Source organism: Streptomyces sp. NPDC031132 (assembly GCF_055570595.1).
In genome coordinates, this window is sequence record NZ_JBVIGX010000046.1 from 1 (window position 1) to 47,310 (window position 47,310).

The window sequence follows — 47,310 nt, forward strand, 5'->3', positions numbered from 1 at the left end:
CAACAAAGCCTGGGGGGGGCAAGCCGCCCAGGACACTGTGCCCCCCCCCTTCCCCCCCCCCCCCCCCCCCCCCCGCCGCGGGCATCTCGGGCGGGCCTACCGGTTCGGGTTCGGGTCGTCGTCGATGCCCAGCTGCTTCTCGACCTGCTGCTGGCCCTGGTCGACCTGCTTGGTGTACTTGTCGCCGGTGCGCTGGTTGATCTGCTGCTCGGCGGCGTCGGACGCCTGCTTCGCCTGCTTGCCGTGCCCCTGCAGCATTTCCTTGGCCTTGTCGAAGATCCCCATGCGAGGGCTCCCTTCCGTATCCCTTTTGCGACGCTACGCGCGTTTCGGGGGATCCGCCTGACGAGGTCGGGGTCAGACCGACTCGCCGGGGGCGCCGCCGCCCAGCTTCGACAGGTCCAGGACGTCCGCGCCTTCGGGCAGGGCCGTGTCGACCGGCGTGCCGAACGCGGAGAAGAGGATCTCCCCGGTCTCGTCCCCCGTGACGGTGGACTTGAGCAGGTAGGGGGTGCCCTGGGTGGCTATGTAGTCGACCTCCGTGCCCTCCTTGGCCGCCGAGGTGATCGCCAGCGCCTGCTTGCCGTCGATGGAGACCGTCTCGCCCTTGCGGGCCAGCGGGCTGGGCTTGCTGCTGCCGCCCATGAGCTTGCCCAGGTCGCAGACGTGGGCCATCGAGGCCGCCTCGGGATCGGAGAGCGGCATCTTCAGCCAGCGGTCGGCGAGCATGGTGACCATCGCGTCCGTCTGCTTCCTGGGGGTGTGCTTCTTCGCGGCCACGGCCCGCCAGTAGTCGGCGTCCCCCTTGAAGTGCATGAGGTCGGTGGACTTGACGAGGTCCACCTTGCCCATCCCCTCGTAGCGGATCGCGCCGTTGCAGCCGGCCTTCCTGTCGAGGGAGAGCTCGAACTCCACCTGCTGCCCGTCGTCGCGCATCTTCGCGACGACATGGGCCGATTCGACCTTGCGCATGGCCTCGTACGACTGGTTCAGGACCTCGGCGCCCGACAGGTCCGCCAGCACGCCGGTGCTCTTGTCCTTCCCCTTGCCGTTGGCCGCGGGCGGCGTGGCCGCGGCCGAGGCCTGCTCGGCGGCGCGGGCCGCCCTGCCGACGTCCGCGGCCTTGCCCCCGCCCCCCGGCAGGCAGGCCGTCGTCAGCCCGAACAGGGCCGTCGTGGCCAGCACCGACACACCGATGGTCCGGCTCCGCATGTGGATTCCCCCTTGGAACAGCAACTCGACTGCCGAGGGTAGTCGCCGCCGGTCAGCGAGCCTCGACGATTTCCGCCCGGGCGGCGCGGCCCGCGGCGGCCGGAGGTGTGCGGCGACCCTGCAACGGTTGCGCGCATCCCCTCACTGGCGGCCGGAAACGCTGTATACGCTCAGACCCGAACCTTCGTCGACACGGCCCGTCAGGAGCAGCGATGCACGGCCCCGGCCTCCCGCCGCAGCAAGGCCCCCAGCCCAGTTCCGGGGAAATCGTGGCACTGCGCGTGCTGTTCGCCGTGCTGCCCGTCCTGAGCTGCGGCTTCCTGGGCTGGGGCACGATGCTGCGGCTCGCGCTCGTCACCCGCAAGCCCCGGGACTGGTGGCTGCTGGCCGTCAACTGTGCGCTCAGCGTCGTCTGGATCGCGCTGATCGGCGCCGACCCCACACCCAACACCGATGGCTGGCAGGGCAACACCGGTGCCTTCGGCATCATCATCACCGGCTTCCTGACCTGCGTGTACTTCCTCGTCACAGACATCCGCCACTACGCATCCCGGCCGGCGGCCGTGACCGCCCCCTGGTACCCGGCGCAGCCCGCGCCGTACGTCCCGCCGCAGCAGCAGGCCCGGCCGGCGTACGGATACCCGCCGGCCCAGCAGCACACGCCGACCCCGACGCCCACCCCGACCCCCGCTCCGGCTCCCGGGCCGGCCAACCCGCCGCGGATCGGACAGGTGCGAGCCGAGCTCGACGAGCTGAGCGAACTGCTGCGCAAGCAGACGCCGCACCCGCACCCGGATCCGCAGGCGAACCCGCACCCGAACCCGCCCGGCAACCACGGTGAGGGCCCGGCCCGGTGACGGACGACGACCGGATCATCGGCGAGCGCTACCGGCTCGCTTCCGTCCTGGGACAAGGCGGCATGGGCCAGGTCTGGACGGCGTACGACCAGCGGCTGGACCGCCGTGTCGCCGTCAAGCTGCTGCGCCCCGACAAGGTGGCGGGCCCCGGCTCCGTCGCCGACGAGCTGCGTCGCCGCTTCGTGCGCGAATGCCGGGTCACGGCGCAGGTGGACCACCCGGGCCTGGTCACGGTCCACGACGCGGGCAGCGACGGCGACGAGCTGTTCCTCGTCATGGGCTACGTCGAGGGCACCGACCTCGCCGACCACCTCGCCCAGCACGACCCGTACCCCTGGCCGTGGGCGGTCGCCGTGGTCGCGCAGCTGTGCGGGGTGCTGTCGGCCGTGCACGCGGTGCCGATCGTGCACCGCGACCTGAAGCCGCGCAACGTGATGGTCCGACCGGACGGCACCGTGCTGGTCCTCGACCTCGGTGTCGCCTCGGTGATGGACACCGACACCACCCGCCTCACCAGCACCGGAACCCCGATCGGCAGCCCGGCGTACATGGCGCCCGAGCAGGCGATGGGCGGCGCGGTGGGCCCCTACACCGACCTCTACGCGCTGGGCGTGCTGCTGTACGAACTCCTCAGCGGCAACGTCCCGTTCGCCGGGTCCACCGCGCTCGGCGTACTGCACCGCCACCTGTACGAGCCGCCGGTCCCGGTCCGCAGGATGCGCCCCGAGATCCCGCACCAGCTCGAGGCGGTCCTGCTCCACCTCCTCGCGAAGGACCCGCAGGACCGGCCCGCCTCCGCACAGCACGTGTACGAGGCCCTCGCGTCGCTGCTGCCCAAGGAGGGCACGCCGGCGGGCACGCTCGACCCGACCCGCCCCTTCCTGCGCCCCCACGCCCCCTGGCCGGACCGTGCCTCCACCGTCCCGCCGCAGCCGACCGCACCGCCGACGCCGCCCCGGAAGCCGGACATCCCGGCCGCGGTGGACGAGGCCCGCAGCCTCCTGGACCAGGGCCGCCTCACCCAGGCCGTGGACATCCTCGGCGGGATCCTCCCGGCCGCGGCGGCCGAGCACGGCGAGCACTCACCGGTGGTCCGCTCGCTGCGCAAGCAGTACGCCGCCACGCTGATGGACGACGGCCAGTACCGCCGCGCCCTGCCCGAACTGCGCCGCCTCGCCGACGAGTTCCCGGCCGGGGACCCCCAGTCCCTGCGCTTCCGCTACGACGCGGCCCAGTGCCTGGAGCAGCTCGGCGCCCCCGGGGCGGCCCTGGCGGAGTACCGCTCCCTGCTCCCGCTGTTCGAGAACCACTACGCCAACCCGGACCCCGGCCTCCCGCTGGAGGTCCGGCGCCGGATAGCCCAGCTGCTGCTCTCCATGGGCGACCGCTCCGCGGCCCACGACACCCTGGCCCGCCTCCTGTTCGACGCGGAGCGCGTCCACGGCCCGGCGCACCCCTTCTCGACGGAGGTCCGCCGCACCCTGCACTGGCTGAGCCAGGTCCGCTGACGCCTGTCCGCGGCCCGGGCCCGGGAATGGCAGGTTCCGCTGTGCGGACGCACCTACTACCGGGCCAAGCGCTCCACCCGGAAGGTCGTCAAACAGGAAGGCGACCAACATGAAGGGACCGGTCCTTTTCGCATCGCGGCCGGACCGGTCCTTTTCGCATCAGCCCGCGCCGGGACCGCCGCGGAGCCTGCGGCGACCCGCCCCCAGCAGAGCCACTAGCGCCAGCAGGGCCGCCCCCGCGACCGCCGCGCCCGGGAGGAGGCCCGGCGGGCGGAAGGAGCAGGTGATCGTCGTGGTGTCGGGGGTCACGGGGACGGAGACCAACCCCAGGTAGGGCGTCGCCGGGCGGTCGTTGCAGGTCCAGCCCGCGATCGCCGGGGACGAGAGGACGGCCGTGCCCGTGGTGCCCGCCGGGACGGTGGCGCGCACCGTCGACGAGCCGACCCGCAGGGACGTCGGCGCCGATGCGCGCAACGCGGCGACCGCCGGGTCCAGGAGGGCGCGGTCCAGGCACGACAGGGCCCAGCGCGGGGGCGCGGGAGCATCGAAGACCAGCGCCGAGGCGGCCCCCCGGGAGGCGCCCAGCGGCTGGAGGGCGGCCCGATTGCGGGGGGCGTTGCCGTTCAGCCGGAAAGCGGGGCCGTCCGCGAGGCGGGCCGTCGCGTTGTACTCCGGGGCCCACAGGTAGGCCTCCGTGCCCGCGCGGCACACCCCGGGGGAGACGGGGTCCTCGTACACCCGGGCGCCCAGCAGGAGTTCCTGGCGGGCGAACGGGGGCCCGTCGGCCTCGCCGTACGAGGGCACGGGCCCCGGCGGGCGGATCGTGACCAGCGGCGGGACGACCTGCGCGCGGCCGATCGTGCCGTCCGGCCGCAGGCGGGCGCCGACCGCGAACACCGCGTCCGTCACCGGGTTGTCGATGCTCTGCACGTTGCGCCCGCGCGAGGTCCAGCCCGCCCCGAGGGCCACCATCGTCCGCGTGAACACGTCGGGGGTGTGGCTGCTGTAGTACGCGCCGCCCTCCCCGCCCAGCAGCAGCGGATCGTTGCCCGACAGCGCCGGCCGGCTCGGGTCCGTGCGGTACGCCGGCCAGCCCTCGGCGCCTGCCAGGGCCTCGGCGCGCGCCGTGTGCCCCGTACCCCACGAGGGGTAGTCGTCCAGGCCGCCCAGCTTGCCCTTGTGCCCGAACGCCGTCGTCGCGGCCGCCTGCCCGATCAGTACCAGCGCCAGCACCCCGGCCGCCGGAAGGACCAGCCTGCGGTGGCGCAGGGACCACCAGGCTCCCGCCGCGAGCGCGAGCCCGCCGCAGAACAGCGCGAACCCCCACGTCGTCGCCAGCGTGCTGCCGCTCGCCGCCACGGCCGCCGCGGCCAGCACCGCCGCCCCCGCCGCCAGCGCCCGCGGCCCCGGCGGCCCGGCCGTCGCCAGCCCGGTCCAGGCGGCGATCACGGCCACCCCGGCCAGCACGAACGTCTGCCGGTACGGGCTGCCGTTCGGGGTCGCGAACACGTGCCAGGCCAGGTGCGTCGGCGTCCACTGGAAGGACAGCAGGACGGCCGCCGTCAGCCCCGCCCACCCCAGGCGCGTGGGCAGCGGCACCGCACGGTGGAACGGCAGGGCAGCCACCAGCAGCAGCGTGCCCGTCCCCACGAAGAGCGCCGGCGAGGAGAAGGAGTACGTCGCGGGCAGGACCCGCGCGAACAGGTCCGGCCACGAGACCGGCGCGAACTGCCGCGTCCACCCCGGGTACGCCTGCTTCGAGCTCAGGAAGAGGGGGACCAGGATGGGGGCGGACACCGCGATGCCCAGCAGGGTCGTCGCCGCGCCACGGACGAGCACCCGCAGCCGCTCCCGTACCCCCTGGCGCGTCAGCACCACCCGCAGCAGGAGCACCAGCGCCGCGCCCAGCGTCGCCATGTAGGCCGTGTAGAAGTTCGCCGTCCAGCAGACCGCCACCAGGAGGACGGCGACCGCCGGCCGGCGCCCCCGCAGCGCCCATTCACCCGTCAGACACAGGAGCGGGAACGCGATCAGCCCGTCCAGCCACATCGGGTTGTACGAGGCCTCGATCACCGACCAGCCGCACAGCGCGTACGAGGCCGCCAGCAGCCCCGCCGCCCACCACGGCCCGCGGCGCTGCGTGCGCAGCAGCCAGGCCATCGCCGCCGCGGCGGCAGCCGTCTTGAGCACCGTGACCACGTACACCGCGAGGTCGATGTCCTCGCGCGGGAACAGGGCGACGAGCACCGCGAACGGGCTCGAGAGGTAGGTGCCGAAGTCCGGCAGGAAGCTCGTGCCGTAGCCGGACTGCCAGTTGAGCAGCAGCCCGCCCTCCGCGCGCCCGTGCACGAGGTCCCACAGGTGGGCGTGGAAGGGGACGAACTGGTTCCCGAGGTCGTTGATGCTGCGGTGGCGGCGCCCGTACGGGAACACGCGGGCGGCCGCGTCCCCGGCGCACACGGCCACCACCGTGATCAGGGCGGCGAGGGCCGAGCCGTGCAGGCTCCGGCGGCGCGGCGAGCGGTGCGGTGTCGACATGGTGGGCCGACTCTGGCAGCGGCGGTGGACCAAAGGGTGGCCGGGGAGTGGCGGTGACATCAACAGACGCGTACCCCAACACCCCGGGAATCGTTGGTCGAACCAGTGGCTCGGATCACCTTGACTGCATACCATCGATCACCGCACGGCCCTTGTGCACCGACGCACAATCTCCCGGCCCTGGAGGCTCCTTTGCACCGTCGCACTGCGCTCTCCGTCTCCGCCGCCCTGCTCGTGGCGGCCCCCCTGCTGTCCGCCTGCTCGGGGCAGGCCCGCCCCGGCACCGCGGCCGTCGTCGGCGGCGAACGGATCACCACCTCGGCGCTCCAGGCCCAGGTGGGCGACGTCCGCGCGGCGCAGAACGAGTCGGGGCCGACCGCCGCCCAGCTCATCCAGGCCTCGCCCGGCCTGGAGCGCGTCAAGCTCAACAAGATGATCCAGACCGTCGTCCTGGAGCGCGCCGCGAAGGAGGCGGGCGTGAGCATCGGCGAGAAGGAGGTCCAGGACTTCCGCAAGGCCCAACTGGAGAAGGCGGGCGGCAGCGAGAAGCTGGCCGCGGCCGCCCTCGAGCAGGCCCAGCTGGCGCCCGGCCAGCTCGACGCCGACGCCCGTTTCAAGCTGCTGCGCGACAAGCTCTTCGACCACTACGGCAGCCAGGACAAGGCCGTCGAGAGGCTCGCGTCCGCCGCGAAGGCGCTGCACATCGAGGTGAACCCGCGCTACGGCGTCTGGGACGCGCAGCAGATCGTGCTCGGCGACCAGGACACCCCGTGGATCGTCCAGCGGACCAGGCCCGAGCAGGCCCCCGCCGGAGCCTGAGCCACCCGTCCGGAGGTAGGTTCGGAGGGTGAACGACCACGCCTCCGAACCCGCCCCCGCCGTGCCCGCCGCCGATCCTGCCGCTGCCGGCGACACCGCCGCCGGCCGGATCGTCCTGCTGACCGCCAGCCACCGGGTCGCCCCCGGCCTGCTGTCCTGGCCGGCCTGGCAGACCCTGCACGCCGCGGACCGGGTGTTGTGCGCCGACCCGGGCCACCCGCAGCTGCCGTACCTGCGCGAGGCGGGCGTCGAGGTCGCGCACGAGATCCCGGACGCGCACGCGCTGGTCGAGGCCTGCGCCGGCGGCCGCACGGTCGTGGTGATCCCGGGCGGCGAGGGCGACCAGCGGCTCACCGACGGGCTGGCCCGGCTCGCCGGCTCCGGTCGCGTCGACATGCCCGACCTCGAGCTGCTGCCCGGCTCCTACGACCTGCCCGGCGCGCGCCTGCTCGACCTCGTCCAGGTGATGGACCGGGTGCGCCGGGAATGCCCCTGGACCTCCCGCCAGACCCACGAGGGACTGGTCAAGTACGCCACGGAGGAGGCGTACGAGCTGGTCGAGGCCATCGAGGACGGGGACCGGGAGGCGCTGCGCGAGGAGCTCGGCGACGTACTCCTCCAGGTCGTCTTCCACGCGCGGATCGCCGAGGAGCATCCCGACGAGCCGTTCTCCATCGACGACGTGGCCGGCAGCCTCGTCGACAAGCTGATCCACCGGCACCCGCACGTCTTCGGGGACGCGGACGCGCAGACCCCGGAGGACGTCAGCGCGCACTGGCAGCGCACCAAGGCGGTCGAGAAGCAGCGGGAGTCGGTCACCGACGGGATCCCGCTGGGCCAGCCCGGTCTCGCGCTCGCGGCCAAGCTCGCCGGCCGGGTCCGTACGGGCGGCGTGACCGTGGAGCTGCCCCGCGGCGAGGGCATCGGGTACGAACTGCTGGAACTGGCGGCGCGCGCCGAGGCGGCGGGCGTCGACCCCGAGACCGCGCTGCGGGCCGCGGCCCGCGTCTACCGGGACGCGATCCGCGCCGCCGAGGGCGTCGGCGAGTAGCCCTAGGCCGGCCCGCGCCCCGACGGGTTGTGCCAGTGCGGTGCGGGGCGGCTCAGGAACCACTCCCCGAAGCCCAGGGGCCGGCCGTTCGGGCCGTGTCCCGTGCCGGCGGCGGGTACGGAGTCGTGGAAGATCCGGCCGGGGAGGGCGCCCAGCTGCCGGAGCAGGTGGGCGGTCTCGTCGACGAACGGCGGCGGGCCGCTGAGGTAGACGTCCTGGTCGGGCCACAGCGCCCGGTGGCCGAGCGCGGTCGCGAGCCGCCCGGTGGCCTGGTTGCGGTGCTGCCCGGGGGCGGGCGTGATGTAGGTGACGCCGAGCCAGCCGAAGGCGGCGGCGTACTCGTCGATCAGCGGGCGGTCGTAGAGGTGGGCGGCGTCCCGGGCGACGACGAAGAGCCGTACGTCCTGATCGGGGGGCTGCCCGGCGAGCTCCTCGAGCATGGCCCGGACCGGTGCCCAGCCGGTACCCGCCGCGATGAAGCTGACCGGCCGGTCGGCGCGGCGGAAGGTCAGTTGTCCTCCGGCCGCGCCGAGCCGCAGCACCTCGCCGGGCCGCGCGTCGCGGACCAGGGCGGTGCTCAGCCGGCCGTGCTCGATGCGGCTGACGTGCAGGTCGAGGGTGCCGTCCGGGCGTGGGGCGTTCCCGATGGAGTAGGTGCGCCAGGTCGTCGGGACCCGCTCGCTGCTCACGCTCACGTACTGGCCGGGGAGGTAGGGGAGGAAGGCGTGCGGGCGCAGGGTCAGCACCGCCACGTCCTCCCCGTACTGGAGGTGGCGCACGATCTCGGCGTCCCACCACGGCGGGTCCTCGCTCGCGGCGGCTCCTTCCATCATGGCGTCGGCGATCACCTGGTACGCCTCGGACCAGGCCTTCTCCACGACCGGGGTCCATGCCTCGCCGGAGGTCCGGGCGAGCGCGGCGAGCAGGCTGGCGCCGACGGCCGCGTAGTGCTCGGGCCGGGTGAGGAACTTGCGGTGGTCGCGGCCGAGGTCGTGGAGATAGGGGAGGAGCCCCTCGTCGTCGAGGTGGGCGACCACGTGCGTCAGCGCGGCGAAGAGCCGGTCGCGCTGGCGTTCCATGGCGTCGGCGGAGGGCGGGAAGAGTTCACGGATCCCGGGGTTGTGCCAGAAGAGGTGGGAGTAGAAGTACTTGACCGCGTGCTCGGCCCTTCTCTCCACCACCGCGAAACTGCTCTTCAAGATCCTCGCATCCACAGAACCGAAAGTAGGAGGGCCGGGGAACACGACGTCAAGCGATGGCGGATCTACGGACAGCCGCGGCGAACGACCCATATGGGATGGCGGCCGGCCCGCGGGATACGGTCGTCGGGTGCACGAGCCGACCTCCGCAGCCCCCGCAGACCACACTCCTCCCCAGGGCCCCACCCTGTTCGACTGGGAGTTCGCGACCGATCCGTACCCGGCGTACGCCTGGCTGCGCGAGCACTCCCCGGTGCACCGCACCAAGCTCCCCAGCGGGGTCGAGGCGTGGCTGGTCACCCGGTACGCCGACGCCCGCCAGGCCCTCGCGGACCAGCGGCTCAGCAAGAACCCGGCGCACCACGCGGAGCCGGCGCACGCCAAGGGCAAGACGGGGATCCCGGGGGAGCGCAAGGCGGAGCTGATGACGCATCTGCTCAACATCGACCCGCCGGACCACACCCGGCTGCGGCGGCTGGTGTCGAAGGCGTTCACCCCGCGCAGGGTGGCCGAGTTCACCCCGCGGGTGCAGGAGCTGACCGACCACCTCATCGATCAGTTCGCGAGCAACGGGGAAGCGGACCTCATCCACGAGTTCGCCTTCCCCCTCCCCATCTACGCCATCTGCGAGATGCTCGGCGTACCGCGCGAGGACCAGGACGACTTCCGTGACTGGGCCGGGATGATGATCCGGCACGGCGGCGGCCCGCGCGGCGGGGTCGCCCGCTCCGTGAAGCAGATGCGGACCTACCTCGGTGAACTCATCCACCGCAAAAGGGATGATCTGGGCAATGACCTCATCTCCGACCTGATCCGCGCGAGCGACCACGGGGACCACCTGACGGAGGCCGAAGCCACGGCGATGGCCTTCATCCTGCTGTTCGCGGGTTTCGAAACCACGGTGAACCTGATCGGGAACGGGGTGCACGCCCTGTTCATGAACCCCGACCAGCGCACCCGCCTCCAGAACTCCCTCGCCGCCGGGGAGAGCGGCCTGCTGGAGACCGGCATCGAGGAGCTGCTCCGCTACGACGGCCCCGTGGAGCTGGCCACCTGGCGGTTCGCCACCGAGCCGCTGACCCTCGGCGGCCAGGACGTCGCGGCCGGCGATCCGGTGCTCGTCGTCCTCGCCGCGGCCGACCGGGACCCCGAGCGGTTCGCCGATCCCGACACCCTCGACCTCTCCCGTACCGACAACCAGCACCTCGGGTACGGGCACGGCATCCACTACTGTCTGGGCGCTCCGCTCGCACGACTTGAAGGGCAGACGGCGCTTGCGACTTTGCTGACGCGTCTGCCGGATCTGGAACTCGCTGTTCCGTCCAACGAGCTTCGCTGGCGCGGGGGTCTGATCATGCGTGGCCTGCGCACTCTTCCCGTCAGGTTTACAGCTCGAAACATCTGAAGGCCCCCTGACCGTAAGTCAGCCCCGGTCAAGAGTTGTGACTAACGTGCTAAGACGGCTAGGTTCTGCCGTTACCCAGCCGTTATGCGAAAGGTGCAGCTCATGCGTTCCGGGAACGGCCGCCACAGACGCCCCCGCCAGGTACCCGCGATAGTCGTCACCGCCGGAGTCACCGGTTCCGCCTTGGCCCTGCCGCTGTTCGCCGCCACCGGCGCGAGCGCGGCGGACGCCTCCACGTGGGACAAGGTCGCCGAGTGCGAGAGCGGCGGCTCCTGGAGCGCCAACTCCGGCAGCGGGTCCTACGGCGGACTCTCGTTCACGCAGGAGCAGTGGAACTCCTCGGGCGGCCTCGACTTCGCCGAGCGCCCCGACCTCGCCAGCCGTTCGCAGCAGATCGCCGTCGCCGAGCGGGTCCTGGGCACCCAGGGCCCCCAGGCGTGGGGGCAGTGCTCGGAGTCGGCCGGGTTGACCCAGCAGGCACCCGCCGCGTCCGTGGACCCGGGCCTGCCCGGCACGCTCGGCCCGGTCGCCGCCAGCCCCTCGCGCCCCGACGACTCGGTCCCGGCCGGCGGTACCGGCGCGAAGGCGCACGACTTCGGCGCCCCGACCCCGGCTCCGACCCCGGTCTTCACGCTCCCGCCGGCGCCGCTCGCGCCGAGCAGCGGACTGCCCGTCATGCCCGACCCGGACGTGCCGTCCACGTCGCCGACCGTCCCGGTGCTCCCGGGCGACCCGACCATCACCCCGGGCACGCCCACGGCCCCGACGACGCCGACCGCGCCGACGACCCCGGGAAGCCCGACCACGCCCGGGAACCCGACGGACCCGACCGCTCCGGTCATCCCGGCCGACCCCGGCGCCCCCACGGCCCCGGGTACCCCGAGCACCCCGGGCGCCTCCACCGACCCGAGTGTCGTCCCGAACACCTCCGCCACCGGCAAGCACCGTGGTACTCCCGCCCTCGAGCTGCCCGCCGCATCTGAGGGGGCGTCGGCCCCCTCGTACACCGTCCAGGCGGGCGACAGTCTGGCCACCATCGCGTCTGCCAAGGGGGTCAAGGGCGGCTGGAACGCGCTCTACCAGGCCAATGAGCAGGTCATCGGCGAGGACGCAGATCTGATCAAGCCCGGCCAGAACCTGGATCTAAGCTAGGAATAGCGGCACTTCGGACACCCGGTAAGAGCTGAATGTCCGTAATCTGCAAGTGAGACATGTGTCTCTTCCGGTCAACTGGCGTGTCCCGCCTGGAGCCTTCCGCAAACCGCGGCCTCACCTGCGCAAACGCCCCTAAAGGGAGCGCAAGTAGGGGGCGTTTCTCCCCGGTGTTCCTCGTTGAACATCGGGGAGAGACCTGCCTACCTTCTGAGTCGCCCGCCACCGCGGGCTCCTTCGACCGCATCGCCGAATCCTGCCGGCGGCCGGAGGGAACAGTCGTCGCGTCAAGCGCCGAAGGCAGGAGCGGGGGAACCAAGGTAGGCGCCGGGACCGGCCGTTGAGAGACGGTCACGGAAACGGCTAGGGGTTAAGTCGCGCGCCACGTCGCACGGCCGGGCACTCATCAGCCCGAACCCGACAGCTCACCTCGTAGGCGTCGGTGAGGAGAACTCCATGCTGCTTTCCGGCAAGGGCAAGCACCGCCGCGCCTCCAAGGCCGCCCGCATCGTCACGCTCGCCGGCGTCACCGGTGTCGCCGTCGCCGCCCCGCTGATGGCGGCCGGCTCGGCCTCCGCCGCCACCGGGTCCGAGTGGGACCGCGTCGCGCAGTGCGAGTCCGGCGGCAACTGGTCCATCAACACGGGCAACGGCTACTACGGCGGCCTGCAGTTCTCGTCCTCCACCTGGGCCGCTTACGGCGGCAAGGCGTACGCCTCGCAGGCCAACCAGGCTTCCAAGTCGCAGCAGATAGCCATCGCCGAGAAGGTCCTCAAGGGCCAGGGCAAGGGCGCGTGGCCGTCCTGCGGCGTCGGCCTCTCCAACTCCTCTTACGCCGGCGGTGGTACGACCGACACCGCGAAGAAGACGGAGCAGAAGACCGAGACCAAGAAGACCCAGCCGAAGGCGACCGCGCCGAAGAAGGAGACGAAGCGCTCCGAGGCTCCGACGACCCGCTCCGAGCGCTCCGAGGCCCCGGCCCCGGCCCCGAAGACCGGCAACGGCTCGTACGAGGTCAAGTCCGGCGACACGCTCGGCACCATCGCCGAGGCCAACGGCGTCAAGGGCGGCTGGGAGAAGCTCTTCGAGCTCAACAAGGACATCGTCTCGGACGCCGACCTGATCTTCCCGGGTCAGAAGCTGAAGCTCAGCTGAACCCTGCCGTAACAACTGCGGCAGCGAGCACAACACGCAGCATCCCCACCGCCCGGCGCGTCTTCCCCCCACGCGCCGGGCGGCGGCGTTTGTCCGGCCCGGCCCCCTCCTGTTCCCCTCCTGTTCCCCTCCCGGACCGGGCCCGGACCCGGCCGGGACGGCGGCGGTCAGGGGCCGTATGTACCGGAAGACGGTTATTCGGGCCCTTTTTCGTCCCAGGAGGCGGGCGGTCGGCCGGCCTGGTGCCCGCAGGCGGTTAGGCTCTAGTCGGCGGGGCCATCCCACGGCCCGACATGCCACCGCACACCCAGCGTCACATCCCAGAAGGAGATGCTCGTGCCGTCCATCGACGTCGTCGTAGCCCGGGAAATCCTGGACTCCCGAGGCAACCCCACGGTCGAGGTCGAGGTGGGCCTCGACGATGGCAGCACCGGCCGTGCTGCAGTTCCGTCCGGCGCCTCCACCGGTGCCTTCGAGGCCATTGAGCTCCGTGACGGTGACCCCAACCGTTACATGGGCAAGGGTGTCGAGAAGGCCGTCCTCGCGGTCATCGAGCAGATCGGCCCGGAGCTCGTCGGCTACGACGCCACCGAGCAGCGCCTGATCGACCAGGCCATGTTCGACCTGGACGCCACCGACAACAAGGGCTCGCTCGGCGCCAACGCCATCCTCGGCGTGTCCCTCGCCGTCGCGCACGCCGCGTCCGAGGCCTCGGACCTCCCGCTCTTCCGCTACCTCGGCGGCCCGAACGCGCACCTGCTGCCCGTTCCGATGATGAACATCCTCAACGGCGGGTCGCACGCCGACTCCAACGTGGACATCCAGGAGTTCATGATCGCCCCGATCGGCGCGGAGTCCTTCTCCGAGGCCCTGCGCTGGGGTGCCGAGGTCTACCACACCCTCAAGAAGGTCCTGCACACCAAGGGCCTCTCCACCGGTCTCGGTGACGAGGGCGGCTTCGCCCCGAACCTGGAGTCCAACCGCGCCGCGCTCGACCTCATCGTCGAGGCCATCAAGCAGGCCGGCTACGTCCCCGGCAAGGACATCGCGCTCGCGCTCGACGTCGCCGCGTCCGAGTTCTACAAGGACGGCAAGTACGAGTTCGAGGGCCAGTCCCGCTCGGCCGCCGAGATGACCGAGTACTACGAGGAGCTCGTCTCCGCGTACCCGATGGTCTCCATCGAGGACCCGCTGTACGAGGACGACTGGGCCGGCTGGAAGACCCTCACCGACAAGCTGGGCTCCAAGGTCCAGATCGTCGGCGACGACCTCTTCGTCACCAACCCGGAGCGCCTGGCCCGCGGTATCGAGGAGGGCTCCGCGAACGCCCTGCTCGTCAAGGTGAACCAGATCGGTTCGCTGACCGAGACCCTCGACGCCGTCGAGATGGCCCAGCGCAACGGCTTCAAGTGCATGATGTCGCACCGCTCCGGCGAGACCGAGGACGTCACCATCGCCGACCTCGCCGTCGCCGTGAACTGCGGTCAGATCAAGACCGGCGCCCCGGCCCGCTCGGACCGCGTCGCCAAGTACAACCAGCTGCTGCGCATCGAGGAGATCCTCGACGACGCCGCGGTGTACGCGGGCCGCTCCGCCTTCCCGCGCTTCAAGGGCTAAGGCCAAGGGCCAAGGGTTAATCACGCCCTTGCTTCCGTACGTCCCCGCACTCGGTCCCGTACCGTGTGCGGGGACGTATTGCGTAGTGCGTACCGCGTACAAGGGGAGGCGGGATCAATGGCCGGGAACCGGGATCGGTTCTCCACCTTCTCCACCGCGACCAGGCTCAAGCAGCTCGGTGAGCGGACCGCCGCCCACGTCTACCGCTCGCAGACGCGCCGCCAGGTCCGCCGCAGCCGGCTCACCGGCCGGGCCGCCCTCCTGGTGCTCGTCCTCTGTACGCTGGTCGTCGCCCTCGCGTATCCGATGCGCCAGTACGTCTCCCAGCGCTCGGAGATCGCGGAGCAGCAGCGGGCCGCCGAGGCCGCGAGCCGGCGCCTCGAACGCCTCCGCGACGAGAAGGCCCGCTGGCAGGACAACGCGTACGCGGAGCAGCAGGCGCGCAAGCACCTGCACTTCGTCCGCCCGGGCGAGATCAGCTACATCATGACCGACCCCGGGGCCGGGGCCGCCGAGCGGCACCGGACCGGAACGGCCGGATCCGACCGGCCCTGGTACTCGAACGTCTGGGACGGCGTCGACAAGGCCGACCGCCCCGGCGAGTGACGAGCAACGGCACTCCGAGTACCGCACCCCGAGCACCGCACCCACCCACGAGAACGAAGAGACTTCCTCCAGGCATGCAGACGCCCCCGCCCCAGACCGACCGGACCGAGCCGACCGACGCGGACATCGACGCGTTCCAGCAGCAGCTCGGCCGCCCGCCGCGCGGGCTGCGCGCCATCGCCCACCGCTGCCCCTGCGGCCAGCCGGACGTGGTGGAGACCGCCCCGCGCCTCCCCGACGGCACGCCCTTCCCGACGACGTACTACCTCACCTGCCCGCGCGCCGCCTCCGCGATCGGCACGCTCGAGGCGAACGGCGTCATGAAGGAGATGCAGGCCCGGCTCGCCGAGGACCCCGAGCTGGCCGCCGCCTACCAGGCCGCGCACGAGGACTACATCCGGCGCCGCGACGCCATCGAGGTGCTCCAGGGCTTCCCGAGCGCCGGCGGGATGCCGGACCGGGTGAAGTGCCTGCACGTGCTGGTCGGCCACTCGCTGGCCGCCGGCCCCGGGGTGAACCCGTTCGGCGACGAGGCGCTGGCGATGCTGCCGGAGTGGTGGGCCAAGGGCGCCTGCGTCACGCCGTGTGCGCAGGAGACGGAGAAGAAGGGGTCGGACGCGTGACCCGCGTGGCCGGCATCGACTGCGGTACGAACTCCATCCGCCTGCTCGTCGCGGACTGCGACCCTGCCACCGGCGAGCTGGTCGAGCTGGACCGGCGGATGACGATCGTCCGCCTCGGCCAGGGCGTGGACAAGACGGGCCGACTGGCGCCGGAGGCGCTGGAGCGCACCTTCGCGGCCTGCCGCGAGTACGCGGCGGTCATCAAGGAGCTGGGTGCGGAGCGGCTGCGCTTCGTGGCGACCTCGGCCTCCCGCGACGCCGAGAACCGGGACGAGTTCGTCCAGGGGGTCCTCGGCATCCTGGGCGTCGAGCCCGAGGTGATCTCCGGTGACCAGGAGGCGGAGTTCTCCTTCATCGGCGCCACCAAGGAGCTGACGGGCACCACCCACATGGAGAAGCCGTTCCTGGTGGTGGACATCGGCGGCGGCTCGACCGAGTTCGTGGTCGGCGAGGAGCACGTACGGGCGGCCCTTTCGGTCGACGTCGGCTGCGTGCGCATGACCGAGCGGCACCTGGTGGTGGACGGCGCGGTCGCCGACCCGCCGACCGCGGAGCAGATCGCCGCCATACGGGCCGACATCGAGGCGGCGCTGGACCTCGTCGAGCAGACGGTCCCGCTGTCCGAGGCGCGCACGCTGGTGGGGCTGGCCGGCTCGGTGACCACGGTCGCCGGGATCGCGCTGGGGCTGCCGGAGTACATCTCCTCGGCGATCCACCACGCGCGGATCCCGTACGAGCAGGTCCGCGAGATCACCGAACGCATGCTGACGTCGGTGCACGCCGAACGCGCGGCGATCCCGGTCCTGCACCCGGGCCGGGTGGACGTCATCGGCGCGGGCACCCTCGTGCTGCTCGCGATCATGGAGCGCATCGGCGCCTCGGAGGTCGTCGTCTCGGAACACGACATCCTCGACGGAATCGCCTGGTCCATCGCCTGACGGGTGGGTCGCGGGCGGCTGGTGCGGGGCTCGTGCGGGGGTCGCGGGGGGCCTGTCGGGGACCCCTGGAGGCCTTTACGGGGGCCTTAGGTCCCCTCCTCCGCAGAAACTTCGTGAAGTTCTTCACAAGGAAAAGGGGCCTGATGGGCCCCGGGAAGGTCTCTTTGGGGGGCTCCCGGGGCTCGCGGGCCTCTTTTTCGTGTGCGTTCGTGCGTTTCGAGGGCGCGGTCCGGCCTCGTCGGTAGGTATCCACCAACCCGGTGGTCTACTCCGCTTACAGGCCTGGAGGCCAGTTCAGGACGGGTGAACAACGACTCCCGTTACACCCTGGTTCCCGTTCGGCGCCATGACCTCCGTCACGTGGGCCGCGCAGTGTAGCAGAGGCATTCCGGCACCTTGTGAAGGGGCTCACGAGCGACACCCCTTTGGGTGCTGGATACTCGTTCCATGAGCACCACGGAGCGTCCCAGGATCCTCGTTGTAGGAGGTGGGTACGTAGGCCTGTACGCAGCCAAGCGCATCATGAAGAAGATGCGCTACGGCGAGGCGACCGTCACGGTCGTCGACCCGCGCTCGTACATGACCTACCAGCCCTTCCTCCCTGAAGTGGCCGCAGGCAGCATCTCGCCTCGGCACGTCGTCGTCCCGCTGCGACGCGTGCTGCCCAAGGCAGAGGTTCTCACCGGCCGGGTCACCAGCATCGACCAGGACCGCAAGGTCGCCGTCGTCACGCCGCTCGTCGGCGAGGCGTACGAGCTGCCTTTCGACTACCTGGTGATCGCGCTCGGCGCCGTCTCCCGCACCTTCCCGATCCCCGGCCTCGCCGAACAGGGCATCGGTATGAAGGGCGTCGAAGAGGGCATCGGCCTGCGCAACCACGTCCTCGAGCAGCTCGACAAGGCCGAGTCCACGACGGACGAGAACGTCCGCCGCAAGGCCCTCACCTTCGTCTTCGTCGGCGGCGGCTTCGCCGGTGCCGAGACGATCGGCGAGGTCGAGGACATGGCCCGCGACGCCGCGAAGTACTACACCACCATCAAGCGCGAGGACATGCGCTTCATCCTGGTGGACGCGGCCGACAAGATCCTCCCCGAGGTCGGGCCCAAGCTCGGCACCTGGGGCAAGGAGCACCTCGAGTCGCGCGGCATCGAGATCTACCTCAGCACCTCCATGGACTCCTGCGTGGACGGCCACGTGGTGCTGAAGAACGGCCTCGAGGTCGACTCCGACACCATCGTGTGGACCGCGGGCGTCAAGCCCAACCCGGCACTGGCCCGCTACGGCCTGCCGCTCGGCCCGCGCGGCCACGTCGACACCGCCCCGACCCTCCAGGTCCAGGGCACCGACTACATCTGGGCCGCGGGCGACAACGCCCAGGTCCCGGACGTCGCCGCCCGCAAGGCCGGCGTCGAGAACGCCTGGTGCCCGCCGAACGCCCAGCACGCGCTGCGCCAGGCCAAGGTCCTCGGCGACAACGTCATCTCGGGCATGCGGGGCTTCCCGCAGGCCGAGTACTCGCACTCCAACAAGGGTGCGGTGGCGGGCCTCGGCCTCCACAAGGGCGTCGCGATGATCGTCATGGGCAAGACGAAGATCAAGCTCAAGGGCCGGCTCGCCTGGTACATGCACCGTGGCTACCACGGCATGGCCATGCCGACCTGGAACCGCAAGATCCGCGTCTTCGCCGACTGGACCCTCGCCATGTTCCTCAAGCGCGAGGTCGTCTCCCTCGGTGCGCTCGAGACCCCGCGCGAGGAGTTCTACGAGGCCGCCAAGCCGGCGCCGGCTCCGGCCGCCGCGGCAGCCCCCGCCGCGAAGGCCAAGGCCTCCTGACCCGGGCCTGACCGGCAACTCCACCAGCACGTCCCCGAAGGGGCCGCCCGCCATCCGTGGTGCGGGCGGCCCCTTCGGCGTTGACGCCACTCCCTCCGGCGGCCCCAGGCGCCCCCCGCCGAAGGAGCGGTGTCCGATTGGCGGGCACCGGAAATGGGTAGGCCGTTCGGTCGGATCGTTCTGGAGGTGCCTACGATGACCGACGCCGCGCCGCGGCTGGCCGCTCTTGCCGAGACACTGCTGGGCGCCCCCGTGCCCGTCCGGATTCGCGCCTGGGACGGCAGCGAGGCCGGACCGCCCACCGGACCCACCCTGGTGCTGGCCAACCGGCGCGCCCTGCGCCGCGTCCTGTGGCGACCGGGTGAACTCGGCCTGGCCCGTGCCTGGGTCGCCGGCGACATCACCGTCGAGGGCGACCTGTTCGAACTGCTGGACCGGGTGGCCGGCCTGCTCTGGGCGCGGGATCCCGCCGCCGCCCCCGAGACCCCGCCGGCGGTCCGCCGCTCCGGGCTCGGCAAACTCGCCGCCCTGCGCCCGCACCTGCCGCACCTGCCCGAGCGGGCCACGGCGGGCGCCGCCGGGACCGCCGTGCTGCTGCGCGACCCTGCCGCCCGGGCCGCCCTGCGCGACCTCGTCGCCCTGGCCCGGCCGTGGCCGGCGCCCGCGCCGCCGCCCGAGGAGGCACCCCGCCGCGGCGGCCCGCTGCACACCAGGAGCCGCGACCGGCAGGCCATCAGCCACCACTACGACGTCGGCAACGAGTTCTACGAGCACGTCCTCGGCCCCTCGATGGTGTACTCCTGCGCCTACTGGAGCCCCGGTTCCACCCTGGAGGACGCCCAGCGGGACAAACTCGACCTGGTGTGCCGGAAACTGGGCCTCGAGCCCGGCCTGCGGCTCCTCGACGTCGGCTGCGGCTGGGGCTCCATGGCCCTGCACGCGGCCCGGGAGTACGGGGTACGCGTCACCGGCGTCACCCTCTCGCGCGAGCAGGCCGTGTACGCCCGCAAGCGGGCCGCGGAGGAGGGCCTGGCCGACCGGGTCGACATCCGGATCCAGGACTACCGGGACGTCAAGGACGGCCCGTACGACGCCATTTCGTCCATCGGCATGGCCGAGCACGTCGGCGCGGAGCGCTACCGCGAGTACGCCCGCACCCTGCACGCCCTGCTGGCCCCCGGCGGTCGGCTGCTGAACCACCAGATCGCGCGGCCGCCGGAGCCGGACGAAAAGGCGTACCACGTCGACGAGTTCATCGACGCCTACGTCTTCCCCGACGGCGAGCTCTCCCCGCTGGGCACGACGGTGGGCGAACTGGAGCGGGCCGGGTTCGAGGTCCGCGACGTGGAGGCGCTGCGCGAGCACTACGGGCTGACCCTGCGCGCCTGGGTGGCCCGGCTGGAGGAGCACTGGGAGGAGGCCGTACGGCTGACCTCGCCCGGGCGGGCCCGGGTCTGGCTGCTGTACATGGCGGCCTCGGCGCTGGGCTTCGAGCACGGCAGGCTCGGCGTCAACCAGGTCCTCGCGGTGAAGCCCGCGGCGGCCGGGCGCTCGGGGCTGCCGCTGCGGCTGCGCACCTGGGGCGCGTGAGCCCGTACGGCAGGCCCCGTACGGCAGGGCCCGTACGGAATGCCCCCGTACACATGGGGGAAGGGCCCCGGGGCGTGTGCCCCGGGGCCCTTCCGTGTCCCTGTCCCAGCGAACCGCTCTGCGCTACTCCGTCTTGATGGCGGTCAGCATGTTCAGCCGGGCCGCGCTGCGGGCCGGCCACATGGCGGCCAGGACGCCGACCACGGCGGCCAGGAGGAGGAAGATGCCGATCCGGTCCCACGGGAGGATCAGTTCGTAGTTCGGCATGGCCTTCGCCATCGTGGTGCCGACCGCCCAGGCGAGGAAGACGCCGATGGCGACGCCCAGGGCCGCTCCGAAGAGCGAGATCACGACGGCCTCCAGGCGGATCATGTTCTTGACCCGGCCCCGGTCGAGACCGATCGCCCGCAGCATGCCGATCTCCTGGGTCCGCTCGAAGACGGACATCGCGAGGGTGTTGACCACGCCGAGGACCGAGATGATCAGCGCCATGCCGAGCAGGCCGTACATGACGTTCAGCATCGTGTTGATCATGCCGCCCATCTCGTTGCGCATGTCCTGCTGGGTGGCCACGGTGATGGCCGGGTTCTTGCCCAGGGCGTCGACGACCTTCTGCTGGCCGGCCTTGGACGCCCCGCCGTCGACGTTGACGTACACCTCGCGGACGTACTGCTCCTCGCTGTGCCCACTGAGGATCTTGTCGTCGATGACGTACGGGGAGAGCAGGCCCTCCATGTCCTTGTAGACCGCGCCGACCTTGAGGGTGCCCTCCTTGCCGTCGTCGTACTTCACGTTGATCGTGGAGCCGACGCCGAGGTTCTGCTTCTTCGCGGTCTTCTCGGCGACCAGGATCTCGCCCTTGCCGAGGGAGTCCACCGAGCCGCTGACGGTCTCGATGTTCAGCAGCTGGCCGATGGCGGCCGGGTTGACACCGGAGGCCGACCGGAAGTCCTCGCCGACCTTGAAGTAGCCGGCCGTCTGCGGGGAGACGGCCTTGATGCCGGGAGCCTTGGCCAGGGTCTCGGCCACCGACTTGTCGAGGCTGCCCATGTCGTCGGCCATGGAGACCTTGTAGTCCGCCTTGAGCTTTTCGGTGCTCATGCGGTCGACGACCTTGCCCACGGTGATGCCGAGCACCGACAGGGTGGTGACCAGGGTCAGGCCGATCGCCAGGGACGCGGCGGTGACGGCGGTGCGGCGCGGGTTGCGGACGGCGTTCTGGGAGGCCAGCTTGCCGGGGATCCCGAACACCTTCTGCAGCAGCGGGCGGACGGCCCCGATGACCGGCTTGGAGAGCAGCGGCAGCAGCACGATCATGCCGATGAGCATGAAGAAGGCGCCCGCGCCGATGGTCATGCGGCCGTCGTCGCCGCCCATGGAGACACCGAGCATGACCAGGCCGATGCCGAGGACGCTGATGACGGAACCGAGGACGTTGCGCAGGACCAGCGACTTCGCGGTGGCCGGCAGGTGGGCGCTGCCCATGGCGGCGACCGGGGCGATCCGGCCGGTGCGCCAGGCCGGCAGCACCGCGGCGATCGTCGTGACCAGGATGCCGATGACCAGGGCCGCGACGACGGTGCCCGGGGCGATCACCAGGTCACCGCCCGGGAGCTTGGCGCCGAAGGAGCCGATCAGGGAGCGCATGCCGACCGCGAGGCCGATACCGCTGATCAGGCCGACGGCGGCGGACACGGCGCCGACGACCAGGGCCTCGGCGAGCACGGAGCGCATGACCTGGCCGCGGTTGGCGCCGACGGCGCGCAGCAGGGCCAGCTCCTTGGTGCGCTGGGTGACCAGCATGGTGAAGGTGTTGTAGATCAGGAAGATGCCGACGAAGAGCGAGATGCCGGCGAAGACGAGCAGCATGGTGCCCATCTGGCCCAGGCCCTTCTCGATCTGCTTGGCCTGCTCCTTGGCGAGCGCCGCACCCGTCTGCGCCTTGGTGTTCTTGCTGTCGACCAGCGGCTTGATGTCGGCCAGCAGCTTATCGGCGGAGGTGCCGTCCTTGGCGCCTACCGACATCTCCTGGAAGTAGCCGGGCTTGAGATAGAGCTCCTGGGCGACCTTGGTGTCGAAGAGCACCAGGCTGCCGCCGGCCTGGACGGCGCCGTCCTCGGTGGTGAAGACACCGGCGAGGGAGTACTCCTTGACCGGGCCGTTGGTGGCGACGCGGACCTTGTCGCCGACCTTGTACCTGCCCTTGTCCGCGGTTGCCCTGTCGAGCGCGATCTCGTCGGCCTTGGCCGGGCCGGCGCCCTGGGTGAAGGCGTAGCGCGGGTCCTTGCCGTCCTTGACGGGCGTGTAGTTGGCGCCCTGGTTGGACCAGCCGGAGCCGATCAGCTTGCCGTTCTCGTCGCCGACGCCGGCGAAGCCGGCGACGCGCCCCGAGACCGAGGCGACGCCCGGGAGCGCCTTGACCTTGTCGAGGGTCTGCTGGCTGAGGCCGGGCTCGCCCTCCTTCTCGCCCTCTTCGTTGCGGGCCTGGCCGTACGAGGTGACGGAGACGGCCACTCCCTCGTAGCTCTTGGCGGACTGGTTGGAGAGGGACTTCTTGAGGGTGTCGGTGAAGACGAGGGTGCCGGAGACGAAGGCGACGCCGAGGGTGACGGCGAGCACCGTCATCAGCAGCCGGGCCTTGTGCGCAAGGACGTTGCGCAGGGCGGTACGGAACATGGTGGAGGAGTCCAGGATGTCGGGGGTCAGCGGAGGAGGACTGGCGGAGGGGCAGTCCCTCAGCTGGTGCGGCCCTTGGCGTCGAAGGCCTTCATGCGGTCGAGCACCCCGTCGGCGGTGGGGCTGAGCATCTCGTCGACGATGCGGCCGTCGGCGAGGAAGATGACGCGGTCCGCGTAGGAGGCGGCCACCGGGTCGTGGGTGACCATGACGACGGTCTGGCCGAGCTCGCGGACGGAGTTGCGCAGGAAGCCGAGGACCTCGGCGCCGGAGCGGGAGTCCAGGTTTCCGGTGGGCTCGTCACCGAAGATGATCTCGGGGCGGGAGGCCAGGGCGCGGGCCACGGCCACGCGCTGCTGCTGGCCGCCGGAGAGCTGGGTGGGGCGGTGGCCGAGCCGGTCGGAGAGGCCGACCATGCTGATCACGTTGTCCAGCCACTGCTTGTCGGGCTTGCGGCCCGCGATGTCCATCGGCAGGGTGATGTTCTCCAGCGCCGTCAGGGTCGGCAGCAGGTTGAACGCCTGGAAGATGAAGCCGATCTTGTCCCGGCGCAGCTGGGTCAGCTGCTTGTCCTTGAGGGTGCCGAGCTCGGTGTCGCCGATGCGGACGGAGCCGGCGGAGAAGGTGTCCAGGCCGGCGACGCAGTGCATCAGCGTGGACTTGCCGGAGCCCGAGGGGCCCATGATCGCGGTGAACTGTCCCTGCCCGAAGTCCACCGAGACGTTGTCGAGGGCGACCACCTGGGTCTCGCCCTGGCCGTACACCTTGGAGAGGCCGGTGGCCCGGGCGGCCACGGCGTGGGTGGTGCGGGGGGCGTAGTTCATGGTGGTCACGGAAGCGACTCCTCGGGCTGCGGACCGGGGTGCGGTCTGCTGATCGGCGGGACCCTTCCATCGTCGCCGCGCCCGCCGCGCCGGGGATCAGCCGCGGTGCCCGTTCGCTGGCCCACTGGAGTCTGATCGCGGGGCGGCCCGCCTCCTCCTCTGGTATGACAGCCGGCCGGGCAGCCCTCGGGGGCGGACCGGTGCCCGGCCGTGCCCCGGGGCGCGGCGGGGGGCCCGTGGTGGGGCGGGGTGGCCCGGGGTGGCGGGCAGGGTGGCGGGCAGGGTGGCGCGAGCCATCGAAATCCCGTCATTCCCGTTTCGGGCGTGATCGCCACCCGTAACGGGCCCACCGTGTGTTCTCGCTCCTGACGGACCCTCAAGCGCCAATAAAATCAGACAACATCGGATAGAGGACCCGCTTGCGACCTGGGCGTTCCGGATAGGCTCGGCGCAGCGTTCAGTGCTTTTTACGGGAGCCGCTACGCCCTGCCCGGATGGTGGAATGCAGACACGGCGAGCTTAAACCTCGCTGGCCTTAGGCCGTGCCGGTTCAAGTCCGGCTCCGGGCACTCCCGCACCCTCCCGATATCTCCGGCGCTTCGCCGTGCCTTCTCCTAAGATCCTCCTCGAGCAGTAGGGTGCTTTCTTTGCGAGCGCATTACTCTTGTTGCAAGGCCGCGCACGGTGGCCATGGAGGAGTGAGATGAGGAGCAGCAACCCGGTCTTCTCGCGACGGGGGTTCAGCCGCGACAGCGGGGGCTACGCGGGCTTTGACGCGCAGCACCAGCAGGCCGGGACCAACCCGTACGCGACGAATCCTTACGCCACCGACGTGACCACCGGCATGCCGCAGGCGCCCGAGCGCGCCGGCGCCATGACGATGGACGACGTGGTGAGCCGTACGGCCATGACGCTCGGCACGGTCATCCTCACGGCGACGATCGCGTGGCTCGCCGTGCCCGTCGACGCGGCGAACCTCGGCCCGGCGTACGGCATCGCCATCGGCGCCGCTCTCGTCGCGATGGTCCTCGGACTCGTCCAGAGCTTCAAGCGCAAGGCCTCCCCGGCGATCATCCTGGGCTACGCGGCCTTCGAGGGCTTCTTCCTCGGCGTCATCAGCTCGGCCACCAGCACCTACCTCGGTGCCGGCGTGGTCGTCCAGGCCGTGCTCGGCACGATGTGCGTGTTCGCCTCCGTGCTCTTCGCGTACAAGATGCGCTGGATCCGCGTCACCCGCCGCTTCTACGGCTTCGTGATGGCGGCCGCCATGGGCTTCATGCTGCTCATGGTCGCGAACCTGCTGTTCTCGGTCTTCGCGGGCGGCGACGGCCTCGGCTTCCGCAGCGGCGGCCTCGGCATCCTGTTCGGCGTCATCGGCGTCGTCCTCGGCGCCTGCTTCCTCGCCCTGGACTTCAAGCAGGTCGAGGACGGCATCACGTACGGCGCGCCGCGCGACGAGGCCTGGCTGGCGGCCTTCGGCCTCACGCTGACCCTGGTGTGGATCTACCTGGAGCTGCTGCGGATCTTCTCGATCCTCTCCGGCGACGACTAGTCGTACCGGCCGGTCGTACCGGCGCCCGCAGAAGGCAGGGGGAAGGCCCCGCGAGCTCACCGCTCGCGGGGCCTTCCCGCGTCTCGGAGGGGGTACGGGGTCGGGGGCAGGGATCGGGGTCGGGATCGACGTCCCGTGATCGAGGGACCGGATTCGACGGACCGGATTCGAGGGATCGGATTCGAAGGGACGGGACGGGGACGGCTCAGCCGAACTTGCGGGCCGCCCTGCGCAGGTCGTATTCGTGGATGATCGCCTTGGCCTGGCCGTACGAGAGCTCGTGCGCGCCGCGCAGCCAGCTGACCTTCTCCTCGAACCGGACGAGGGAGGGGCCGTCGTCCACGGCGCGGAGCCAGTCGGAGACTTCACGACCGGTGGTCTGGGGGATTCTGTCGATCATGTTCCGGTGGGTCTGCTCGGAGAACTCTACGGACATGGGCGCCTCCGGAGGTATCGCCGTGCTGTGCTGTTCTCTTCACGCCACCGTGCCGGAGAGTTCGCCCGTTGGCAATGGTGCCGCGGCGGCGCGTAAGGTCGGCCGGGTGCTTGATACTTCGCCCCTGACCGCCGTCGTGGAACGTTTCGCCGACCGGCTGCGGGCCATGCCGCAGAGCCGTCTCCAGCAGGGGGCCGCCGCCGAGGCGCTGGAGCTGGCCCGGGAGCTCTCCGTACGGGCCCAGGCGCTCGAGGCGCCGGAGCGGGCCGAGGGGGCGGCTCCGGCGCGGAACATGCCCGACGCGGGGGTCTTCGTGGTCGGGGACCAGGTCGCGGTGGCCGGGCTGGACCTCGCGGAGGCGCTGCGCGCCGCCGCCGGCGAGGAGTCCGCGGAAACCGCGAAGGCCCCGTCCGAGATGCTGGACGAGGCCGTGCGGCTGGTGGAACAGGCGGAGGTCAGAGCGAAGCGATGACGCGGTCCGCGAGGATGTAGACGTTGTTGTCCGGGTCCTGGGAGTCACCGCAGGAGAAGGTCAGCGCGTAGGCGCCCGAGATGCCCGAGCCGCCCAGCAGGACCGGCGCGGTGCCCGAGCGCAGCGCCTCGGCGAGGCGCTCCGCCGTCTCCCGGTGGCCCGGGGTCATGCACAGCGTGGTGCCGTCGGTGAAGACGTACACGTCGAGCGTGCCCAGCGGGCCCGGGCGGACGTCGGCGAGGGCCGTACGGGCCTCCGCGAGCTCCTCCAGGCGGCTGACCGTGCGCTCGTGGTCGGCGCCGGGGGCCGAGGCCTGGGCCGGGACGAAGTCGGGGTGCGAGGGGTGGCGCCGGCGGGCGGCGGCCAGCTCGGCGGAATCCTCGGGGTAGTCGTCGGCCGCCTCGTCGCCGAGCACCGGCTCCAGACCCACCAGGTCCGCCTGGCGGGGCAGGAAGAGGGCAGGACCGTCCTCACCGAGCCCGGGCAGGCCACCCAGCAGGGAGGGGGCGTCGGCGGCGTCACGAGCCTCCTGCGCGGCCCAGAAGGCCCGCGCCTCGGCGAGCTCGCGCTCGCGCTCCTCGGCCAGGGCCTCGGCCACGGCGGCTCGTATCTCGGCGGCGGGGGAATGCACGGCACTGCGGGCGTGCGGGACGGTCGCACCGCCGCGGGTGGGGGCCGGCGAAGCCAGCTCACCGCGGAGGGCCGCCACCTGCTTGCGCAGGCCGTGTACAGCGTGCAGCGCAGCAGCGCCCACGGCCGCGGCGGCGGCCGTGGTCAGCAGCAGGGCAAGAGACATGGCGCTCACTGACTAACTCCTGATTGATTCGATCCCCCGACTTCCTACATCAGAGTGTCCCGACCTGGGAATGGCGTGCAGTGCATTACGTCACGAATTGGACAGGGCTTTGGTCACACCGGGGGCGGGCGATTGTGCCCTGACCTGGGGAAACGACAAACCCCCAGGACGAAGGTCACATCCTGGGGGAGATTCGGTCACAGGTCGGCCGCGACGGGATTGGATTCGGTGTCAGTACGCCACAAGGGATCAAGCAGATCCCTTGTGGCGCCTGGACGGGCGCTCGCTTCTCGTGGTCGCGCTGATCTTCGCCACCGCTGCGGGCAGGTGCCGCCGCTCGTTCCTCGCGGCGACCCCTACCCTCCGCTCCGGCTCAGCTCAGGCGCTCGCCGCTCGTGGTCGCGCTGATCTTCGCCACCGCTGCGGGCAGGTGCCGCCGCTCGTTCCTCGCGGCGACCCCTACCCTCCGCTCCGGCTCAGCTCAGGCGCTCGCTTCTCGTGGTCGCGCTGATCTTCGCCACCGCTGCGGGCAGGTGCCGCCGCTCGTTCCTCACGGCGACCCCTACCCTCCGCTCCGGCTCAGCTCAGGCGCTCGATGACCATGGCCATGCCCTGGCCGCCGCCCACGCACATGGTCTCGAGGCCGAACTGCTTGTCGTGGAACTGCAGGCTGTTGATCAGAGTGCCGGTGATGCGGGCACCGGTCATCCCGAACGGGTGACCGACGGCGATGGCCCCACCGTTGACGTTCAGCTTCTCCAGCGGGATCTCCAGATCCCGGTAGGAGGGGATGACCTGCGCCGCGAAGGCCTCGTTGATCTCGAACAGGTCGATGTCGCCCACGGTCAGACCGGCGCGCTTCAGGGCCTGCTTCGACGCCTCGACCGGGCCGAGGCCCATGATCTCGGGGGACAGGCCGGTGACGCCGGTGGAGACGATCCGGGCCAGGGGGGTCAGGCCGAGCTCGCGGGCCTTGGTGTCGCTCATGATGACCAGCGCGGCGGCGCCGTCGTTCAGCGGGCAGCAGTTGCCGGCCGTGACCAGGCCGTCGGGGCGGAAGACGGGCTTGAGGCCCTGAACGGCCTCCAGGGTGACGCCGGCGCGCGGGCCGTCGTCCGTGGAGACGACGGTGCCGTCCGGGGTCGTGACCGGGGTGATCTCCCGCTCCCAGAAGCCGTTCTTGATCGCGGCCTCGGCGAGGTTCTGCGAACGGACGCCGAACTCGTCCATGTCCTGGCGGGTCACGCCCTTGAGGCGGGCCAGGTTCTCGGCGGTCTGCCCCATCGAGATGTACGCGTCCGGGATCAGGCCGTCCTCGCGCGGGTCGTGCCAGGACGCGCCCTCGCTCTGGGAGACGGCGGCGGTACGGGCCTCCGCGTCCACGAAGAGCGGGTTGTGGGTGTCCGGCAGGCCGTCGGAGGAGCCCTTCACGGAACGGGAGACCATCTCGACGCCCGCGGAGATGAAGACGTCGCCCTCGCCGGCCTTGATGGCGTGCAGCGCCATGCGGGAGGTCTGGAGCGAGGAGGAGCAGTAGCGGGTGATCGTGGTGCCGGGCAGGTAGTCCATGCCCATCTGCACCGCGACGATCCGGGCGAGGTTGTGGCCCTGCTCGCCGCCGGGGAGGCCGCAGCCGAGCATCAGGTCGTCGATCTGGCGCGGGTCCAGCTCGGGGACCTTGGCGAGCGCGGCCTGGATGATCGTGGCGGTCAGGTCGTCCGGACGCACGTCCTTGAGGGACCCCTTGAAGGCGCGCCCGATGGGGGAGCGGGCGGCGGAAACGATGACTGCTTCGGGCATCGGGGCTCCAAGGGGGATGCGTGGTTGCGGGACCGCATGCGAAGTTACCGCCCCGTACGGTCGAGGTCACCGGCTTCGGCATGTGATGCCGGTCGCTCCGCGGGTTCAACGCCCGGCCCGCCGTCTCCTGTTCCGCCCCGCGCCGACGAGCTCGCGCCGGCCCCCGCCCCGAACCCCTGAGGGGCTGGTTCGGCCCGTCCGGCGTGTGAGGACCGGGTCCGGGCAGGGCCCGGGGAACGGTGGAAGGGCGGGCAGGGGGCGGCCCCGCGCAGCGGCCCGTCGCCGGTTCCGGCCCGGGGCCGCCCTCGCCGGGAGGTCCGCTCGCGGGGACGCGGAACGGCCGCGCGCCCCGGTACGGCCGGCGCCCCGGAACGGCGGCGCGCCCCCCGGACGGGTCAGGTGCCGGCCACCTGGGATCCGGGGACCGGGTCCTGGTTCGGTGGGGGTGTGGAGACGCCCTCGGTCGGGACCCGGCGGCGGCGACGGTGCTTGAGGAGGGCCCACGGCCCGCGTGCGGCCGTGACCTCGGTGCCCGCCTGCCCGGCAGCGGCAGACGCGGCCTTGGCGACCGGAAGCATGTCCTCGTTCCGCGCCACCTCCAGCCGGTCCGACTCCGGCCACAGGGAGAGCGCCGCGCACAGCGTGGGGAGGACCGCCATGGCGGCGGTCGCGTACCCCTCCGCCGACGGGTGGTACGAGTCCGGGCCGAACATCTCGCGGGGGTTCGCCGCGAACTCCGGGCCCAGCAGGTCCCCCATCGAGACCGTACGGGCCCCCAGCGCGACGACCCCTATGGTCTGCGCGGCAGCCAGCTGGCGCGAGACCCGGCGGGCCAGCCACCGCAGCGGCTGGTACACCGGCTCGATGGTGCCCAGGTCGGGGCAGGTGCCGACCACCACCTCGGAGCCCGCGAGCCGCAGCCGGCGTACGGCCGAGGTGAGGTGGCGCACCGACTGCGTCGGCGGCATGCGCCGCGTCACGTCGTTCGCGCCGATCATGATCACGCACACGTCGGGCGGCGGCAGCTCGCCGTCCAGGAGCAGGCCCGCCTGGCGGTCGAGGTCGTCGGACATGGCCCCGGAGACGGCCACGTTGCGCAGCTCCACCGGCCGCTCGGCCACCGCCGCCAGCCCCGAGGCCAGCAGCGCGGCCGGGGTCTGTCTGGCCCGGCGCACGCCGAGCCCGGCGGCCGTGGAGTCCCCCAGCATGGCGAGCCGCAGCGGGACGTTGCCCGGTTCCAGCCCGGGGCCCGCCTCCGGTCTGCCGAACTCGCCCCCGTACAGCCCGTCCGCACGCGGCGGCTCGCCCAATCCGGTGCCCACCGTCCGCTTGGCGAACTGGACCTCCGCCAGCACCAGCCCCACGGCGGCGGCTCCGACCAGCCCGAGCCCGCCGCCGCCGTACGCCGCGCCCGCCGCGATCCGGCGGGCCGTCCTCGCCCTGGACACCTCTCGAGCCACCTCGCTTTGCTGACGGGCCTCGATGACCTACCTGCCCCGTACTGCCGGTCGGCCAATCCCTTTCCGCATAGTCTGGCCGGACCTCCCGGAGAACCCGTGGAGTCCCCTCCCTGGAGAACATGGTGCAATTCCACGACTCGATGATCAGCCTCGTCGGCAACACCCCGCTGGTGAAGCTCAACCGTGTGACCGAAGGCCTGCAGGCCACCGTCCTTGCCAAGGTCGAGTACTTCAATCCCGGCGGATCCGTGAAGGACCGGATCGCCGTCCGGATGATCGAGGCCGCCGAGCAGAGCGGTGCCCTCAAGCCCGGTGGCACCATCGTGGAGCCGACCAGCGGCAACACCGGCGTAGGACTCGCCATCGTGGCCCAGCAGAAGGGCTACAAGTGCATCTTCGTCTGCCCTGACAAGGTGTCCATGGACAAGATCAACGTGCTGCGCGCGTACGGCGCCGACGTGGTGGTCTGCCCGACGGCCGTCGACCCCGAGCACCCGGACTCGTACTACAACGTGTCCGACCGCCTCGTCCGCGAGACCCCGGGAGCCTGGAAGCCGGACCAGTACAGCAACCCGAACAACCCCCGTTCGCACTACGAGACCACCGGTCCCGAGCTGTGGGAGCAGACGGACGGGAAGATCACCCACTTCGTCGCGGGCGTCGGCACGGGCGGCACGATCTCGGGCACCGGCAACTACCTCAAGGAGGTGTCCGGCGGCAAGGTCAAGGTCATCGGCGCCGACCCCGAGGGCTCGGTCTACTCCGGCGGCTCCGGCCGCCCGTACCTGGTCGAGGGCGTCGGCGAGGACTTCTGGCCGACCGCTTACGACCCGAACGTCACCGACGAGATCATCGCGGTGTCCGACAAGGACTCCTTCCAGATGACCCGCCGCCTCGCCAAGGAGGAGGGCCTCCTCGTCGGCGGCTCCTGCGGCATGGCGGTCGTCGCGGCGCTGAAGGCGGCCGAGGGCCTCGGCCCGGACGACGTGGTCGTCGTCCTGCTGCCGGACAGCGGCCGCGGCTACATGAGCAAGATCTTCAGCGACGAGTGGATGGCCGGGCACGGCTTCCTCGAGGAGGCGGGCCCCGCGGCGCGCATCGGCGACGTGCTCGCGGACAAGGAGGGCGCCATGCCGTCCCTGGTCCACATGCACCCCGAGGAGACCGTGGGCGAGGCCATCGAGGTGCTGCGCGAGTACGGCGTCTCGCAGATGCCGATCGTCAAGCCCGGCGCCGGCCACCCGGACGTGATGGCCGCCGAGGTCATCGGCTCGGTCGTGGAGAAGGAGCTGCTGGCGGCGCTGTTCGCGAAGCAGGCCTCGCTGTCCGACCCGCTCGAGAAGCACATGAGCCGGCCGCTGCCGCAGGTCGGCTCGGGCGAGCCGGTGTCGGAGCTGATGTCCGTGCTGGGCGACGCGGACGCGGCGATCGTGCTGGTCGAGGGCAAGCCGACCGGCGTGGTCAGCCGTCAGGACCTGCTGGCGTTCCTCGCGAAGGGCGCGAAGTAGGCGCTGCCGGTGGCGGGATGACGGTGTGCCGGCATGTCGCGCAAAAGGTACGGGCCCGTCATGTGACGGCAGCACCGGCTTAACACGGCTCCGGCACAGTGGTGGTTGTCGGCAGGAGCGCACAGCTTCGGCCGACACCACCGAACGGCGTCGGCGTGGTTCCGGAGCGGCTCCCGGACCGCGCGGACGCCACGGACGCGGCCGGCTCTGACCCGGCCCGTGTCCTTCGCGGGGACCGCCGTCGTCCCGCCCCTCGCACTCGCGAGGGTGCGGCGGTCCCCGCGCACACCTCTTTTTCGGGCGCGGCTCGCCTCCGGGGCGCTCGTGCCTGACTCACAGGGTCGTACGTGCTCGAAAACGCTCGTTCCTCGCGTTTTCTCCGCGCGCTCGTCCCTGTTCCCCAGGCGCGCCCCTTCGGCTCGCTCGCGCCGTGCAGTGGTGGGGGCCGCGCGGCGGTCAGGGGCGGTGGCGGAAGGATTTGGTTGCGTGGACGAAGTTCACGCCGACGACGCCCGCCCACGCCACCAGCAGGCCCTTGAACCCCGCCTGCGTGGCGCCGATGGCCGACAGCGGGATCGCCAGGACCAGCGTGATGATCGCGAAGCCGAAGCGTTCGCCGAAGTTGCCGTCCAGCGGCGACGGCGCGCCGCCGCTCTTGTCCCCGCGGACGGCGGCCAGGCGTTCCTCGGCCAGCCGGCGCCGGACCTGGGTGTCGACCTTCTCCACGAAGGAGTCCACGAGCGCGGCCTCGTAGTCCGGCCCCAGTTCGCGCCGGGCGTCCAACGTCGCGTCGAGTTCCTTCTTCAGCTCCTGGGACTCCATGCGCCCAGCGTAGGAACGGGCGCCTGCCCCGGCACTGGGGGTAGCCCCCGTATCCCCGGGCACCCTCTTCCCTGGTCGTCTCGCGGAGCGGTCCGCGGCTTGCCGTCCTGCATAACCGCATGCAGAGTGCTCGGTGACTGAATAATCATGGGGACGGAGGGGTCGGGATGAGCGACAGCCCGGCAGCGCGGCTGCAGAAGCTGTTCGAGGGGCACCGGCTGACGCCCACCCAGCGGCGGATCGCCCACTGCATGGTCCGGGGTGCGGCGGACGTGCCGTTCCTGTCGAGCGTGGAGCTCGCCGAGCTGGCCGGGGTGAGCCAGCCCTCGGTGACCCGCTTCGCGGTGGCGCTCGGCTTCGACGGGTATCCGGCGCTGCGCCGGCACCTGCGCGAGGTGGCTCCCGCCGAGCGCGCCGAGGCCGCGCAGGAGGACGCGTACAACGAGTACCAGCAGGCCGTACAGGGCGAGATCGAGAACCTGCGGCAGCTGTCGGCGATGCTCGCCGACCCCTCGCCGGTCGAGGAGGCGGGCCGGGTGCTCGCCGCGTCCAGGCCGCTGCCCGTGCTCGGGCTGAGGGCGGCGTCCTCGCAGGCGCGCGGGTTCGCGTACTTCGCCGCCAAGGTGCATCCGGACGTACGGCTCCTCGACGAGGGCGGCTCGATGCTCGCCGACCGGATCGACGCGGCCGCCGGGGCCGGGGCCTCGGCGCTGCTGTGCTTCGCGCTGCCGAGGCATCCGCGGGAGGTGGCGGAGGCCCTGGATCACGCGCGGGAGGCCGGGCTGAAGGTCGTGACGGTCGCGGACTCGGCGTTCGCCCCGGTGGCCCGCTCCTCGGACCTGCTGATCCCGGCGCCGGTCGGGACGGGACTGGCCTTCGACACGGCGTGCGCACCGATGCTGCTGGGCCGGGTCCTCCTGGAGGCGATGGCGGACGCCCTCCCGGACGCCCAGGCCCGCCTGGAGGCCTTCGACGCGCGGGCGGCGGCGCGGGGGTTGTTCGTGGAGTAGGGGCTCTGCCGGGGCGGGGCCTTCGCCCCCCTCCCACCCCCACCCCCCGGCGGCGGTCGCCCACCTGCCGCCTCCCACGGGGGCGACCCGGATCGGCGACGTGCTGCCGGGCGGGGGGCCGAAGGGTATGGGTTCCGTCGGCCGGGGCCGGCGGGGCGGGTCGGGGGCTTCGGGGGGCGGCGTCCAACTGAGCGGGATCAGGGAGGGTTTGGGGGTTTCCCGCCAGTCCCATAGTCCTTCCGGTGCGGGCCGCCCCGTCAAGGGCGCTCCTTCGTCGCGTCGCTACGCGATGGCCTGCGGCCACCCTTGACCGACCGTCCCACCCCGGAAAGACAAGGACTGTCGGGAAGCCCCCAAAAGAACGGTCACCTTGCTTCCTGCTTCGGGCCCGGGCCATCAGCGATGCAGGGCCCCGGTCCCCGGGTGTCCGGATCCCCCCACGGGGCCCATAGGCAGGCCCGTTCCGGGTCGGGCCCGGTCAACCCGCACCAGACAGCGACCAGAGCATGGTCGGAAGCGGGGATGCGCATCAGATCGCTACGCGCTCCTCGATCAGGCGTCCGACGGCCGTCCAGGGCTGGACATGGACCGCCCACGATCGCTACGCGCTTCTCCATGACGGCGCCCGACCGCCGTCTGTTGCCGTGTGTCGGGCGGCAGGGGCTCTTTTCGGGCGTGCAGACGGGCTGACGGAGTCTGGTGCCGGATTTTTTGGCCTCTCACTCCGTCAAGACGCCCCACAGCCTCCAACCCGTCGCCAAATCGGGGCAAACCGGCCACTGTGGCGATCGTGGACGTCTGTGTCCGGCCGAGGGCGGCCGTCGGACGCCGAGAGATGAGGAGCGCGTAGCGATCTGACGCGCCCCGGCCCCCGACCATGGTCTGGCCGCTGTCTGGTGCGGGTAGACCGGGCCCCGACACGGAACGGGCCTGCCTATGGGCCCCGTGGGGGGATCCGGACACCTAGGACCGGGGCCCTGCATTGCTGACGGGCCCGCATGTCGATCTGTCCCAGGTGACCGTTCTTTTGGGGGCTTCCCGACAGTCCTTGTCTTTCCGGGGTGGGACGGTCGGTCAAGGGTGGCCGCAGGCCATCGCGTAGCGACGCGACCGCAGGGAGCGCCCTTGAGGGACCGGCACGCACCGGAAGGACTATGGGACTGACGGGAAACCCCCAAACCCTCCCTGATCCCGCTGAGTTGGCCGCCGACCCCCGAAGCCGCCGACCCGCGTTCCCCGACCCGCTGCGCGGGCCCCGCCGGCTGCGCCCGCGGGCCCCGCGCAGCGGCGGAAGGGGCGCGGCTCCTGGCGGAGCCGCGCCCTTCGTGTGTTCTGGGGGGAACGTCGGGTCAGACCGCGAGCTCGATGGTGGAGCTGCCCGTGCCGCCCTGTACGGGGGGCTTGGGCTGCCTCGCCGCGCACTGCTCGGGAGTGTCGACTCCGAGGCACAGCTGCGATCCCATCGGGACCTTGACGGTGTTGTCGCCCTTCGGCAGGGGCTTGCCGTCGACGCACAGCCCCGGGGCCGCCTTCGGGTCGTTGCAGTAGCTCTCCGGAACCACACCGGACTCGGAGTCCGCCGGCTTGGAGGGAGTCTCGCCCTCGCCGGCAGGGTTCTCGTCGGACGGGACCTTGTCGTTGTTCTTGTCCTCGCCCTGGCGGTCCTTGTGCTCGTGGCTGCCGCGGTCGGCCGGGTGGGTGATCGCCTGCGGCGTCGCCGGGGCGGCGAACGCGCCGGTGGGGAGCAGTACGCCTCCGGCGGCCAGCGAGGTCGAGGCGGTGAGCAGCGCGAGACGCAGGGTGCGGGAGGTGAGAGACATGGGAGGCCTTCCAGAGGAGGGAGGGGGAGTGGGTCACCGGTTGTGCGTGAGCCCGTGTATCCAGTAAGCCCCGACGGCCGGATCGCGTCATGACCCTGCAATTCGTGACTTGACGGATTTCGGCTGATTTGGTAGCCGCACCCATGTCGCAGGGGCGACGGCCACCCCACACCACCCCACACCACCCCGCATCCCCGCCGCCGGTCAGCCGTCCGCCCGGACCAGGGCCTCCCCGAAGGCGCCCCCCGCCTCCGTCACGATCGAGGCCGCCGACTGGGCCGGGCGGGCCAGGGCGAAGCTGACCGCCCCTGCCCGGGTCGTCGTGAAGCCGTGGACCGGCGGGCGCGGGAGGCTGTTGTAGCCGTAGTGGGCCGTGAAGAAGTACGCGCCCGTGTCCGGGATCGCGATCAGGTCCCCCGGGGCCAGTTCCGGCAGCTCCCGGGCCGTGGCCAGCAGGTCGCCCGCGAAGCATGCCGGGCCCGCGACGTCCTGGGCGACCGGCGGGCCCGTCTTCGGGGTGCCCTTCGCGTCGTACGGCAGGATCCGCAGCGGCCATGCCGCCGGTGCGTAGACCGTACGGGTCGCCAGCTGGACCCCGGCGTGCGTGAGGGCGATCGGGCGGCCCCCGGTGGTCTTCGTGTACTCGACCCGGGAGAGCGCCAGGCCGTGCTTGGCCAGCAGCGACCTGCCGAACTCCGTCACCAGGCCGTAGCGCCCCGAGAAGAGGGCCGGGACGGCCTCGCGGAGGGCCGCCACGTACTGCGCGTACGTCGGGCTCTCGGCGTCCGACGCGAAGTTCACGGGCAGGCCCCCGCCGATGTCGAGGGTGTCGACCTGGCGCCGCCCGGCCGCCGCGTTGATCTCCTCCGCCAGGGAGTGGAGGGCGCGGACCCCTTCCGCGATCAGGGGGAGGGGCACGCCCTGGGAGCCCGAGTGGGTGTGCAGCCGGGTCAGCCACGGCCGGTCCAGGAAGGCCCGTACGAGCCACTCGCGCGCCCCCGGGTCCCGCAGCGCGATCCCGAACTTCGACGTCGCGGTGGCCGTGGAGAGGGCGTCGATGGTGCCCGCGCCCGTCTGCGGGTTGATCCGGATCCCCAGAGGGGCCGCCGTGGGGGCCTCGGCGACCAGCGCGTCCAGGCGTTCCAGTTCCTGCCGGTTGTCGGCGTTGACGGCGATCCCGAGCGCCAGCGCCTCGCGCAGCTCGGCCACCGTCTTGGCGGGGGAGTCCAGAACCGTCCGCTCCGGCTCCACCCCGGCCGCCCGGGCCAGCGCCAGCTCGCCGGGGCTCGCGACCTCGCAGCCGAGGCCGCAGTCCGCGAGCAGCCGCAGCACCGGCACGAGCGGGCACGCCTTCACCGCGAAGGCGTGCAGGACGGGGGTGCCGGGCGCCAGCGCGGCCGCGAAGGCGCTGGTCAGGGCGGCGGCGGAGGATCGGATCCCGGTCACGTCCAGCAGGCAGACCAGGGGCTCCGCGGCGTCCGCCCCGCCCACCAGACCCTGCTCGACCGCGGCCCGTACCGCCAGGTCCCGGCGCGCCGCGGCATCCGCCGCGCCCGCCGCCGTGTGCGTCTCGAGAGCCATTCCGTCAGCCAATCATCCGGCGGGTCGGCCCGCAGCTGTTGACTGAATCTATTCAGGAAGTCAGGATGTGAATAGATTGACCAACATCGGAGGAGGCACCGCCATGTCAGGACCCCGCCCCGTACGTGCTGCGCGAGGCACCGAGCTCAGCACCCTGGGATGGCAGCAGGAAGCCGCCCTCCGGATGCTGCAGAACAACCTCGACCCCGAGGTCGCCGAGCACCCCGACAAGCTCGTCGTCTACGGCGGCACCGGCAAGGCGGCGCGCGACTGGCGCTCCTTCGACGCGATGGTCCGCACCCTGCGCACCCTCAAGCAGGACGAGACGATGCTCGTCCAGTCCGGCCGCCCGGTCGGCGTGATGCAGACCCACGAGTGGGCGCCGCGCGTCCTGCTCGCCAACTCCAACCTGGTCGGCGACTGGGCCAACTGGGAGGAGTTCCGCCGCCTGGAGCACCTCGGCCTGACCATGTACGGCCAGATGACGGCCGGCTCCTGGATCTACATCGGCACCCAGGGCATCCTGCAGGGCACGTACGAGACCTTCGCGGCCGTCGCCGCCAAGAAGTTCAACGGCACCCTCGCGGGCACCATCACCCTGACCGCCGGCCTCGGCGGCATGGGCGGCGCCCAGCCGCTGGCCGTGACGATGAACGACGGCGTCGCGATCTGCATCGACGTCGACCCGCGCGCCATCGAGCGCCGCATCGAGCACCGCTACCTGGACGTGAAGGCCGACAACCTGCGGCACGCCCTCCAGCTGGCCGTCGAAGCCCGCGACGCCCGCAAGCCGCTCTCCATCGGCCTCCTCGGCAACGCCGCCGAGCTGCTCCCGCAGATGCTCGCCGAGGGCGCCCCGATCGACATCGTGACGGACCAGACCTCCGCCCACGACCCGCTCGCGTACCTCCCCGTGGGCGTCGACTTCGACGACATGGCGGCGTACGCGGCCAAGGACCCGGCCGGCTTCACCACGCGGGCCCGCGAGTCCATGGCGAAGCACGTCGAGGCCATGGTCGGCTTCATGGACGCCGGCTCCGAGGTCTTCGACTACGGCAACTCCATCCGCGGCGAGGCCCAGCTGGCCGGCTACGACCGCGCGTTCGCCTTCCCCGGCTTCGTCCCGGCGTACATCCGCCCGCTGTTCTGCGAGGGCAAGGGCCCGTTCCGCTGGGCGGCCCTGTCCGGCGAGGCCTCGGACATCCACAAGACCGACAAGGCGATGCTCGAGCTCTTCCCGGAGAACGAGTCGCTGCACCGCTGGATCAAGATGGCCGGCGAGCGCGTCCACTTCCAGGGCCTGCCGGCGCGCATCTGCTGGCTCGGCTACGGCGAGCGCGACAAAGCCGGCGAGCGCTTCAACGAGATGGTGGCCGACGGCACCCTCGCCGCCCCGCTGGCCATCGGCCGCGACCACCTCGACTGCGGTTCCGTGGCCTCCCCGTACCGCGAGACCGAGGCCATGCTCGACGGCTCCGACGCGATCGCCGACTGGCCGCTGCTCAACGCCATGGTCAACGTCGCCTCCGGCGCCTCCTGGGTCTCGATCCACCACGGCGGCGGCGTCGGCATGGGCCGCTCGATCCACGCGGGCCAGGTCACCGTCGCCGACGGCACCAAGCTCGCGGGCGAGAAGATCCGCCGCGTCCTCACCAACGACCCGGGCATGGGCGTCATCCGCCACGTCGACGCGGGCTACGACATCGCCGAGTCGGTGGCCGACGAGCGCGGCGTCCGCGTCCCCATGCGCGAGGGCGACGACGCGTGAGCGACAACCCCGCAGGGGCGGCCTCGTTCCACGGCATGTGGAACGAGCTCGCCCCCATCGGCCGCCACGCCGACTCCGGCGGATACCGCCGCTACGCGTGGACCGGTGCCGACGCCGACTGCCGGACCTGGTTCCAGGCGCAGGCGGAGGCCCGCGGCCTCGCGTACGAGACCGACCGCAACGGCAACCAGTGGGCCTGGCTCGGCGACCCCCTCGCCGGTGACGCCGTCGTCACCGGCTCCCACCTGGACTCCGTGCCCGACGGCGGCGCCTTCGACGGCCCCCTCGGCGTGGTGTCCTCCTTCGCGGCCCTGGACGAACTCCGCAGGAGGGGCGCGGAGTTCGCCAGGCCCCTGGCCATCACCAACTTCGGTGACGAGGAAGGGGCCCGCTTCGGCCTCGCCTGCGTCGGCTCCCGGCTCGCCGCCGGGCAGCTGACCAAGGAGAAGGCGTACGAGCTCCGCGACGCCGACGGGATCAGCCTGCCCCGGGCCATGGAGGCCGCCGGGTACGACCCCGACACCATCGGGGCCGACCCGGAGCGCCTCGCCCGCATCGGCGCCTTCGTCGAACTCCACGTCGAGCAGGGCCGGGCGCTGGACCTGTCCGGCGACGCCGTCGGCATCGCCTCCGCGATCTGGCCGCACGGCCGCTGGCGGTTCGACTTCCACGGCGAGGCCAACCACGCCGGCACCACCCGCCTCGTGGACCGGCGCGACCCGATGCTCACGTACGCGGCGACCGTCCTGGCCGCCCGTACGGAGGCGGCCCTCGCCGGTGCCGTCGCGACCTTCGGCAAGATCGCCGTCGAGCCGAACGGGGTCAACGCCATCCCGTCCCTCGTCCGCGGCTGGCTCGACTCCCGCGCCGCCGACCAGGCCACCCTCGACGGGGTGGTCACCGCCATCGAGAAGGCCGCCCGCGAGCGCGCCGACCAGGACGGCATCGACCTGGCGATCGTCCGGGAGTCCTTCACCCCGGTCGTCGAGTTCGAGCACGCGCTGCGCGACGAGATGAACCGGATCCTCGGCGGGGCCGTTCCCGTCCTCGGTACCGGGGCGGGACACGACGCCGGAATCCTCTCCGCGGCCGTGCCGACCGCGATGCTGTTCGTACGGAACCCGACCGGCGTCTCCCACTCGCCGAAGGAGTTCGCCCCCGAGGACGACTGCGTGGCCGGTGTCCTGGCCCTGGCCGACGTACTGGAAGGACTCGCGTGCCGTTGAAGACGTACTGGTTGGAACACGCCTGGCTCGGCACCCACGTCGAGCCGGGCGTTGCCCTCGAGGCGGGCGCCGACGGGCGGATCGCGGCCCTGCGGACCGGGGTGGACGCCCCGCCGCCGGGGGCCGAGGTGCTGCGCGGCCTGACCGTCCCCGGGCTGGCCAACGCCCACAGCCACGCCTTCCACCGGGCGCTGCGCTCGCTGGTGCAGGTGGGCTCCGGGACCTTCTGGACCTGGCGCGAGTTCATGTACCAGGTCGCCCAGAACCTCACCCCCGACACGTACTTCGCGCTCGCGCGCGCGGTGTACGCCGAGATGGCGCTGGCCGGCATCACCAACGTCGGCGAGTTCCACTACGTCCACCACGCGCCCGGCGGCGCCCCGTACGCGGACCCCAACGCCATGGGCGAGGCGCTGATCGAGGCGGCCGCCGAGGCGGGCATCCGGATCGCGCTGCTCGACACGGCGTACCTGTCGTCCGGCTTCGGCCAGGCGCCGAACCCCCACCAGCTGCGGTTCTCCGACGGGACGGCCGACGCCTGGGCCGAGCGCGTCAGCGCCCTCAAGCCCCGCGAGCACGCCGTGATCGGCGCGGCGATCCACTCCGTGCGCGCCGTACCGGCCGCGCAGCTGGCCACCGTCGCCCGCTGGGCCGAGGAGCGGCAGGCGCCGCTGCACGTCCACCTCTCCGAGCAGACCGCCGAGAACGACGCCTGCCAGGCCGCGCACGGGCGTACCCCGACCCAGCTCCTGGCCGACCACGGGGTGCTCGGTCCGCGGACCACCGGCGTCCACAACACGCACCTGACGGACGTGGACATCGCGCTGCTGGGCGGGACGACCACGGGTACGTGCATGTGCCCCACCACCGAGCGGGACCTCGCCGACGGCATCGGCCCGGCCGGCCGGCTCCAGCGCGCGGGCAGCCCGCTCTCGCTCGGCAGCGACAGCCATGCGGTGATCGACCTGCTGGAAGAGGCGCGGGCGATGGAGCTCAACGAGCGCCTGCACAGCCGGACGCGGGGCCACTGGACGGCGAACGCGCTGTTGACGGCGGCCACCGCCGACGGCCATGCGGCCCTTGGCCTGCCCGACGCGGGGCGCCTGGAGGCGGGTGCGCTCGCGGACTTCACCACGATCGCCCTGGACTCCGTCCGTACGGCGGGGCCGCTGCCGAGGCTGGGCGCGGAGACGGCCGTCTTCGCGGCGACGGCCTCGGACGTCCGCCACACGGTGGTCGGCGGCCGCCACATCGTCCGCGACGGCGCGCACGCCCTCGTCCCGGACGTCCCGTCCGCGCTGTCCGAGTCCATCGCCGCCCTCAGAGGCTGACGCTTCAAACGCCGCGCGGGCCGGACTTGCGGAGCAAATCCAGCCCGCGCGGCGTTCGAGCGCCCGTGCGCACGAACCCGAAGGGAACCATGACCACCACCCTCGTCACCAACATCGGCAGCCTCGTCACCAACGACCCCGCCCTCGGCGACGGCAGCCCCCTCGGCCTCGTCCAGGACGCGGCCGTCGTCATCGACGGCGAGACCGTCGCCTGGGTCGGCCCCGCCGACAAGGCCCCGGCCGCCGACGCGGCCTTCGACGCGCAGGGTCGTGCCCTGATCCCCGGCTTCGTCGACTCCCACTCGCACCTCGTCTTCGCGGGCGACCGCACCGCCGAGTTCAACGCCCGGATGTCCGGGCGCAGCTACTCCGCCGGCGGCATCCGCACCACCGTCGCCGCCACCCGCGCCGCCACCGACGCCGAGCTCGAGGCCAACCTGCTGCGCCACCTCGACGAGGCCCGCCGCCAGGGCACCACCACGTTCGAGACCAAGTCCGGTTACGGCCTCACGGTCGAGGACGAGGCCCGCGCCCTGCGCATCGCCGCCGCGCACACCGAGGAGGTCACCTACCTCGGCGCGCACATCGTGTCCCCCGACTACGCCGAGGACCCGGCCGGATACGTCGACCTCGTCACCGGCGAGATGCTGGCGGCCTGCGCCCCGTACGCCCGCTGGGTGGACGTGTTCTGCGAGAAGGGCGCCTTCGACGGCGACCAGGCCCGCGCGATCCTCACCGCCGGCGCCGCCGCCGGCCTGATCCCGCGCGTGCACGCCAACCAGCTGTCCTACGGACCCGGCGTGCAGCTCGCCGTCGAGCTGGAGGCCGCCTCCGCCGACCACTGCACCCACCTCACCGATGCCGACGTCGACGCCCTCGTACAGGCCGCGGGCACCACCGTCGCGACGCTGCTGCCCGGCGCCGAGTTCTCCACCCGCGCCCAGTGGCCCGACGCCCGCCGCCTCATCGACGCGGGCGCCACCGTCGCACTGTCCACGGACTGCAACCCGGGCTCCTCGTACACGAGTTCCGTGCCGTTCTGCATCGCGCTCGCGGTCCGGGACATGCGGATGACCCCGGACGAGGCGCTCTGGTCCGCCACCGCCGGTGGCGCGCGGGCGCTGCGCCGCACCGACATCGGCCGGATCGCCCCCGGAGCCCGCGCCGACCTCGCCCTCCTGGAGGCCCCGAGCCACGTCCACCTGGCCTACCGTCCCGGTGTCCCGCTCGTCTCCGCCGTCTGGCAGCGGGGCGTCCGCGCTGCCTGAACCACCGTCGGCACACCCGGACATGGCCTGAATCCAGGCGGCCGAAAGGCCGTGGATCCAGGCCTGTCCTGTGTCTTCCCTCCGTAAGGTCCCGGGCGTACCTTGAGCCACCAATCTGATGTGTCGTCAGTAACTTGTGGCCCGAGGGGAAGACGAAGGTGACCGACCGGAAACGCTCCACCGCGCTTGCGCTGGCCTCCGCGCTGGCCGGAACGGCGGTCCTGCTGGCCGCCCCCGCAGCCCACGCGGACGTCGTCGACGTCGCGTACGACTGCAAGACCCCCATCGGGGACAAGTCGGCGGTGTCGCCCATCGACATCAAGGCCGTCAAGGAGGGCGACGGCTACAAGCTGACGATGACCTTCCAGAAGGGCGTCTCGTCCAGCCCCGTCGAACTCGGCAAGGGCGCGATGAGCCCCAGCGCCGTCATCATGGCCGACGGCGCGGAGAAGGTGTCCGTGCCGGTGTCGGGAGCGCCCAACCCCGAGGCGGTGCCCGCCAACACCCCCATCAAGATCACCGACCTTTCGGGCACCTACACGCCCAAGAAGAGCGGCAAGGTCACCTTCACCGCGGGCGTGCTCACCATCAAGGCGCTGGGGACCACCACCACCTGCACCCCCGGCAACAGCCCCAAGCCGTCCCTGGAGCTGGAGGTGACGGGCGCCGGGTCGTCCGGGGGATCCGGGGGCACCCCGGAAGACACCCTCCCGCAGACCGGACCCACCGACTCCGCCCTCGCCCTCGGCACCCTCGGCGGCACCGTGCTGCTCACCGGCGCCGCCGGTGTGCTCTGGCTGACCCGGCGCGGCCAGCGGGCCCGGTCCTGAACGGAGCACCCCCGGCCATGCCCGTGCTCCACACCCCCGGTTCCGTCCGGCGCCTGTGTCTCGCGCTGCTCGCCGCGGCCCTGCTGTACGGGTCCGCGGCGGGGGCCGCCGCGGACGAGCCCGGCTGGACCGCCGAGCCCGCCGCGGGCGGCGCCGCGGCGGCCCGGCCGTCCTTCTACCTCGCGGGCCCCGCCGGCACCGTCCTGGAGGACCGGCTGGCCCTGGCCAACACCTCCGACCGGGAGCGCACCGTCACCCTGCGCGGGGCCGACGCCTACAACACGGCGGGCGGCGCCTTCGCCGTACGCCCCGAACAGGAATCGGCCGGCGCCGGGTCCTGGATCAGCTTCGGGGCCGCCGCCACCGTGAAGATCCCGCCCCGCACCCGCGCGGTGGTCCCCTTCACCGTCACCCTGCCGCCCGCCGCCCTCCCCGGCGACCACCCGGCCGCCGTGGTCGCCACCGAGGACGGCCGCGAGGTGGGCGTACGGGTCGACCTGCGCGTCGGCGGCCCGACGCTGGCCGCCCTCACCGTCGAGGACGTCTCCGTACGCGGCAAGGGCGCCCGCGCGGTGATCGCGTACACGCTGGTCAACCGCGGCAACGTGGCCCTCGTCCCCGAACTGGCCCTGCGCGCCGAGGGACTCTTCGGCGACGTCCCGGGCCGGCCCGCCCGCGCCCTGCCGGTGGAGCTGCTCCCCGGCCAGCGGGTGTCGCTGACCGAGCCCTGGCCCGGCGCCCCGGTCCTCGACGACGTCGCCCTCACCCTCACGGTCACCGCCCCCGGCGCGGCCCCGGCCACCGCCACCGCCTCCGCGCGGTTCGTGCCCTGGGGGGTCGCGGCCTGGACGGGCGCCGGCCTGCTCGGCCTCGGCGGGGTCACCGCGGCCGCGCTGCTCCTCGTACGCAGCCGGCGCAGCCGCAGGGAGCCGCCGGCGTACGAGGAGCCCGTACCCGCGGGGAACCGGGCACCGGAACACGAGCTGACGGGAGCATCCAGGTGAGCGCCAAGGTCGGCGGAACGGTCCGCGGCAGGATGGGGGCCCTGCTCGCGGCGGGGCTGGCGGTGTGCGCCCTGGTCCTGCTCCCGGCCCCGGCCGCGGTGGCCGCCGAGGGCAAGCCCGCCGTGGCGCTCTCGCTCCAGGAGGCCGCCAAGGGCACGGAGATCACCGTCACCGGCACCGGCTGGCGGGCGAAGACCCTGGTGATGCTGCTGGTCTGCGGGCAGAACATGATCGGCGGCACCAACAGCTGTGCCAACGCCGACGGAACCGCGGTCTCGGTCGGCGACGACGGGCACTTCACCGCCCGGCTGCCCGTGGTGGCACCGCCCAAGCCGTGCCCCTGCGTCGTGAACGTCACCTCCGTCAACGGGGACCAGTCCACCGTCGCCGCGCCCCTGAAGATCACCGACCACCCGGTGGCCGAGCTGCCGACCGAGTCCGGCACGGCGCGCCTGGCGATGCTCACCGGGGTGCGGCTCGAGGGCGAGGACGGGGTGCTGACGTGGTTCGGCGCCCCGCCCGGCCGCACGTTCACGGTCACCGTCGGCAACCTCGGCTCGGCCCCGGTCAAGGACCCGGTCTTCCAGCTCGGCACCGCCCACGGGGTGTTCGCACCGTTGTGGGACGAGGTCCGGTGGAAGGGCACGATCCCGCCGGGCGGCAAGGCGGAGGTCCGGCTGGACGTCAGCCTCGCGGCGGGGGCCCACGGGGACTACACCGTCTCCCTCAAGTACGGCGACACGGTCGTGGCCACCCAGCCGTGGGGCGTGGACCGCCCGTACGGGGTGCTGCTGTTCTGGGGCCTGCTCCTGCTGGTGATCCCGGCCGCGGTGTTCCGGCTCGGCATGGCCGTCGTGGACAAGGTCCGGCCGCGTACGGCGCCGGCCGGCGGCCGCCACCGGGGCGCGCAGGCACCGGAGCCGGGCGCTTTCGAGGCCGGGCCGGCGGCGGCGCAGGACTCCCCCCAGACCACCACGGCGGTCCTGCCGTGGTTCACCCCGGACAGCGCGCCCGGGCCGAGATCCCCACACGCACCACAGGCGTCCGCACCGTCTGAGAACAGTCCGACGACGAAAGGACCTTTGTGAAGACCCAACGGAGGGTGAGCGCGGCCGTGATCGCGCTGCTGCTCGGCGGCGCCGGCATGGCCATCGGGGCCACTCCCGCCCAGGCGGCCGAGACCAAGTTCAACGTCAAGTGCGTGCCGCCGGCGGGCGGCGGCGACCCGGTGGAGGGCGAGACCACCGCCAAGGTCACCGCTCCGGCCTCGGCGAAGGTCGGTGACGAGGTCGACGTGTCCTGGGAGACCGTGAAGCCGGCCTCGAACAACACGGACCTGATGGACATCCCGCAGGACTCGGTCCAGCCCACCGGCTGGATCACGGTGGGCGGCGGGGGCGGCGAGCTGAAGGTCGTCGGAGAGAAGAAGAACCCGCCGATCCCCAAGAAGGCCCCCATGCAGATGTCCACGATGAAGGGGAAGCTGAAACTCACCAAACCGGGCAAGATCACGCTGACCCCCGGCAAGTACGACGTCGCGGTCACTTTCCCCTTCGGCACCTTCGTCACCAAGTGCGCACCCACGGGTGACGTGGGCGTCGGGGCCACCATCGACGTGGCGGCCGGCACCAGCGGCGGTACGACGAACGGAGGGTCCACGAACGGAGGGTCCACGAACGGCGGGTCCACGACCGGTGGGTCGACCAACGGCGGGTCCACGACCGGTGGCTCGACCAACGGCGGGTCCACCAGCGGGGGCGGCGGGGGCCAGACCGACTTCCCGGGCAAGCCCGTCGAGGTCGCCTTCGACTGCGGTCCGGTCGTCCCCGGGGGCATCAAGACCCCGGTCACGATCAACGCCAAGAAGAACGGCGGCAGCTACGACCTGACCGTCAAGACCGCCAAGGGCGCGATGGCCAGCCCGATGGCCCTGCCGGCGGGGGCCCTCAAGCCCTCGATGAACGTCAAGCTCGGCGGCGCCGACAGCGGCATGGTCAAGGTCTCCGGCCCGGCCAACGCGGAGCCGATCCCGGACAAGGCCCCGGTCAGCCTCAGCGACATGACGGGCACCTACAAGCCCGGCAAGACCGGCAAGGTCACGCTGAGCCCGGACCAGCTGACGATCGACGTCACGATGGCCCCCGGGTCCACGCCGATCAACGTGCCCTGCAAGGCGGCCAGCAGCGGCGTCTCGCTGGAGCTCGACACCACCGCCCAGGAAGGCGGCTCCGGCTCGCCGGCCACCACCGGCTCCACCACCGGCTCCACCACCGCCTCGGGCGGCCTGGCCGAGACGGGCGCCGAGGACGAGGGCGGCATCAAGGCCCTCGCCCTGGTCGCGGGCACGGTGATCCTGCTCGGTGGCGCGGTGTTCACCTTCACCCCGTGGCGCCGCCTGCGCGGCACGCGGTAGCCGCACCGGCACGAGGTACCGAAGCCGTGCACGTCCCCCGTACGGGTGTGGCGCGCACGGCTTTGCGGTTGCGGCGCCGCTGCGCCGGATAGCTTCGGCGGCCAGAGCGGAACGTCGGAATCCGCCGGAGGAACGGAGCCCCGCATGCAGCTCACGTCCGTCTTCGTGGCAGTGGCCGCCGCCTTGGCCCTGGGCGTGTCCGGCGCCCCGATCGCCGCGGCCGCGCCCGCAGGCGGCATGGACGGAGGCTGTCGCGCGACCGCCGACATGGACCGGCTGGGCCGGCCCAACGTCACCTCCGCCTGCAAGGGGCGCTTCCCCTCCGGTGCGGTGCACCGCGCCGTGATCACGTGCGACACGGTGCAGGGTGCGCGGGAGCACGTGGTCCGCCGCACTTACCGCAGCGGGTGGACGTCGACGGGATCGAAGGCCATGGTCGGCTGCGGCTTCAAGTCGTTCCTCGTGGGGTTCACCTCCGAGGTGAAGGGCGCCTGATCCCCTCCCGCCGTACAGCGCAGCGGGGGGGGGGGGGGGGGGGGGGGGGGGGGGGGGGGGGGGGGGGGGGGGGGGGGGGGGGGGGGGGGGGGGGGGGGGGGGGGGGGGGGGGGGG

General features: G+C 72.3%; 39 protein-coding genes, 1 tRNA gene and 1 riboswitch. Of the genes, 27 read left to right on the top strand and 13 right to left on the bottom strand.

The features are described 5' to 3' along the window. Positions 1-96 precede the first annotated feature (96 nt). Together ACZ49B_RS35480 and ACZ49B_RS35485 are read right to left on the bottom strand one after the other, a co-directional pair. Positions 97-285: an antitoxin gene (locus tag ACZ49B_RS35480; protein ID WP_468314395.1), complete on the bottom strand. Its 189-nt coding sequence runs from the start codon at positions 283-285 to the stop codon at positions 97-99. A 72-nt stretch (positions 286-357) separates the two neighbouring features. Then, entirely contained in the window at positions 358-1,212 is an 855-nt protein-coding gene (locus tag ACZ49B_RS35485; protein ID WP_468314398.1) for a hypothetical protein, read from the bottom strand. A 212-nt stretch (positions 1,213-1,424) separates the two neighbouring features. Between ACZ49B_RS35485 and ACZ49B_RS35490 the strand changes: the two genes are divergently transcribed. Both ACZ49B_RS35490 and ACZ49B_RS35495 read left to right on the top strand, forming a co-directional pair. Then, the gene (locus ACZ49B_RS35490; RefSeq protein ID WP_468314401.1) at positions 1,425-2,069 is read left to right on the top strand and encodes a hypothetical protein; all 645 of its coding nucleotides are present in this window, start codon (positions 1,425-1,427) and stop codon (positions 2,067-2,069) included. After that, positions 2,066-3,577 carry a protein kinase domain-containing protein gene (locus ACZ49B_RS35495; protein WP_468314404.1) on the top strand — a complete coding sequence of 504 codons (1,512 nt, stop codon included), beginning with the start codon at positions 2,066-2,068 and terminating at the stop codon, positions 3,575-3,577. The genes ACZ49B_RS35490 and ACZ49B_RS35495 overlap by 4 nt, the downstream gene beginning before the upstream one ends. Before the next feature lie 159 nt (positions 3,578-3,736). Here the strand turns inward: ACZ49B_RS35495 and ACZ49B_RS35500 are convergent, their stop codons facing one another. Then, positions 3,737-6,115, bottom strand: coding sequence for a YfhO family protein (locus ACZ49B_RS35500; RefSeq protein ID WP_468314408.1), 2,379 nt, complete (start codon positions 6,113-6,115; stop codon positions 3,737-3,739). 192 nt (positions 6,116-6,307) lie between these two features. On the opposite strand from ACZ49B_RS35500, the gene ACZ49B_RS35505 reads away from it, so the two are divergent. Together ACZ49B_RS35505 and ACZ49B_RS35510 are read left to right on the top strand one after the other, a co-directional pair. Beyond that, positions 6,308-6,934, top strand: coding sequence for a SurA N-terminal domain-containing protein (locus tag ACZ49B_RS35505; RefSeq protein ID WP_468314411.1), 627 nt, complete (start codon positions 6,308-6,310; stop codon positions 6,932-6,934). Positions 6,935-6,995: 61 nt separating this feature from the next. After that, positions 6,996-7,985, top strand: coding sequence for a nucleoside triphosphate pyrophosphohydrolase (locus tag ACZ49B_RS35510; protein ID WP_468314483.1), 990 nt, complete (start codon positions 6,996-6,998; stop codon positions 7,983-7,985). 2 nt (positions 7,986-7,987) lie between these two features. Here ACZ49B_RS35510 and ACZ49B_RS35515 read toward each other — a convergent pair whose 3' ends face one another. Continuing rightward, on the bottom strand, positions 7,988-9,184 hold the full coding sequence (locus ACZ49B_RS35515) for a globin domain-containing protein (RefSeq protein ID WP_468314414.1): 1,197 nt from the start codon (positions 9,182-9,184) through the stop codon (positions 7,988-7,990). Positions 9,185-9,314: 130 nt separating this feature from the next. On the opposite strand from ACZ49B_RS35515, the gene ACZ49B_RS35520 reads away from it, so the two are divergent. From ACZ49B_RS35520 to ACZ49B_RS35560, 9 genes are all read left to right on the top strand, one after another. Next, a complete protein-coding gene (locus tag ACZ49B_RS35520; RefSeq protein WP_468314417.1) occupies positions 9,315-10,589 on the top strand; it encodes a cytochrome P450 family protein in 1,275 nt (424 codons plus the stop codon). Between the two features lie 102 nt (positions 10,590-10,691). Then, positions 10,692-11,741: a LysM peptidoglycan-binding domain-containing protein gene (locus ACZ49B_RS35525; protein ID WP_468314420.1), complete on the top strand. Its 1,050-nt coding sequence runs from the start codon at positions 10,692-10,694 to the stop codon at positions 11,739-11,741. Positions 11,742-12,023: 282 nt separating this feature from the next. Beyond that, positions 12,024-12,195, top strand: a riboswitch (cyclic di-AMP (ydaO/yuaA leader). A 2-nt stretch (positions 12,196-12,197) separates the two neighbouring features. Continuing rightward, positions 12,198-12,896 (top strand): transglycosylase family protein, encoded by a 699-nt coding sequence (locus ACZ49B_RS35530; protein ID WP_468314423.1) that lies wholly within the window; start codon positions 12,198-12,200, stop codon positions 12,894-12,896. A 330-nt stretch (positions 12,897-13,226) separates the two neighbouring features. After that, a complete protein-coding gene (eno, locus tag ACZ49B_RS35535) occupies positions 13,227-14,513 on the top strand; it encodes a phosphopyruvate hydratase (protein WP_351820562.1) in 1,287 nt (428 codons plus the stop codon). Positions 14,514-14,630: 117 nt separating this feature from the next. Continuing rightward, positions 14,631-15,119 (top strand): FtsB family cell division protein, encoded by a 489-nt coding sequence (locus ACZ49B_RS35540; RefSeq protein WP_133897850.1) that lies wholly within the window; start codon positions 14,631-14,633, stop codon positions 15,117-15,119. A gap of 74 nt (positions 15,120-15,193) precedes the next feature. Next, complete coding sequence (locus tag ACZ49B_RS35545; protein WP_468314426.1) at positions 15,194-15,742, top strand: DUF501 domain-containing protein; 549 nt, start codon at positions 15,194-15,196, stop codon at positions 15,740-15,742. Next, positions 15,739-16,680: a Ppx/GppA phosphatase family protein gene (locus ACZ49B_RS35550; RefSeq protein WP_468314429.1), complete on the top strand. Its 942-nt coding sequence runs from the start codon at positions 15,739-15,741 to the stop codon at positions 16,678-16,680. Before ACZ49B_RS35545 ends, ACZ49B_RS35550 begins: the two co-directional genes overlap by 4 nt. A gap of 447 nt (positions 16,681-17,127) precedes the next feature. Continuing rightward, a complete protein-coding gene (locus ACZ49B_RS35555; protein ID WP_030296962.1) occupies positions 17,128-18,513 on the top strand; it encodes an NAD(P)/FAD-dependent oxidoreductase in 1,386 nt (461 codons plus the stop codon). A 195-nt stretch (positions 18,514-18,708) separates the two neighbouring features. Further along, positions 18,709-20,103: a class I SAM-dependent methyltransferase gene (locus ACZ49B_RS35560; protein ID WP_468314432.1), complete on the top strand. Its 1,395-nt coding sequence runs from the start codon at positions 18,709-18,711 to the stop codon at positions 20,101-20,103. A 123-nt stretch (positions 20,104-20,226) separates the two neighbouring features. On the opposite strand, the gene ACZ49B_RS35565 is transcribed toward ACZ49B_RS35560, so the two are convergent. After that, positions 20,227-22,779 (bottom strand): ABC transporter permease, encoded by a 2,553-nt coding sequence (locus ACZ49B_RS35565; RefSeq protein WP_468314434.1) that lies wholly within the window; start codon positions 22,777-22,779, stop codon positions 20,227-20,229. A gap of 59 nt (positions 22,780-22,838) precedes the next feature. Further along, positions 22,839-23,612 carry an ABC transporter ATP-binding protein gene (locus ACZ49B_RS35570; protein ID WP_468314437.1) on the bottom strand — a complete coding sequence of 258 codons (774 nt, stop codon included), beginning with the start codon at positions 23,610-23,612 and terminating at the stop codon, positions 22,839-22,841. A gap of 479 nt (positions 23,613-24,091) precedes the next feature. On the opposite strand from ACZ49B_RS35570, the gene ACZ49B_RS35575 reads away from it, so the two are divergent. After that, positions 24,092-24,172, top strand: a tRNA-Leu gene (locus tag ACZ49B_RS35575). Positions 24,173-24,306: 134 nt separating this feature from the next. Next, the gene (locus tag ACZ49B_RS35580) at positions 24,307-25,155 is read left to right on the top strand and encodes a Bax inhibitor-1/YccA family protein (protein ID WP_468314440.1); all 849 of its coding nucleotides are present in this window, start codon (positions 24,307-24,309) and stop codon (positions 25,153-25,155) included. A gap of 205 nt (positions 25,156-25,360) precedes the next feature. Here ACZ49B_RS35580 and ACZ49B_RS35585 read toward each other — a convergent pair whose 3' ends face one another. After that, positions 25,361-25,591: a DUF4287 domain-containing protein gene (locus ACZ49B_RS35585; protein WP_468314443.1), complete on the bottom strand. Its 231-nt coding sequence runs from the start codon at positions 25,589-25,591 to the stop codon at positions 25,361-25,363. 106 nt (positions 25,592-25,697) lie between these two features. Here ACZ49B_RS35585 and ACZ49B_RS35590 point away from each other — a divergent pair, with 106 nt between their 5' ends. Then, the gene (locus tag ACZ49B_RS35590) at positions 25,698-26,063 is read left to right on the top strand and encodes a hypothetical protein (protein WP_468314446.1); all 366 of its coding nucleotides are present in this window, start codon (positions 25,698-25,700) and stop codon (positions 26,061-26,063) included. Here ACZ49B_RS35590 and ACZ49B_RS35595 read toward each other — a convergent pair. From ACZ49B_RS35595 to ACZ49B_RS35605, 3 genes are all read right to left on the bottom strand, one after another. Next, complete coding sequence (locus ACZ49B_RS35595) at positions 26,047-26,859, bottom strand: hypothetical protein (protein WP_468314486.1); 813 nt, start codon at positions 26,857-26,859, stop codon at positions 26,047-26,049. The two genes, ACZ49B_RS35590 and ACZ49B_RS35595, sit on opposite strands and share 17 nt — an antisense overlap. Before the next feature lie 579 nt (positions 26,860-27,438). Beyond that, the gene (locus ACZ49B_RS35600; protein ID WP_468314448.1) at positions 27,439-28,659 is read right to left on the bottom strand and encodes an acetyl-CoA C-acetyltransferase; all 1,221 of its coding nucleotides are present in this window, start codon (positions 28,657-28,659) and stop codon (positions 27,439-27,441) included. Between the two features lie 395 nt (positions 28,660-29,054). After that, positions 29,055-30,107, bottom strand: coding sequence for an SGNH/GDSL hydrolase family protein (locus ACZ49B_RS35605; RefSeq protein WP_468314451.1), 1,053 nt, complete (start codon positions 30,105-30,107; stop codon positions 29,055-29,057). A gap of 134 nt (positions 30,108-30,241) precedes the next feature. Between ACZ49B_RS35605 and ACZ49B_RS35610 the strand changes: the two genes are divergently transcribed. Continuing rightward, the gene (locus ACZ49B_RS35610) at positions 30,242-31,627 is read left to right on the top strand and encodes a cystathionine beta-synthase (RefSeq protein ID WP_468314489.1); all 1,386 of its coding nucleotides are present in this window, start codon (positions 30,242-30,244) and stop codon (positions 31,625-31,627) included. Between the two features lie 456 nt (positions 31,628-32,083). On the opposite strand, the gene ACZ49B_RS35615 is transcribed toward ACZ49B_RS35610, so the two are convergent. Continuing rightward, positions 32,084-32,449, bottom strand: a complete 366-nt coding sequence (locus ACZ49B_RS35615; protein ID WP_468314454.1) for a hypothetical protein — start codon at positions 32,447-32,449, stop codon at positions 32,084-32,086. A 167-nt stretch (positions 32,450-32,616) separates the two neighbouring features. Here ACZ49B_RS35615 and ACZ49B_RS35620 point away from each other — a divergent pair, with 167 nt between their 5' ends. Then, positions 32,617-33,459, top strand: coding sequence for a MurR/RpiR family transcriptional regulator (locus tag ACZ49B_RS35620; RefSeq protein WP_468314457.1), 843 nt, complete (start codon positions 32,617-32,619; stop codon positions 33,457-33,459). A 1,349-nt stretch (positions 33,460-34,808) separates the two neighbouring features. Here the strand turns inward: ACZ49B_RS35620 and ACZ49B_RS35625 are convergent. Both ACZ49B_RS35625 and ACZ49B_RS35630 read right to left on the bottom strand, forming a co-directional pair. Beyond that, positions 34,809-35,279, bottom strand: coding sequence for a hypothetical protein (locus ACZ49B_RS35625; protein ID WP_468314460.1), 471 nt, complete (start codon positions 35,277-35,279; stop codon positions 34,809-34,811). A 204-nt stretch (positions 35,280-35,483) separates the two neighbouring features. Beyond that, complete coding sequence (locus tag ACZ49B_RS35630) at positions 35,484-36,860, bottom strand: type III PLP-dependent enzyme domain-containing protein (protein WP_468314462.1); 1,377 nt, start codon at positions 36,858-36,860, stop codon at positions 35,484-35,486. Positions 36,861-36,963: 103 nt separating this feature from the next. Between ACZ49B_RS35630 and hutU the strand changes: the two genes are divergently transcribed. The 9 genes from hutU to ACZ49B_RS35675 all read left to right on the top strand — a co-directional run bounded on the left by hutU (position 36,964) and on the right by ACZ49B_RS35675 (position 47,195). Beyond that, entirely contained in the window at positions 36,964-38,628 is a 1,665-nt protein-coding gene (gene hutU, locus ACZ49B_RS35635) for a urocanate hydratase (protein WP_030296944.1), read from the top strand. A gap of 35 nt (positions 38,629-38,663) precedes the next feature. After that, positions 38,664-39,854, top strand: a complete 1,191-nt coding sequence (locus tag ACZ49B_RS35640) for an allantoate amidohydrolase (RefSeq protein ID WP_468314491.1) — start codon at positions 38,664-38,666, stop codon at positions 39,852-39,854. Further along, a complete protein-coding gene (locus tag ACZ49B_RS35645) occupies positions 39,845-41,185 on the top strand; it encodes a formimidoylglutamate deiminase (RefSeq protein ID WP_468314465.1) in 1,341 nt (446 codons plus the stop codon). Before ACZ49B_RS35640 ends, ACZ49B_RS35645 begins: the two co-directional genes overlap by 10 nt. An 89-nt stretch (positions 41,186-41,274) precedes the next feature. Then, positions 41,275-42,453 (top strand): imidazolonepropionase, encoded by a 1,179-nt coding sequence (gene hutI / locus ACZ49B_RS35650; protein WP_468314468.1) that lies wholly within the window; start codon positions 41,275-41,277, stop codon positions 42,451-42,453. A 158-nt stretch (positions 42,454-42,611) separates the two neighbouring features. Next, a complete protein-coding gene (locus ACZ49B_RS35655) occupies positions 42,612-43,283 on the top strand; it encodes an LPXTG cell wall anchor domain-containing protein (RefSeq protein ID WP_468314471.1) in 672 nt (223 codons plus the stop codon). 17 nt (positions 43,284-43,300) lie between these two features. After that, positions 43,301-44,287, top strand: coding sequence for a COG1470 family protein (locus ACZ49B_RS35660; RefSeq protein ID WP_468314474.1), 987 nt, complete (start codon positions 43,301-43,303; stop codon positions 44,285-44,287). Positions 44,288-44,319: 32 nt separating this feature from the next. After that, positions 44,320-45,375 (top strand): hypothetical protein, encoded by a 1,056-nt coding sequence (locus ACZ49B_RS35665; RefSeq protein WP_468314494.1) that lies wholly within the window; start codon positions 44,320-44,322, stop codon positions 45,373-45,375. 14 nt (positions 45,376-45,389) lie between these two features. Beyond that, entirely contained in the window at positions 45,390-46,700 is a 1,311-nt protein-coding gene (locus ACZ49B_RS35670) for a hypothetical protein (protein ID WP_468314477.1), read from the top strand. A gap of 144 nt (positions 46,701-46,844) precedes the next feature. After that, positions 46,845-47,195 (top strand): hypothetical protein, encoded by a 351-nt coding sequence (locus ACZ49B_RS35675; RefSeq protein WP_468314480.1) that lies wholly within the window; start codon positions 46,845-46,847, stop codon positions 47,193-47,195. The last annotated feature ends 115 nt before the right edge of the window (positions 47,196-47,310 follow it).

Excerpts from the sequence above, each read along its gene's own strand:
- ACZ49B_RS35480 (WP_468314395.1), bottom strand. The coding sequence starts at position 285 with ATGGGGATCTTCGACAAGGCCAAGGAAATGCTGCAGGGGCACGGCAAG.
- ACZ49B_RS35485 (WP_468314398.1), bottom strand. The coding sequence starts at position 1,212 with ATGCGGAGCCGGACCATCGGTGTGTCGGTGCTGGCCACGACGGCCCTG.
- ACZ49B_RS35490 (WP_468314401.1), top strand. The coding sequence starts at position 1,425 with ATGCACGGCCCCGGCCTCCCGCCGCAGCAAGGCCCCCAGCCCAGTTCC.
- ACZ49B_RS35500 (WP_468314408.1), bottom strand. The coding sequence starts at position 6,115 with ATGTCGACACCGCACCGCTCGCCGCGCCGCCGGAGCCTGCACGGCTCG.
- ACZ49B_RS35525 (WP_468314420.1), top strand. The coding sequence starts at position 10,692 with ATGCGTTCCGGGAACGGCCGCCACAGACGCCCCCGCCAGGTACCCGCG.
- ACZ49B_RS35530 (WP_468314423.1), top strand. The coding sequence starts at position 12,198 with ATGCTGCTTTCCGGCAAGGGCAAGCACCGCCGCGCCTCCAAGGCCGCC.
- eno (WP_351820562.1), top strand. The coding sequence starts at position 13,227 with ATGCTCGTGCCGTCCATCGACGTCGTCGTAGCCCGGGAAATCCTGGAC.
- ACZ49B_RS35540 (WP_133897850.1), top strand. The coding sequence starts at position 14,631 with ATGGCCGGGAACCGGGATCGGTTCTCCACCTTCTCCACCGCGACCAGG.
- ACZ49B_RS35545 (WP_468314426.1), top strand. The coding sequence starts at position 15,194 with ATGCAGACGCCCCCGCCCCAGACCGACCGGACCGAGCCGACCGACGCG.
- ACZ49B_RS35555 (WP_030296962.1), top strand. The coding sequence starts at position 17,128 with ATGAGCACCACGGAGCGTCCCAGGATCCTCGTTGTAGGAGGTGGGTAC.
- ACZ49B_RS35560 (WP_468314432.1), top strand. The coding sequence starts at position 18,709 with ATGACCGACGCCGCGCCGCGGCTGGCCGCTCTTGCCGAGACACTGCTG.
- ACZ49B_RS35565 (WP_468314434.1), bottom strand. The coding sequence starts at position 22,779 with ATGTTCCGTACCGCCCTGCGCAACGTCCTTGCGCACAAGGCCCGGCTG.
- ACZ49B_RS35580 (WP_468314440.1), top strand. The coding sequence starts at position 24,307 with ATGAGGAGCAGCAACCCGGTCTTCTCGCGACGGGGGTTCAGCCGCGAC.
- ACZ49B_RS35585 (WP_468314443.1), bottom strand. The coding sequence starts at position 25,591 with ATGTCCGTAGAGTTCTCCGAGCAGACCCACCGGAACATGATCGACAGA.
- ACZ49B_RS35595 (WP_468314486.1), bottom strand. The coding sequence starts at position 26,859 with ATGTCTCTTGCCCTGCTGCTGACCACGGCCGCCGCCGCGGCCGTGGGC.
- ACZ49B_RS35600 (WP_468314448.1), bottom strand. The coding sequence starts at position 28,659 with ATGCCCGAAGCAGTCATCGTTTCCGCCGCCCGCTCCCCCATCGGGCGC.
- ACZ49B_RS35615 (WP_468314454.1), bottom strand. The coding sequence starts at position 32,449 with ATGGAGTCCCAGGAGCTGAAGAAGGAACTCGACGCGACGTTGGACGCC.
- ACZ49B_RS35620 (WP_468314457.1), top strand. The coding sequence starts at position 32,617 with ATGAGCGACAGCCCGGCAGCGCGGCTGCAGAAGCTGTTCGAGGGGCAC.
- ACZ49B_RS35625 (WP_468314460.1), bottom strand. The coding sequence starts at position 35,279 with ATGTCTCTCACCTCCCGCACCCTGCGTCTCGCGCTGCTCACCGCCTCG.
- ACZ49B_RS35630 (WP_468314462.1), bottom strand. The coding sequence starts at position 36,860 with ATGGCTCTCGAGACGCACACGGCGGCGGGCGCGGCGGATGCCGCGGCG.
- hutU (WP_030296944.1), top strand. The coding sequence starts at position 36,964 with ATGTCAGGACCCCGCCCCGTACGTGCTGCGCGAGGCACCGAGCTCAGC.
- ACZ49B_RS35640 (WP_468314491.1), top strand. The coding sequence starts at position 38,664 with ATGTGGAACGAGCTCGCCCCCATCGGCCGCCACGCCGACTCCGGCGGA.
- hutI (WP_468314468.1), top strand. The coding sequence starts at position 41,275 with ATGACCACCACCCTCGTCACCAACATCGGCAGCCTCGTCACCAACGAC.
- ACZ49B_RS35660 (WP_468314474.1), top strand. The coding sequence starts at position 43,301 with ATGCCCGTGCTCCACACCCCCGGTTCCGTCCGGCGCCTGTGTCTCGCG.
- ACZ49B_RS35665 (WP_468314494.1), top strand. The coding sequence starts at position 44,320 with ATGGGGGCCCTGCTCGCGGCGGGGCTGGCGGTGTGCGCCCTGGTCCTG.
- ACZ49B_RS35675 (WP_468314480.1), top strand. The coding sequence starts at position 46,845 with ATGCAGCTCACGTCCGTCTTCGTGGCAGTGGCCGCCGCCTTGGCCCTG.